62 protein-coding genes (1 of these 62 only partly in view) are annotated in these 53,144 nt (G+C 71.4%); 29 read left to right on the top strand and 33 right to left on the bottom strand.

Going from position 1 to position 53,144, the window contains the following annotated elements; all coding sequences use genetic code 11:
* The 11 genes from pstA to ACZ32T_RS10455 all read right to left on the bottom strand — a co-directional run.
* A protein-coding gene (pstA, locus tag ACZ32T_RS10505) for a phosphate ABC transporter permease PstA (RefSeq protein WP_467272816.1) crosses the window boundary here: on the bottom strand, positions 1-652 show its 5' portion. 437 nt of this gene lie to the left of the window's left edge; only the first 652 of its 1,089 coding nucleotides appear in the window; its start codon is at positions 650-652; its stop codon lies beyond the left edge, outside the window.
* Complete coding sequence (gene pstC, locus ACZ32T_RS10500) at positions 649-1,644, bottom strand: phosphate ABC transporter permease subunit PstC (protein WP_467272814.1); 996 nt, start codon at positions 1,642-1,644, stop codon at positions 649-651. Before pstC ends, pstA begins: the two co-directional genes overlap by 4 nt.
* A 133-nt stretch (positions 1,645-1,777) precedes the next feature.
* A complete protein-coding gene (gene pstS, locus ACZ32T_RS10495) occupies positions 1,778-2,911 on the bottom strand; it encodes a phosphate ABC transporter substrate-binding protein PstS (protein ID WP_467272812.1) in 1,134 nt (377 codons plus the stop codon).
* A 336-nt stretch (positions 2,912-3,247) separates the two neighbouring features.
* Positions 3,248-3,658, bottom strand: coding sequence for an NUDIX hydrolase (locus tag ACZ32T_RS10490; protein WP_467272810.1), 411 nt, complete (start codon positions 3,656-3,658; stop codon positions 3,248-3,250).
* A complete protein-coding gene (locus ACZ32T_RS10485) occupies positions 3,655-4,647 on the bottom strand; it encodes a CHAD domain-containing protein (protein WP_467366250.1) in 993 nt (330 codons plus the stop codon). Before ACZ32T_RS10485 ends, ACZ32T_RS10490 begins: the two co-directional genes overlap by 4 nt.
* A complete protein-coding gene (locus ACZ32T_RS10480; protein ID WP_467272807.1) occupies positions 4,634-6,880 on the bottom strand; it encodes an RNA degradosome polyphosphate kinase in 2,247 nt (748 codons plus the stop codon). Before ACZ32T_RS10480 ends, ACZ32T_RS10485 begins: the two co-directional genes overlap by 14 nt.
* A 271-nt stretch (positions 6,881-7,151) precedes the next feature.
* A complete protein-coding gene (locus ACZ32T_RS10475; protein ID WP_467366248.1) occupies positions 7,152-8,138 on the bottom strand; it encodes a hypothetical protein in 987 nt (328 codons plus the stop codon).
* Complete coding sequence (locus ACZ32T_RS10470) at positions 8,135-9,034, bottom strand: ABC transporter ATP-binding protein (RefSeq protein ID WP_467272803.1); 900 nt, start codon at positions 9,032-9,034, stop codon at positions 8,135-8,137. The genes ACZ32T_RS10475 and ACZ32T_RS10470 overlap by 4 nt, the downstream gene beginning before the upstream one ends.
* Entirely contained in the window at positions 9,031-9,441 is a 411-nt protein-coding gene (locus tag ACZ32T_RS10465) for a GntR family transcriptional regulator (protein ID WP_467366246.1), read from the bottom strand. Before ACZ32T_RS10465 ends, ACZ32T_RS10470 begins: the two co-directional genes overlap by 4 nt.
* Before the next feature lie 92 nt (positions 9,442-9,533).
* Positions 9,534-10,457: a mycothiol synthase gene (gene mshD / locus ACZ32T_RS10460; RefSeq protein ID WP_467366244.1), complete on the bottom strand. Its 924-nt coding sequence runs from the start codon at positions 10,455-10,457 to the stop codon at positions 9,534-9,536.
* A 192-nt stretch (positions 10,458-10,649) separates the two neighbouring features.
* Positions 10,650-11,399 carry a hypothetical protein gene (locus tag ACZ32T_RS10455; RefSeq protein ID WP_467272797.1) on the bottom strand — a complete coding sequence of 250 codons (750 nt, stop codon included), beginning with the start codon at positions 11,397-11,399 and terminating at the stop codon, positions 10,650-10,652.
* 346 nt (positions 11,400-11,745) lie between these two features.
* On the opposite strand from ACZ32T_RS10455, the gene ACZ32T_RS10450 reads away from it, so the two are divergent.
* Both ACZ32T_RS10450 and ACZ32T_RS10445 read left to right on the top strand, forming a co-directional pair.
* Positions 11,746-13,563, top strand: coding sequence for a bifunctional metallophosphatase/5'-nucleotidase (locus ACZ32T_RS10450; RefSeq protein WP_467366242.1), 1,818 nt, complete (start codon positions 11,746-11,748; stop codon positions 13,561-13,563).
* A gap of 169 nt (positions 13,564-13,732) precedes the next feature.
* The gene (locus tag ACZ32T_RS10445) at positions 13,733-14,626 is read left to right on the top strand and encodes a phosphatidylinositol-specific phospholipase C (RefSeq protein WP_467366240.1); all 894 of its coding nucleotides are present in this window, start codon (positions 13,733-13,735) and stop codon (positions 14,624-14,626) included.
* An 18-nt stretch (positions 14,627-14,644) separates the two neighbouring features.
* On the opposite strand, the gene ACZ32T_RS10440 is transcribed toward ACZ32T_RS10445, so the two are convergent.
* Entirely contained in the window at positions 14,645-14,983 is a 339-nt protein-coding gene (locus ACZ32T_RS10440; protein ID WP_467366238.1) for a hypothetical protein, read from the bottom strand.
* A gap of 145 nt (positions 14,984-15,128) precedes the next feature.
* Between ACZ32T_RS10440 and ACZ32T_RS10435 the strand changes: the two genes are divergently transcribed.
* Both ACZ32T_RS10435 and ACZ32T_RS10430 read left to right on the top strand, forming a co-directional pair.
* Positions 15,129-15,713, top strand: a complete 585-nt coding sequence (locus tag ACZ32T_RS10435; RefSeq protein ID WP_467366236.1) for a DUF2975 domain-containing protein — start codon at positions 15,129-15,131, stop codon at positions 15,711-15,713.
* On the top strand, positions 15,713-15,949 hold the full coding sequence (locus tag ACZ32T_RS10430) for a helix-turn-helix domain-containing protein (protein WP_365932465.1): 237 nt from the start codon (positions 15,713-15,715) through the stop codon (positions 15,947-15,949). The genes ACZ32T_RS10435 and ACZ32T_RS10430 overlap by 1 nt, the downstream gene beginning before the upstream one ends.
* 7 nt (positions 15,950-15,956) lie before the next feature.
* On the opposite strand, the gene ACZ32T_RS10425 is transcribed toward ACZ32T_RS10430, so the two are convergent.
* The 6 genes from ACZ32T_RS10425 to ACZ32T_RS10400 all read right to left on the bottom strand — a co-directional run bounded on the left by ACZ32T_RS10425 (position 15,957) and on the right by ACZ32T_RS10400 (position 21,491).
* On the bottom strand, positions 15,957-17,366 hold the full coding sequence (locus ACZ32T_RS10425; protein WP_467366234.1) for a sensor histidine kinase: 1,410 nt from the start codon (positions 17,364-17,366) through the stop codon (positions 15,957-15,959).
* Positions 17,363-18,094, bottom strand: coding sequence for a response regulator transcription factor (locus tag ACZ32T_RS10420; protein ID WP_033297079.1), 732 nt, complete (start codon positions 18,092-18,094; stop codon positions 17,363-17,365). The genes ACZ32T_RS10425 and ACZ32T_RS10420 overlap by 4 nt, the downstream gene beginning before the upstream one ends.
* A gap of 47 nt (positions 18,095-18,141) precedes the next feature.
* Complete coding sequence (locus tag ACZ32T_RS10415) at positions 18,142-18,321, bottom strand: hypothetical protein (RefSeq protein ID WP_467366233.1); 180 nt, start codon at positions 18,319-18,321, stop codon at positions 18,142-18,144.
* Between the two features lie 31 nt (positions 18,322-18,352).
* Positions 18,353-19,504, bottom strand: coding sequence for a S1C family serine protease (locus tag ACZ32T_RS10410; protein ID WP_467366231.1), 1,152 nt, complete (start codon positions 19,502-19,504; stop codon positions 18,353-18,355).
* A 94-nt stretch (positions 19,505-19,598) separates the two neighbouring features.
* Entirely contained in the window at positions 19,599-20,642 is a 1,044-nt protein-coding gene (locus ACZ32T_RS10405) for a LacI family DNA-binding transcriptional regulator (protein ID WP_467272781.1), read from the bottom strand.
* A gap of 24 nt (positions 20,643-20,666) precedes the next feature.
* Positions 20,667-21,491: a winged helix-turn-helix transcriptional regulator gene (locus tag ACZ32T_RS10400; protein WP_467272780.1), complete on the bottom strand. Its 825-nt coding sequence runs from the start codon at positions 21,489-21,491 to the stop codon at positions 20,667-20,669.
* 297 nt (positions 21,492-21,788) lie between these two features.
* Between ACZ32T_RS10400 and ACZ32T_RS10395 the strand changes: the two genes are divergently transcribed.
* From ACZ32T_RS10395 to ACZ32T_RS10360, 8 genes are all read left to right on the top strand, one after another.
* The gene (locus ACZ32T_RS10395) at positions 21,789-22,727 is read left to right on the top strand and encodes an alpha/beta hydrolase (protein ID WP_467366228.1); all 939 of its coding nucleotides are present in this window, start codon (positions 21,789-21,791) and stop codon (positions 22,725-22,727) included.
* A 41-nt stretch (positions 22,728-22,768) separates the two neighbouring features.
* Positions 22,769-23,023, top strand: a complete 255-nt coding sequence (locus ACZ32T_RS10390; protein WP_104787757.1) for a MoaD/ThiS family protein — start codon at positions 22,769-22,771, stop codon at positions 23,021-23,023.
* 10 nt (positions 23,024-23,033) lie between these two features.
* On the top strand, positions 23,034-24,389 hold the full coding sequence (locus tag ACZ32T_RS10385) for a hypothetical protein (protein ID WP_467366226.1): 1,356 nt from the start codon (positions 23,034-23,036) through the stop codon (positions 24,387-24,389).
* 148 nt (positions 24,390-24,537) lie between these two features.
* Positions 24,538-25,233 carry an LmeA family phospholipid-binding protein gene (locus ACZ32T_RS10380; protein ID WP_467272774.1) on the top strand — a complete coding sequence of 232 codons (696 nt, stop codon included), beginning with the start codon at positions 24,538-24,540 and terminating at the stop codon, positions 25,231-25,233.
* A 257-nt stretch (positions 25,234-25,490) separates the two neighbouring features.
* Positions 25,491-25,571: a putative leader peptide gene (locus ACZ32T_RS10375; protein ID WP_350310325.1), complete on the top strand. Its 81-nt coding sequence runs from the start codon at positions 25,491-25,493 to the stop codon at positions 25,569-25,571.
* 151 nt (positions 25,572-25,722) lie between these two features.
* The gene (locus ACZ32T_RS10370; protein ID WP_099174180.1) at positions 25,723-26,562 is read left to right on the top strand and encodes a sulfurtransferase; all 840 of its coding nucleotides are present in this window, start codon (positions 25,723-25,725) and stop codon (positions 26,560-26,562) included.
* Positions 26,563-26,610: 48 nt separating this feature from the next.
* Entirely contained in the window at positions 26,611-26,898 is a 288-nt protein-coding gene (locus ACZ32T_RS10365; RefSeq protein WP_014154938.1) for a DUF1416 domain-containing protein, read from the top strand.
* Between the two features lie 120 nt (positions 26,899-27,018).
* A complete protein-coding gene (locus ACZ32T_RS10360) occupies positions 27,019-27,369 on the top strand; it encodes a DUF3099 domain-containing protein (protein ID WP_467272771.1) in 351 nt (116 codons plus the stop codon).
* 17 nt (positions 27,370-27,386) lie between these two features.
* Here ACZ32T_RS10360 and ACZ32T_RS10355 read toward each other — a convergent pair whose 3' ends face one another.
* Complete coding sequence (locus tag ACZ32T_RS10355; RefSeq protein WP_356708026.1) at positions 27,387-27,749, bottom strand: DsrE family protein; 363 nt, start codon at positions 27,747-27,749, stop codon at positions 27,387-27,389.
* A gap of 106 nt (positions 27,750-27,855) precedes the next feature.
* On the opposite strand from ACZ32T_RS10355, the gene ACZ32T_RS10350 reads away from it, so the two are divergent.
* The 6 genes from ACZ32T_RS10350 (at position 27,856) to ygfZ (ending at position 32,700) form a co-directional block, all read left to right on the top strand.
* Entirely contained in the window at positions 27,856-28,650 is a 795-nt protein-coding gene (locus ACZ32T_RS10350; protein WP_467272768.1) for a hypothetical protein, read from the top strand.
* Positions 28,647-29,489 (top strand): hypothetical protein, encoded by an 843-nt coding sequence (locus tag ACZ32T_RS10345; RefSeq protein ID WP_467366224.1) that lies wholly within the window; start codon positions 28,647-28,649, stop codon positions 29,487-29,489. The genes ACZ32T_RS10350 and ACZ32T_RS10345 overlap by 4 nt, the downstream gene beginning before the upstream one ends.
* Entirely contained in the window at positions 29,486-30,361 is an 876-nt protein-coding gene (locus ACZ32T_RS10340) for a hypothetical protein (RefSeq protein ID WP_467272764.1), read from the top strand. Before ACZ32T_RS10345 ends, ACZ32T_RS10340 begins: the two co-directional genes overlap by 4 nt.
* A gap of 262 nt (positions 30,362-30,623) precedes the next feature.
* Complete coding sequence (locus ACZ32T_RS10335; RefSeq protein ID WP_362932633.1) at positions 30,624-31,196, top strand: heme-binding beta-barrel domain-containing protein; 573 nt, start codon at positions 30,624-30,626, stop codon at positions 31,194-31,196.
* Between the two features lie 67 nt (positions 31,197-31,263).
* Positions 31,264-31,704 (top strand): Fur family transcriptional regulator, encoded by a 441-nt coding sequence (locus ACZ32T_RS10330; RefSeq protein ID WP_467272760.1) that lies wholly within the window; start codon positions 31,264-31,266, stop codon positions 31,702-31,704.
* Positions 31,705-31,734: 30 nt separating this feature from the next.
* Entirely contained in the window at positions 31,735-32,700 is a 966-nt protein-coding gene (gene ygfZ, locus ACZ32T_RS10325) for a CAF17-like 4Fe-4S cluster assembly/insertion protein YgfZ (RefSeq protein WP_467272757.1), read from the top strand.
* 20 nt (positions 32,701-32,720) lie between these two features.
* On the opposite strand, the gene dtd is transcribed toward ygfZ, so the two are convergent.
* Positions 32,721-33,170 (bottom strand): D-aminoacyl-tRNA deacylase, encoded by a 450-nt coding sequence (gene dtd / locus ACZ32T_RS10320; protein WP_467272755.1) that lies wholly within the window; start codon positions 33,168-33,170, stop codon positions 32,721-32,723.
* A gap of 115 nt (positions 33,171-33,285) precedes the next feature.
* Here dtd and ACZ32T_RS10315 point away from each other — a divergent pair, with 115 nt between their 5' ends.
* The 3 genes from ACZ32T_RS10315 (at position 33,286) to ACZ32T_RS10305 (ending at position 36,311) form a co-directional block, all read left to right on the top strand.
* Positions 33,286-33,966, top strand: coding sequence for an RsiG family protein (locus tag ACZ32T_RS10315; RefSeq protein WP_467366222.1), 681 nt, complete (start codon positions 33,286-33,288; stop codon positions 33,964-33,966).
* A gap of 52 nt (positions 33,967-34,018) precedes the next feature.
* Positions 34,019-34,996: an asparaginase gene (locus ACZ32T_RS10310; RefSeq protein WP_467366220.1), complete on the top strand. Its 978-nt coding sequence runs from the start codon at positions 34,019-34,021 to the stop codon at positions 34,994-34,996.
* A gap of 61 nt (positions 34,997-35,057) precedes the next feature.
* Positions 35,058-36,311: a GNAT family N-acetyltransferase gene (locus ACZ32T_RS10305; protein WP_467366218.1), complete on the top strand. Its 1,254-nt coding sequence runs from the start codon at positions 35,058-35,060 to the stop codon at positions 36,309-36,311.
* A gap of 46 nt (positions 36,312-36,357) precedes the next feature.
* Here the strand turns inward: ACZ32T_RS10305 and ACZ32T_RS10300 are convergent, their stop codons facing one another.
* The 3 genes from ACZ32T_RS10300 to ACZ32T_RS10290 all read right to left on the bottom strand — a co-directional run bounded on the left by ACZ32T_RS10300 (position 36,358) and on the right by ACZ32T_RS10290 (position 39,034).
* Positions 36,358-37,185: an alpha/beta fold hydrolase gene (locus tag ACZ32T_RS10300; protein ID WP_467272747.1), complete on the bottom strand. Its 828-nt coding sequence runs from the start codon at positions 37,183-37,185 to the stop codon at positions 36,358-36,360.
* Between the two features lie 114 nt (positions 37,186-37,299).
* Positions 37,300-38,073: an ABC transporter permease gene (locus ACZ32T_RS10295; protein ID WP_467272744.1), complete on the bottom strand. Its 774-nt coding sequence runs from the start codon at positions 38,071-38,073 to the stop codon at positions 37,300-37,302.
* Complete coding sequence (locus ACZ32T_RS10290) at positions 38,066-39,034, bottom strand: ATP-binding cassette domain-containing protein (RefSeq protein ID WP_467272742.1); 969 nt, start codon at positions 39,032-39,034, stop codon at positions 38,066-38,068. Before ACZ32T_RS10290 ends, ACZ32T_RS10295 begins: the two co-directional genes overlap by 8 nt.
* A 97-nt stretch (positions 39,035-39,131) precedes the next feature.
* On the opposite strand from ACZ32T_RS10290, the gene ACZ32T_RS10285 reads away from it, so the two are divergent.
* Both ACZ32T_RS10285 and ACZ32T_RS10280 read left to right on the top strand, forming a co-directional pair.
* A complete protein-coding gene (locus tag ACZ32T_RS10285) occupies positions 39,132-39,905 on the top strand; it encodes a TetR/AcrR family transcriptional regulator C-terminal domain-containing protein (protein ID WP_467272740.1) in 774 nt (257 codons plus the stop codon).
* Positions 39,902-40,534, top strand: coding sequence for a TetR/AcrR family transcriptional regulator (locus ACZ32T_RS10280; RefSeq protein ID WP_467366216.1), 633 nt, complete (start codon positions 39,902-39,904; stop codon positions 40,532-40,534). The genes ACZ32T_RS10285 and ACZ32T_RS10280 overlap by 4 nt, the downstream gene beginning before the upstream one ends.
* Here the strand turns inward: ACZ32T_RS10280 and ACZ32T_RS10275 are convergent.
* From ACZ32T_RS10275 to ACZ32T_RS10265, 3 genes are all read right to left on the bottom strand, one after another.
* Entirely contained in the window at positions 40,515-41,138 is a 624-nt protein-coding gene (locus tag ACZ32T_RS10275; RefSeq protein WP_467366214.1) for an HAD-IA family hydrolase, read from the bottom strand. The two genes, ACZ32T_RS10280 and ACZ32T_RS10275, sit on opposite strands and share 20 nt — an antisense overlap.
* Positions 41,139-41,243: 105 nt before the next feature.
* Positions 41,244-41,837 carry a DinB family protein gene (locus ACZ32T_RS10270; protein ID WP_467366212.1) on the bottom strand — a complete coding sequence of 198 codons (594 nt, stop codon included), beginning with the start codon at positions 41,835-41,837 and terminating at the stop codon, positions 41,244-41,246.
* Between the two features lie 61 nt (positions 41,838-41,898).
* Positions 41,899-42,441, bottom strand: a complete 543-nt coding sequence (locus tag ACZ32T_RS10265) for a P-loop nucleotide/nucleoside kinase family protein (protein ID WP_467272729.1) — start codon at positions 42,439-42,441, stop codon at positions 41,899-41,901.
* Between the two features lie 126 nt (positions 42,442-42,567).
* Here ACZ32T_RS10265 and ACZ32T_RS10260 point away from each other — a divergent pair, with 126 nt between their 5' ends.
* The 3 genes from ACZ32T_RS10260 (at position 42,568) to ACZ32T_RS10250 (ending at position 44,238) form a co-directional block, all read left to right on the top strand.
* Positions 42,568-43,074 (top strand): helix-turn-helix domain-containing protein, encoded by a 507-nt coding sequence (locus ACZ32T_RS10260; protein WP_467272727.1) that lies wholly within the window; start codon positions 42,568-42,570, stop codon positions 43,072-43,074.
* A gap of 28 nt (positions 43,075-43,102) precedes the next feature.
* On the top strand, positions 43,103-43,783 hold the full coding sequence (locus tag ACZ32T_RS10255) for a hypothetical protein (protein WP_467272725.1): 681 nt from the start codon (positions 43,103-43,105) through the stop codon (positions 43,781-43,783).
* 119 nt (positions 43,784-43,902) lie between these two features.
* On the top strand, positions 43,903-44,238 hold the full coding sequence (locus ACZ32T_RS10250; RefSeq protein ID WP_467272723.1) for a DUF2516 family protein: 336 nt from the start codon (positions 43,903-43,905) through the stop codon (positions 44,236-44,238).
* Here ACZ32T_RS10250 and ACZ32T_RS10245 read toward each other — a convergent pair.
* The 3 genes from ACZ32T_RS10245 to ACZ32T_RS10235 form a co-directional block, all read right to left on the bottom strand.
* Complete coding sequence (locus tag ACZ32T_RS10245; protein ID WP_467272720.1) at positions 44,220-45,572, bottom strand: PP2C family protein-serine/threonine phosphatase; 1,353 nt, start codon at positions 45,570-45,572, stop codon at positions 44,220-44,222. The two genes, ACZ32T_RS10250 and ACZ32T_RS10245, sit on opposite strands and share 19 nt — an antisense overlap.
* Positions 45,573-45,827: 255 nt before the next feature.
* The gene (locus ACZ32T_RS10240) at positions 45,828-46,895 is read right to left on the bottom strand and encodes a C40 family peptidase (protein WP_467272719.1); all 1,068 of its coding nucleotides are present in this window, start codon (positions 46,893-46,895) and stop codon (positions 45,828-45,830) included.
* A gap of 217 nt (positions 46,896-47,112) precedes the next feature.
* Complete coding sequence (locus ACZ32T_RS10235) at positions 47,113-47,898, bottom strand: class I SAM-dependent methyltransferase (protein ID WP_467272716.1); 786 nt, start codon at positions 47,896-47,898, stop codon at positions 47,113-47,115.
* 214 nt (positions 47,899-48,112) lie between these two features.
* Between ACZ32T_RS10235 and mshA the strand changes: the two genes are divergently transcribed.
* Both mshA and ACZ32T_RS10225 read left to right on the top strand, forming a co-directional pair.
* Entirely contained in the window at positions 48,113-49,462 is a 1,350-nt protein-coding gene (mshA, locus tag ACZ32T_RS10230) for a D-inositol-3-phosphate glycosyltransferase (protein WP_467366210.1), read from the top strand.
* A 43-nt stretch (positions 49,463-49,505) separates the two neighbouring features.
* Complete coding sequence (locus tag ACZ32T_RS10225; RefSeq protein ID WP_467366208.1) at positions 49,506-50,012, top strand: type III secretion system chaperone family protein; 507 nt, start codon at positions 49,506-49,508, stop codon at positions 50,010-50,012.
* Positions 50,013-50,033: 21 nt separating this feature from the next.
* Here the strand turns inward: ACZ32T_RS10225 and ACZ32T_RS10220 are convergent, their stop codons facing one another.
* Positions 50,034-51,008 (bottom strand): phosphotransferase family protein, encoded by a 975-nt coding sequence (locus ACZ32T_RS10220; protein ID WP_467366206.1) that lies wholly within the window; start codon positions 51,006-51,008, stop codon positions 50,034-50,036.
* Between the two features lie 226 nt (positions 51,009-51,234).
* On the opposite strand from ACZ32T_RS10220, the gene ACZ32T_RS10215 reads away from it, so the two are divergent.
* Positions 51,235-52,011, top strand: a complete 777-nt coding sequence (locus ACZ32T_RS10215) for a hypothetical protein (RefSeq protein WP_467366204.1) — start codon at positions 51,235-51,237, stop codon at positions 52,009-52,011.
* Positions 52,012-52,032: 21 nt separating this feature from the next.
* Here the strand turns inward: ACZ32T_RS10215 and ACZ32T_RS10210 are convergent, their stop codons facing one another.
* From ACZ32T_RS10210 to ACZ32T_RS10200, 3 genes are all read right to left on the bottom strand, one after another.
* On the bottom strand, positions 52,033-52,275 hold the full coding sequence (locus ACZ32T_RS10210; protein WP_467272706.1) for a hypothetical protein: 243 nt from the start codon (positions 52,273-52,275) through the stop codon (positions 52,033-52,035).
* Positions 52,272-52,520: a hypothetical protein gene (locus ACZ32T_RS10205; RefSeq protein ID WP_031093484.1), complete on the bottom strand. Its 249-nt coding sequence runs from the start codon at positions 52,518-52,520 to the stop codon at positions 52,272-52,274. Before ACZ32T_RS10205 ends, ACZ32T_RS10210 begins: the two co-directional genes overlap by 4 nt.
* A gap of 93 nt (positions 52,521-52,613) precedes the next feature.
* The gene (locus ACZ32T_RS10200) at positions 52,614-52,973 is read right to left on the bottom strand and encodes an NUDIX hydrolase (RefSeq protein WP_467272887.1); all 360 of its coding nucleotides are present in this window, start codon (positions 52,971-52,973) and stop codon (positions 52,614-52,616) included.
* Between the last annotated feature and the right edge of the window lie 171 nt (positions 52,974-53,144).

Below are 53,144 nucleotides of genomic sequence, written 5' to 3'. Positions count from 1 at the left end.
CCATCAGGCCGGAGTAGTCCAGCTTCGCCATCAGCATGATCGACAGGATGAAGAGACCGGCCACGATGGACGGGATGCCCGTCATGACGTCGACGAAGAAGGTGACGGCCTTGGCGAGCGCGCCCCTGCCGTACTCCACCAGGTAGACCGCGGTCAGCAGGCCGAGCGGGACGGAGATCACCGTGGCGATCCCGACCTGCTCCAGGGTGCCGATCAGGGCGTGGTAGACACCGCCGGTGTGCTCGTAGCCGAGGACACCGGCCATCGAGTGGGTGAGGAAGTAGCCGTCGAGGCGCTCGATGCCGCGGCTGACCGTGGTCCAGAGCAGCGAGGCGAGCGGGACGACGGCGATGAGGAAGCACACCCAGACGATGCTGGTGGCGAGGCGGTCCTTGGCCTGGCGCTTGTTCTCGACCACGCTCGTCACGACGTACGAGATGGCCAGGAAGAACAGGGCGGAGATCAGGCCCCACTGGACGCGGCTGTGCCAGCCGGCCGCCAGGGAGATCCCCACGCCGAGTGCGATCGCCACGGCGGCGAAGCCGATCGGGGACCAGCGGGGAAGGCTGCGGCTGCTGAGGCCGGCCTTGCCGGGTTCCGGCGAGATCCGCGGACGGTCGTCCTGGATGTCGGTGGTGGTGGCGTTGCTCATGCGTTGGCCCCCGAGTACTCCTTGCGGCGGGCGATGATGAGCCGGGCCGCGCCGTTGACCAGCAGGGTGAGGACGAAGAGGACGAGGCCCGAGGCGATCAGGGCGTCACGCCCGACGAACTCGTCGGCCTCGCCGAACTTGGCGGCGATGTTCTGTGCGAAGGTCCCGCCGCCGGGGTTCAGGATGTGCAGCGAGATCAGGAAGCTCGGGGAGAGGACCGTGGCGACGGCCATCGTCTCGCCGAGCGCCCGGCCCAGGCCGAGCATCGACGCCGACATGATGCCGGAGCGGCCGAAGGGCAGGACCGAGAGGCGGATGACCTCCCAGCGGGTGGCGCCGAGGGCGAGCGCCGCTTCCTCGTTCATCTTCGGGACCTGGAGGAAGACCTCGCGGCTGACGCTGGTCACGATCGGCAGGATCATGATCGCGAGCAGGATGCCGACGGTGAAGAGCGAGCGGGGCACCCCGATCTCGGTCTGGTCGAAGACGTACGTCCAGCCGAAGAACTGGTCGAGCCAGAGGTTCAGGCCCTCCAGGTACGGAACGAGGACGAGCGCGCCCCAGATGCCGTAGATGATGCTGGGGACCGCGGCGAGCAGGTCGATCACGAAGGCGATGGGGGCGGCCAGCTTGCGCGGCGCGTAGTGCGAGATGAAGAGGGCGATGCCGACAGCGATCGGAACCGCGATGACCATCGCGATGATCGAGCTGACGACGGTGCCGAAGAGCAGGACCGCGATGCCGAAGACCGGTGGGTCACCGGCCGGGTTCCAGTCGAAGGTGGTGAGGAAGTTGCCCTCGTTCTGCGATATCGCCAGGTAGGAGCGGTAGCTGAGGAACACGGCGATCGACGCCATGACCACGAGCAGCAGAATGCCCGAGCCGCGTGAGAGGCCCAGGAAGATCTTGTCGCCTGCGCGCCCGGTGGACTTGGGGCGGCCGCGTGTTTCCGGCGGAGCCGGTGGGATGTCGAGCGGTGTGGTGGAAGCCATGGTCTTTCCGGTCTGTGTGGGGGAGCGGCTGGCTCCCCTGGCGGCGGTGCACCGGATGGTCGGGCGGTGGGGGGCCGGTCCGGAGGGGTGCGCCGGACCGGCCCGCCTGTGCGTGCGTGTCGTGCGGGCCGGGTTACTTGAGCCCGGCGACCGTCTCGCGGACCTTGGCGTTGATCGCCTCGGGGATCGGGGCGTAGCCGGCGTCGGTGAGGACCTTCTGGCCGTCCGCGGAGGCGGTGTAGGTCAGGAAGGACTTGACGGTGCCGAGGGTGTCGGCCTTGTTGCCGGTGTCGCAGACGACCTCGTACGTCACGAGGACCAGCGGGTAGGCGCCCTCGGCCTTGGTGGTGTAGTCGAGGTCGAGCGCCAGGTCCTTGCCGGTGCCCTTGACCTTGGCGGCGGCGATGGCCTTGGAGGCGTTCTCCGAGGTGGCCTCGACCGGGGCGGCGCCACCGGTGTCGATGTCGACGGTGGTGATGTCCTGGGACTTGGCGTACGACAGCTCGAAGTAGCCGATGGAGCCGTCGACGGCCTTCACCTGGCTGGCGACACCGGAGGAGCCGGACGCGGCCTGGCCACCGGGGGCCGGCCACTTCTTCTCGGCCTCGTACTTCCAGTCGCTCGGGGCCGCGGCGTTCAGGTACTTGCCGAGGTTCTGCGTGGTGCCGGAGTCCTCGGAGCGGTGGAAGGCCTGGATGTCCTTGGCCGGCAGCGTGACGCCCTCGTTGAGCGCGGCGATCGCCGGGTCGTTCCACTTCTTGATCTTGCTGTCGAAGATCTTGGCGAGCGTGGAGGCGTCCAGCGTCAGCTTGTCGACGCCCTCGACGTGGAAGCCGATCGCGATCGGTCCGCCGACCATCGGGAGGTTGATGCCCTGGCCCGTCTTGCAGATGGCCTTCGACGCGGTGACCTCTTCGGGCTTCAGGGCGGAGTCCGAGCCGGCGAAGCCGACGGTGCCCTGGTTGAAGGCGACGATGCCCTCACCGGAGGAGGAGGAGCTGTAGTTGATCTCCACGCCGGAGCAGGCGGCCATGTAGTTCTTGACCCAGAGGTCCATCGCGTTCTTCTGGGCGCTGGACCCGGAAGCGCGCAGCTGGCCCTCGGCGCCGTCGCACTTGATGTTCGACGCGGCGGCGCTGGTCTTGCCGCCGTCAGCGTCGGCGCCGGTGTTGTCATCCGAACCGCACGCCGTGAGGACCAGGGCGCCGGAGACGGCGAGGGCACCGAGCGCGGTGGCACGAAGCCGGTTCTTGCGCTGAAGCTTCACTTTCGGGGTGTTCCTTCCAGGAGCCGCCGCGGCTGGTGGGGACGAGGCGGCGTGCGATGAGGATCGGTGCGGCGGCTTGGCGCCGTGCACCTTGTACGTCCGAAATTAGGCAGAACAGGTGAAGCGGCCTGCGGGGGAGAGTGAACGGCAGGTGAACCGTGTCGGGCGGGCTGGTTCCGTCGCGCGGCGGAGCGGCCGGAGGGGGCCGGGGGCGTGGCCGGCGGACCCGGCGGTGACGTACGCGTGTGCCGGGCGGCCCGGGGGCGGGTCGGAAGGGCAGGCCGGCGCGGTCCTCGGCCCTGCGGGGGCGGGACAGGGCGGCCGGCCGGCGAGTCCTCAGGCCGGCGGGGCGCTCTCCAGGAAGGCGTCCAGCTGGACGCGGTCGCCGGGGCGGCTCAGGCGGGCACGGGCCGCGCCGGGGGTGAGCCACGCCAGCCGGTCTACCTCGTCGTTCGGCTCGAAAGCGCCGTCCGCCGCCTCCGCCGCCCAGTAGCTGACCTCTTTGGGGCGCCCGTTCGCCAGGTACCGGGCGGTGGGCAGGGCGGCGCCCGGCGCACAGTGGTGTCCCGTCTCCTCCAGGACCTCGCGCAGGGCGGCCTCCAGCGTCGTCTCGCCGCGTTTCAGCTTGCCCTTGGGGAAGGACCAGTCGTCGTAGCGCGGACGGTGGACCAGGCAGATCTCCAGGCCGCCGCCCGGGGCGCGGCGCCACAGCACGCACCCCGCGGCCAGGACCGGCGTGTCGCTCATGACGCGGTCACGGCTGCCGCGTACGGCCAGGCCTCACGGAACACGGCGCGCGCCGCCTCCACCTCGTGCCGCTGGTCGGCGTGGAGCACGCCCAGGGCGTACGCCGTCGCGGGGGCGATGCGCGGGGTGCGCGCCGCCGCCGCGGCGGCCGCGGCGGCCTCTGCCGCGTCCCGGTGCAGGTCCAGTGCGTGTCCCGGCCCGGCGAGGGCCGGATCGGGGGCGCCCCGCAGCATCTCGTGCGCGTACCGGTGGAGCCGCAGCAGCAGGCGTGCCTGGTACCAGAGGGCGTCGTGGGCCTCGTTGTACGGCTCCACCGCCTCGTCGGGCGGGAGTGCGGCCACCGCGTCCAGCATCAGCTGCTCGGCCAGCTCCGCCGGTGCGCGCAGCACCTCCTCGGCCGGCTCCGCCGCCGAGGCCGACAGGGGGACGTCCGAGGCGAGCAGCGCCACGGCGTCGGCGACGGCGTGGAAGCGGGAGGAGCCCAGGGCCTGGAGCGCCGCCGAGTGGGCGCGGGTCCTGGCGAGGGTCAGCCGGCGCTCCAGGAGCGCTCCGGCCCGGGCCGCGCCCACACCGAGCGCCGCCCGCTCCTTGTCGCTGCCGTCCGGGCCCTCGCCCGAGGCGGGCCGGGCCGCCGGGAGCGAGGCGCCGGAGAGCTGGTGCAGCGCCTCCAGGAGCCGGCCGAGCCGGGTGGCGTACGCGTGTTCGCGGGCCAGGGTGCCGGAGAGCCAGGCCAGCTCGGCGCGGAGCTGGTCGGCCCAGGCGGGGTCGAGCGCACCCCGGAAGGTGTGCAGCGTTCCGCTGATGCGGCGCGCCGCGTGGCGCAGCGCGCGTGCGGCGTCGTCGGCGCTCTGCGTGCCGGCGTCCGCGGGGACGCTGTGCTCGTGGTGCAGCCGCAGGCCCCGTAGGAAGCAGGCGGCCTGTTCGCGCAGGTAGGGCGCGAGGACTGCTTCCGCGGAAACGGTCGTCGTCTGGTGGTCAGGGCGTCGCACGCCGGCGCCTCCGGGCGTCAATGAGCATCTCTTGTACGTGCCGCAGTGGTTGTCCGTCCGCGTCCGTGGAGTGCCGGGTCCAGTTTCCGTCGGGGCCCAGGTGCCAGGAGGAGGTGGTGTCGGACATACCTGTTTCCAGGAGCCTGCTGAGGGCGGCGCGATGCGCGGGGTCGGTGACGCGGACCAGTGCTTCGATCCGGCGGTCGAGGTTACGGTGCATCATGTCGGCGCTGCCGAACCACACTTCGGGTTCGCCGCCGTTGCCGAAGGCGAAGAGCCGGGAGTGTTCGAGGAAGCGGCCGAGTATCGAGCGGACCCGGATGTTCTCGGAGAGTCCGGTCACGCCGGGGCGGATCGCGCAGATGCCGCGCACCCAGATGTCGACCGGCACACCGGCCTGGCCCGCCCGGTAGCAGGCGTCGATGACCGCCTCGTCGACCATCGAGTTGACCTTGATGCGCACGTAGGCGAGGCGTCCGGCGCGCTGGTGGGTGATCTCCTTGTCGATACGGGCGATCAGGCCGTCGCGCAGGGACTTCGGGGCGACCAGCAGCCGGCGGTAGGTCTCGCGGCGGGAGTAACCGGAGAGCCGGTTGAAGAGGTCGGACAGGTCCGCGCCGACCTGCGGGTCCGCGGTCAGCAGGCCGAGGTCCTCGTAGAGCCGGGCCGTCTTGGGGTGGTAGTTGCCGGTGCCGACGTGGGAGTAGCGGCGCAGCGTGTCGCCCTCCTGGCGCACGACGAGCGACAGCTTGCAGTGGGTCTTGAGGCCGACGAGGCCGTAGACGACGTGGCAGCCGGACTCCTCCAGCTTGCGGGCCCACTTGATGTTGGCCTGCTCGTCGAAGCGTGCCTTGATCTCGACGAGGACGAGGACCTGCTTGCCGGATTCGGCGGCGTCGATCAGGGCGTCCACTATCGGCGAGTCGCCCGAGGTCCGGTACAGGGTCTGCTTGATCGCGAGGACGTCCGGATCGCCCGCCGCCTGCTCCAGGAAGGCCTGGACGGAGGTCGAGAAGGAGTCGTACGGGTGGTGCAGCAGCACATCGCGTTCGCGCAGGGCGGCGAATATGTCGGGGGCGGAGGCGGACTCGACCTCGGCCAGGTCGCGGTGGGTGCCGGCGATGAACTTGGGGTACTTCAGCTCGGGCCGGTCCAGCGACGCGATGCCGAACAGTCCGGTGAGGTCGAGCGGACCCGGCAGCGGGTAGAGCTCGGTCTCGGAGATCTTCAGCTCGCGCACGAGCAGGTCCAGGACGTACGGGTCGATGGACTCCTCGACCTCCAGGCGGACCGGCGGGCCGAAGCGGCGCCGCATGAGCTCCTTCTCCAGGGCCTGGAGCAGATTCTCGGCGTCGTCCTCCTCGACCTCCAGGTCCTCGTTCCTGGTGACCCGGAACATGTGGTGCGCGAGGACCTCCATGCCGGGGAAGAGCTCTTCGAGGTGCGCCGCGATGATGTCCTCTATCGGGACGTAGCGCTGGGGGGACGCCTCCAGGAAGCGGGTGAGCAGCGGCGGCACCTTGACGCGGGCGAAGTGGCGGTGGCCGCTGACCGGGTTGCGCACGACGACGGCGAGGTTCAGCGAGAGCCCGGAGATGTACGGGAACGGGTGCGCGGGGTCCACGGCCAGCGGGGTCAGCACGGGGAAGACCCGCTGCCGGAAGAAGGTGAAGAGGCGGGCCTGTTCCTTCTCGGTCAGCTCGGGCCAGCGGACCAGCTGGATGCCCTCGTCGGACAGGGCCGGCGCGATGTCCTGCTGGTAGCAGGCGGCGTGGCGTGCCATGAGCTCCCGGGAGCGGGTCCAGATCAGGTCGAGGACCTCGCGGGGCTGCAGCCCGGACGCGGAGCGGGTGGCGACACCGGTCGCGATACGGCGCTTGAGGCCGGCGACCCGGACCATGAAGAACTCGTCCAGGTTCGAGGCGAAGATCGCGAGGAAATTAGCCCGTTCGAGTAGTGGTGTGGCGGGGTCCTCGGCGAGTTCCAGTACGCGTTCGTTGAACGCGAGCCAACTGCGTTCCCGGTCGAGGAACCGTCCCTGCGGCAGCTCGTCGCCGTCGCCCTCGGGCTCGTACGCGTCCGGGTCGTTGTCCAGATCGGGGTCGAGATCGGCGGCGGTGGACAGCGCCGTGGGCACCGCGCCCGCGACGGCGTGGGGCCGGTGGGCGGCGAGGGAGCCGACCGACGGCTGGGCGGGCTGGACCGGGACCTCGGAGCTGGGCTGCTGGCTCATGGACCTATTCTTCCGCGCCTTCGGCTCCTCAGGCGCGTCGGAGCCCGGAAAGATCGCGGAAGGAGCGGAAGTGGCCCCTGGTCCGGGGCCGCTCCCGTTGCGGGGGGTGGGCACAGCTGGCTGCATCCCGTGAGGGTCGCAAGGCTGTCTGAATGGCCGGTAACGGTGACATGACGTACAGGAAGCGGTGTGACTGCGGGTGCCGCTCCCTTCTCACCGTAGGTGAACCTCCCGCCCGGGCTCCCCCCGGGGCCCGGACAGGAGGGGGCTCTCAGGCGGTGCGGCGGCGCAGGACCCGGAACGCGACGGCGACGGCCAGGGCGGCGAGGACGAGCACGATGCCCGTCTCGACGAGCTGGAGGGGCCAGAGGTGGGACGGCGGGTGGTGGTCGACGAACCAGCCGGTGATGTCGCGCTCGGCCATGCAGCGGGCCGTCTGCGCCTCGCTCGCGCCGCCCCGCCAGCACACGTCCGTGGGCAGCCGGTCGCCGCTCGCGGTGACGCGGCCGAGGTCGAGCACCCAGGACTCGATGGGGACGTCCAGGTGTCCGTCGGTCGTGCCGATCGTGGTCTCCAGGGGCCAGAGGCTGCTTCGCAGGGACCCGAGCGCGACCATCACCGCGCCGGTGACGACGACGGACACCGCCGTCGCGGCCACGGTGCGGTGCACCAGCAGGCCCGTGAGCGCGCCGACGGCGATGCCGAGCAGGGTGTAGCCGATGACCACGGGGGCGGTCGCGCCGAAGACCGGGGCGTCGAACCAGTCGACCGTGTAGTCGGTGGCCGTCCGCGTCTGTGCCCAGGCGAGGACGGCGGACAGCACGGTCACGCCGGCGACGAGGAACACGGTGGGCACGGCGAGCTTGGCCACCAGCCAGCGGGTGGGCGTGACGGACTGGGTCCAGGCCACCCGGTAGGTGCCGCTCTCCAGCTCCCGGGCGATCAGGGGGCCGGCGACGAACGCGCTCACGAGCCCGGGCAGGACCGTCAGGACCAGCCCGGCCGACGTGAGCCCTCTCTGGAAGAAGGACATCGACCCGCTGAAGTCCACGATCCGCTGGTCGCACGCGGGGCCCGAGAGGCCCGAGGCCTCGCAGGAACCGGCCTCGAAGCTGTCGATGACGTGGGACGCCCACAGAGCGAAGCCGATGAGGGCGACGGCTCCCGCCAGGGCGAGGAGCCCCGCGACGCGCAGGGTGCTGCGGTGCTGGCGTACGACGACGCGGGCGGTGCCGCGCAGGGGGGTGAGAGTGCTCATGCGGCTGCCACCGTCCGGGCCGGTTCGTTGGACGCGCTGGGGGTGAGCAGCGGCGGTGCCTCCGGGGAGCGGAGGTGGGCGAGCAGCAGTTCCTCCAGGGAGGGCTGCGTGACGTCCCAGTCGGCGGGGTCCACCGGACCCTCCTTGCGTACGAGTGCGGTGAGCTGACGTCCCGTCGTGCGTGACTCGACGACGGTGTGCGGGGTGAGGTCGCGGGCCCGGCCGGTGACCAGGGCGTGCGCGGCGACGATGTCCTCGCTCTCGCCGCCGAGCCGGACCCGGCCGCCGTCGACGAACAGGAGGTAGTCGCAGGAGCCTTCGAGCTCGGTGAGGATGTGCGAGGACATCACGATGGTGGTGGCGTTCTCGGCGGCCTCGACCATCAGGAGACCCATCAGCTCGTGCCGGGCCAGCGGGTCGAGGTCGGCCATCGGCTCGTCCAGCAGCATCAGTCGGGGCCGCTTGCCCAGCGCGAGTGCGAGGGCGAGCCGGGTCCGCTGGCCGCCGGAGAGGGAGCGGACCTTCGCGTCCTGCGGAAGCTTTCCGGCGACCCGGTCGGCGGCCGCGCGGTCCCAGGTGGCGGGGTTGAGCTCCTGGCCCGCCCACAGGGTGTCGGCCACGGTGAGCTGGGGATACAGCGGCTTGTCCTGGGAGACGTAGGCGAGGTGGGGCCGCGCCTCCTCGGGGCCGGTGCCGAGGACGCGCACCGATCCCTCGGTGGGCCGGAGCAGGCCGGCGGTGAGGGCGAGCAGTGTGGACTTCCCGGCTCCGTTGGGCCCGACGAGGGCGCAGACCCGTCCTGCGGGCAGCCGGAACGAGCAGTCGCGCAGGGCCCACCCCCGCTTCCGTCCGTACGTCATACCGAGGCCGTTCGCCTCGATCGCGGCGCCTGTCATGAGTCCTGGTCCCCCTTGAATGTGCTGTCCAGTACGTCGGTGAAGAGCGCGCTCACGTCGTCCTTGTCCAGGCCCGCGGCGCGGGCCCTGCGGGTCCACGCGGTGAGTTCGGCGCGCAGGGGCGCGTCGGTGGTGACCGCGGCGCTGCCCAGGGTGCGGCGGACGAAGGTGCCGAGGCCGCGGCGGGCCTCCACGAGGCCTTCGCGTTCCAGCTCGCGGTAGGCCTTGAGCACGGTGTTCGGATTGATCGCCGTGGCCTCGACGACCTCACGGGCCGTCGGCAGACGGTCGCCCGGCTCCAGCACACCCAGGCGGAGCGCCTGCTTGGCCTGCTGCACGATCTGCAGATAGGTGGCGACGCCGCTGCGCCGGTCGATGCGGAACTCGACCGCTGCGGATCCTGCCATCTGCACCACCCTTTCACTAATTGAGTAGTGAAAGGGTGGCGTAAAGAAGGGGCGGAGTCAAATGACGCCGCCCCTGGGGTGGTTGTGCCCGGTCAGGACTCCGTGCGGTACATCAGGTCGACCTCGTGCGTGGCGAAGCCCATCCGCTCGTACACCGACAGGGCGGCCGGGTTGTCCGCGTCCACGTAGAGCATCGCCGTCGGCAGCCCCCGGGAGGCCAGGTGTCGCAGTCCGATGGCGGTGAGCGCCTTGCCGAGCCCGCCGCCCTGGGCGTCGGGGAGGACGCCGACGACGTAGACCTCGCCGAGCTCGTCCTCGGCGTGCACCTTCGTCCAGTGGAAGCCGATGATCCCGCCGTCGCGCTCGGCCAGGAAGAAGCCCTCGGGGTCGAACCACGGTGCGGCCTTGCGGTCGTCCAGGTCGCGCTGGGTGAGGGAGCCCTGCTCGGGATGGTGGGCGAAGGCCGCCCTGTTGACGGCGAGCCAGGCCGCGTCGTCCTGCCCCGGGACGAAGGTGCGGACGGTGACGCCCGGCGGGAGGGACGGCTCGGGGATGTCGAGGTCGGCCAAGGAGCGGCGCAGCTGGCGCAGTTCGCGGAAGAGGGAGAGCCCCAGCACCTGTGCGAGATGCCGGGCGGCCGACTTGCCGCCGTGCGCCCAGACCCGCAGACGCTTCCCGGTCACGGCGAGGAGCGCGGCACCCAGGGCGCGACCGTGTCCGCGTCCGCGGTGGGAGGGGTGGACGACGAGTTCGGCGGCGGGGGCCTCGACGGGGTCGGCGTCCTCCAACTGCGCGTAGCCGGCGAGCACGCCGTCGACGGTGAGCAGGAAATGCCGGACGCCCTCCCGGTGCCCGCCCCTCAGCTGCAACCGCCCCTGCTCCGAGACCGCCTGCCGTCCGTCGGTCTCCGCGGCCTCGTCGAGGAGGGCGGACACCGCCTGGGCCTGCTCGGCGGTGAGCGCGTCGAGCGTCTCGATCTCGCGCCCGGGGGAGGGGAGGGGTACGTCAGTCGTCATGGGTACGAGCCTACGGCGGCCGGGCCCGGCGCTCGCGGGAACACCCCAGCGGACGCACGGGGCGCGCTCTGCGGTCCGCGACGGCGCCCCGTTGTGCGGACGGGGCAGCCCTGCGCGGTCGGCGGGGGGCACCTCGCCGGGCGGGGTACCCCCCGCCTGTTCGCGGGAACGGCCGCCGGGCGGCCGGGCGCCCTACTCGACTTCCTCGAAGCCGGGCGCGGTGTAGCCCGAGGGGCCGATGGTGATCCGCAGGGTCTTGTAGCCGCCGTCGCCGTCCTCGCCGCCGTACTCGCTCCAGTACTGGCAGGTGTAGCCGCTGTCGGAGTCCCAGTCGAAGGCCTTCGCCGCTGGGATCTCGTCGCAGGAGAGCTTGCTCGCGTCGCTCCGCCCGGAGTCGGCGCCGTACTGCTCGTCGAAGGTGTTGTACACGGCCTTCGCGACCAGCAGGCCCTTCTGGGGCTTGGCGGTGTACGAGGTGATGAAGCTGCCCTCGCGGTAGGAGTCGCTGATCGTGACCTCGTAGGGGATCTCGGCCCCCTCGTAGGTCACGGTGCACGTGCTGACCGCAGAGGCCTTCTGGGTCACGCCGTCCGGGCAGTCCGCCTCGGTCTTGCCCGGCACCTTGGTGGAGCGGACGACGTCCTCGCGCAGCCGGTGCTTCACCTGCTCGGCGAACGATGCTCCGCGTGCGGGTTCCGGGGTGATCTCCAGCCCCTTGTCCCCCGACTTCAGTACGTCCTTCTGTGGACCGTCGATCGCGACCGGCAGGTCCTTTCCGGCCGCCTGGCCGCCGGACCCGGAGTCGGAGCCGGACGTGGAGCCCGACGTGCGCTTACCGGGGTCGGCGGCGCTGCCACTGCCGGTGGCGGCGTCGTCGGAACCGCAGCCGGTGGTGAGCAGACCGGCCGCGAGCAGGGGGACAAGAAGCTTCGTAGATCTCATGAGGCGGAGACTAAGGCGTGGTGCCGACATGCCTCCTCGGCGTCCGGCTCGGCGAAATGCCCTGGTCGGGGCGGCCTTCACACCGTATGGCGAGGTGACGCGAGGCCCGGAAGTCGATCCGGCGGGTGTGCTGCGCGCGTAGCGCGCATCATCCTGTGGCGTTGCTGTAGTGCAGATGTGACAGTGACGCGACGTCAGCTGTCCGGATGGGCCGGGATGTGCGAGTTGTGGCGTGTGCGGTGCTTCGGACCTGGAAGCAACCAGCTCGTAACCACGGAACCCTGTCGCGCTACGCGCGTTGACTCTAGGCTGCGGCTCGCAGGATCCAGAGACTCGAAGGGGACCGATGTCAGCGACTCCGCATCCGCAGAAGAACCGTGCGCCCCGGCGGGTGCTCGCCGCCGCGGCCGGACTGGCCACCGTCGGCGCGCTCGTCGCAGCGATGCCGGCCGACGCCCATGACCGGGGAAACGGCCACGGTCACGGCCACTCGTCCCGCACCGTCGACGTGCAACTGCTCTCCTTCAACGACCTGCACGGCAACCTGGAGCCGCCGGCCGGCTCCGCCGGGACGGTCAGTGAGACGCAGGCCGACGGTACGGTGAAGTCGGTCCCGGCCGGAGGCGTCGAGTACCTCGCCACCTCGCTGCGCACCGCGCGCAAGGGCAACCCGTACTCCGTCACGGCGGCCGGCGGCGACATGGTGGGAGCGAGCCCGCTGCTCTCGGGGCTCTTCCACGACGAGCCCACCATCGAGGCGCTCAACGGCCTCGACCTCGACGTGACGGCCGTGGGCAACCACGAGTTCGACGAGGGGGCCACGGAGCTCGCCCGTCTGCAGAACGGCGGCTGCCACCCCGTCGAGGGCTGCTACGAGAAGGACAAGAAGTTCGAGGGGGCGGACTTCCCGTACCTCGCGGCCAACGTGACGGACGAGAAGACCGGGAAGCCGATCCTCAAGCCGTACACGGTCTGGAAGAAGAACGGCGTCAAGATCGGCTTCATCGGGGTGACCCTGGAGGGCACGCCGAACATCGTCACGGCCAACGGCGTCAAGGGACTGGAGTTCCACGACGAGATCGAGACGGTCAACAAGTACGCCAAGGAGCTCGACCGGCAGGGCGTCAAGTCCATCGTCGCGCTGATCCACGAGGGCGGGGCCCCGGCCTCCTCCTCGTACAACTACGACTGCGACAGCCCGGGCGTCGGTGACGGCATCTCCGGACCGATCACCGACATCGCCAAGGGCATCACGCCGAAGGTCGACGCCCTGGTCACGGGCCACACCCACCAGGCGTACGTCTGCACGGTCCCGGACCCCTCGGGCAAGCCGCGCATGGTCACCTCGGCGTCGTCGTTCGGCAAGGTCTACACCGACACGACCCTCACCTACGACCGCCGCACCAAGGACATCGTGCGTACGTCGGTGGAGTCGGCCAACCACGTCGTCAGCCGGGACCAGGCCAAGGCCACCGACATGACGGCGCTCATCGCCCGCTGGAACACGCTCGCCGCGCCGATCGCCGGCCGCCCGCAGGGCTTCATCTCGGCCGACATCAACGGCCGCGGTTCCACCTCTCCCGAGAAGCCGCTGGGCAACCTGATCGCGGACGCCCAGCTGGAGGGCCTGGCCCCCGAGGACAAGGGCGGCGCGGTCGTCGCGTTCATGAACCCGGGCGGCATCCGCTCGGACCTGGTGTACGCGGCGTCGGGCGGCGAGGGCGACGGGGTGGTGACGTACGGCGAGGCGTTCACCGTCCAGCCGTTCACCAACATGATGAACGTCGTCGACCTGACCGGCGCGCAACTCGTCGCCGCGCTCCAGCAGCAGGTCAGCGGCTCCAACGAGGCGTCCCCGAAGATCCTCCAGGTCTCGAAGGGCCTCACCTACACGCTGGACATGACGAAGTCCGGTGCCGAGCGGGTGGTCGCGGAAACGATCCGTCTGAACGGTGAGGCGATCGACCCGGCGAAGACGTACCGCGTCGCGATGAACGAGTTCCTCGCGGGCGGCGGTGACGGCTTCGCGGCCCTGGGTCAGGGTACGAACAAGCTGGTCGGCGCATCCGACCTGGACCTGTTCAACGCCTACCTGGCCGCGCACTCCACGGCCGCCGCGCCGCTGGCCCCGCCCGCCACGGACCGCATCACGCTCGTGCAGTAGCTCCGGGCGCCGGGGTGTCATCGGGAGTTCACGGACGGAGATCCGGCCCCCTGGGGGGGGCCGGACCGTCCACAGGTTCCCGATGACGCCCCGGGGCGTCTTCCGGGCGTGATGTGTGCGCGTCATACTGCGGGAGCTGACCCCCCACGGCAGACGGAGGCGCTCCCGCATGTCCACACCCCTGACCACCCGCAGAAGCTTTCTGACCGGAGCGCTCGCGCTCTCCGCCACCGCCGCCGTCGGGGCCGGTCCCGCCCTCGCGGCTCCCTCCAGGGCCCTCGGCACCCAGGACTGGATGAGCGCCCTTCCCGACGCCACCGCGCTGCGGCGCCTGACGATCCCGGGAACGCACAACGCGGGGGCGCGGTACGGCGGTCCGTGGACGGAGTGCCAGAACACCACGATCGCCGCGCAGCTCGACAGCGGCATCCGCTTCCTCGACATACGCTGCCGGATCAGCGGGGACGCGTACGCCATCCATCACGGGGCCTACTACCAGAACCTGAACTTCGACGATGTGCTGGGCGCCTGCCGGGACTTCCTGGCCCGGCAGCCGTCGGAGACCGTGCTGATGCGGGTGAAGCAGGAGTACTCCGAGGAGAGCGATGCCGCGTTCCGGCGGATCTTCGACCTCTACCTCGACGGCAAGGGCTGGCGCTCCCTCCTCCGTCTCGACCCCACGCTCCCGGACCTGGGCGGGGCGCGCGGCAAGGTCGTGCTGCTCGCCGACAACGGCGGACTGCCCGGTGTCCGGTACGCCGACCCGGCGGTCTTCGACGTCCAGGACGACTACATGGCGGAGCCGTTCCGTAAGTACACCGAGATCGAGGCACAGTTCCGCAAGGCCGCACAGCAGCCCGGCAAGCTGTTCATGAACTACGTGAGCACCGCCGCCCTGATGCCGCCGCGCTGGAACTCCGACCGGCTCAACCCGCAGGTGCACTCGTTCCTCGACGGCCCGGAGGCGGCGGGCTGGACCGGGCTCGGCATCGTGCCCCTGGACTACCCGGCGACCCGCTCCGGGCTGGTCGAGTCGCTGATCCGGCACAATCCGACGGGCTGAGCCGCGCGCCGGCGTGGCCTACGAAGGCCCCGCCCGCTGCTGCCGTACCCGCCGTGTCATGACCACCCCGGGGATGCCGACGGCGAGCAGCACCGGGACTGCGAGGACGATCCCGGCCCAGAGGGCGACGGCGAGGTAGCCGTAGGCGGCGTTCCGCGTGTCCGCGTCCGCCCGCACGAGAAGGACGACGCTCGCGACGAGCGCGGCAGCCATGAGGAACGCGATGACGGCGGCGAGGCGGACGAGGATGCCGGCCCATCGCCGGTAGCCGTCGCTGACCGGGGGCCGCGGTGGCGCGTACACCGGGTGCGTGCCGGGCGCGCGGTCCGGGTGACGGGCGGGCTGCTGGTCTGTCATGGGGCCCAGTTGTACTGCGTGCGGACCGGAGGCACCAGGCCTCCCGGCCCTTCGGGACGGGCGCGCCGACGGACGTGGGCTTGTCGATTATCGATATGCCCCCTAACCTCGTCGACATATCGAATATCGATGGGAACGGGGCTCCATGCACACGCGAATCACCAGGATCCTGGCCACTGTGACCTTCGTGATGGCGGCGCTCTTCGGGCTCGCCTTCATCGGCACCGCGGTCACGCACATGCTCGACGACGGCGCGGTCTGCGTGGAGACGGGCTTCTGGCGCAACGCCTCGCTGGCGGACAAGGTGTCGACCGGCGACGGTGTGCAGGAGTCCAGCAGCATGACGCGCCTCTGTCAGGACAGTCCCTCCGTGGGTCAGCGCGCCGCCGACCTCGGGGGCCAACTGCCCTGGCTGCTGTTCAGCTCCCTCGCGCTGCTGCTCTTCAACCGTCTGCTGGAGGCGGTCCTGCGACAGGGGCCGTTCACCCACGCGGTGGCGAAGCGGCTCTCCGTGCTGGGCTGGGTCGTCGCCCTGGGCACACCGCTGGCCGGTCTCGTGGTCGGCACCTCGCAGTCCTGGCTCGTCGACAGCATGTCGCCGAACGTGGGCTTCGGGGTGGAGACCGACGGGCCGATGGTGCTCATTCTGGCCGGCCTGGCCGCGGTGATCGTAGGATCGTTCATGCGCGAAGGCGTGCGCATGCGAGAGGACCTCGAAGGGACCATCTGATGGCCGAAGAGGAACTCCACGGGATCCGGATCCACCTCGACCGGATCCTGGCCGAGCGGGACATGACGCTCACCGAACTGTCCGCGCGGGTGGGCATCACCGTCGTCAACCTGTCCGTGCTCAAGAACGGGCGCGCCAAGGCCATCCGCTTCTCGACCCTGTCGAGGATCTGCGACGTCCTCGGGTGCCAGCCGGGCGATCTGATCACCCACGACCCCACGGGGAAGGCCCCTTAGCCGGCCGTCACGCCCCCGGTGGTGGCTGCGGCGCCCCCGGGAGGCGGATCGACGCGACCGTTCCGCCGCCCTCCGCGGGGCTCAGGGCGATCTGGCCTCCCGCGTGCTGGACCGTCCGCGCCACGATGGACAGGCCCAGGCCGGAGCCTGGGAGCTGGCGGGCCGAGGGGGAGCGCCAGAAGCGGTCGAAGACGTGCGGGAGGTCCTCGGCCGGGATGCCGGGTCCGTGGTCCCGGACGGTCAGCTCACCGCGGTGGAGGACGACGTCGACCGTGCCGCGGGCCGGGCTGAACTTCACGGCGTTGTCCAGGACGTTGACGACCGCCCGCTCCAGGGCGGCGGGCTCGGCGCGTACGTACCAGGGGGCGAGCTCGGCGGTGATGGTGAGCTCAGGGCCGCGCAGCCGGGCACGCCGCAGGGCGTTACGGGTGATCTCGTGCAGCGCGACCACCTGGAGGGGGCCCGGCTGGGCGGCGTCGGGGCGGGAGAGCTCCTGGAGATCGCCGATGAGGGCGGCCAGTTCCGTCATCTGGGCCTTGACCGAGGTCATCAGCGCCTTGCGGTCGTCGGGCGGGATGGCGCGGCCCGTCTCGTCGCTGCGGGCGAGCAGCTCGATGTTCGTACGGAGCGAGGTGAGCGGGGTGCGCAGTTCGTGCCCGGCGTCCGCGATGAGCTGGGCCTGGCGGTCGCGGGAGGTGGCCAGGGAGCTGGTCATGGCGTTGAAGGAGCGGGAGAGGCGCGCGATCTCGTCCTCGCCCTCGGCGGGGATCCGGACGGTCAGGTCCTCGGTCTCGGCGACGTGCTCCACCGCGTGGGCGAGGTCGTCGACGGGGCGCAGACCGGTACGGGCGATCCACAGACCCGCCGCGCCGGCCCCGACGACGCCGACGCCGGCGACGAGGAACAGCACCCAGGCGAGGGTGGAGAGCGGGGCGGTGACCTCCTTCTCGGGGCGTGCCACCGACACGGCGTAGAGCTCGCCGGAGGGGCGCAGCTCCAGGCCGTAGGTGTAGATACGCATCTCCTGGCCTCCGGCGTCCGTGCCCGAGTGCAGTGCGTCCCGCCGCTTGCCCGAGGCCACGGCGAGATCCTCGTCCGTCGGGGAGATACGGGTGGAGCCGGGGCTCTCGCAGACCGTGCCCGATGCGTCGATGATCTGCAGGGTGTACGAGCCCGGCGGGCGCAGGGGGCCACGGCCCGCACCTTGGCAGCTGGCCAGTAGCTCTGTGACGAGCGACTTGTCCACCGCCGGTGAGTTACGCAGGGAGCTGTCCAGCTGGTGCTCCAGCTGTTCCCGCGTCACGAACCAGCACGCCGCCGCCACCGCCGCGACCGCCACCGCGACCGCCGTGGCGACCAGCAGGGCGAGCCGTGAGCGCAGCGGCAGGGCGCGGAGCCGGCGGGGCAGGCCGGTCACCCGTCACCGCCGCCGGAGCGCAGGGCGTACCCGACGCCCCGGACCGTGTGGACGAGGCGCGGTTCGCCGCCCGCCTCCGTCTTGCGGCGGAGGTACATCACGTACACGTCCAGGGAGTTGGAGCTGGGCTCGAAGTCGAAGCCCCAGACCGCCTTGAGGATCTGCTCGCGGGTCAGCACCTGCCGGGGGTGGGCCAGGAACATTTCCAGAAGGGTGAACTCGGTCCGGGTGAGTTCGACCCGGCGCGTGCCCCTGGTGACCTCACGGGTGTTCAGGTCCATGCGGAGGTCCGCGAAGGACAGCACGTCGTCATCGGGGAGGGGCCCGCCCGCCGCGACCGCGTAGGAGCTGCGGCGCAGCAGGGCGCGGATGCGGGCGAAGAGCTCGTCCAGCTCGAAGGGCTTGACGAGGTAGTCGTCGGCGCCCGCGTCGAGCCCGGTGACACGGTCGCCGACGGTGTCGCGGGCGGTGAGCATCAGGATGGGCGTGGTCGATCCGGTGGACCGGATGCGCCGGGCGGCGGTCAGGCCGTCCATGCGGGGCATCTGGATGTCCAGGACGATCAGGTCGGGGGCGTACGACTCGGCCTTGGCGAGGGCGTCGTAGCCGTCCACGGCCACCTCGGTGCCGTACCCCTCGAAGGCGAGGCTGCGTTGCAGGGCCTCGCGCACGGCGGGCTCGTCGTCGACGATCAGGACGCGCTGGGGATCGTCTTCGGCGGGGCTCATCGCTTCTTCGTCCTCTTCCTTCGGGCCGGGTGCCGCGTGCTCGGTTCTCAGCCTCGCACGGCCGCCGCGCGACGGCGTGCGGCGCGTCGCCCACGGCCGGTGCCGCTGCGGATCCCGGCCGGGCGGGGTGCGGGCGGGGTGTGCGCCGAGGTGGCCGGTGCGGTCGCCAGGGCGAGCGGGAGGGCCAGACCGGAGGGGCCGGCGTCCACGGGGGTGCCGGGATTCACGGGGACCTCCTCGTCAGGAGCGTCAGGAGCGTCAGGAGCCGTCGCCGGCGCGCAGGGCGTCCAGGTCGGCCTTGACCGTGTTGACCGGGATGGCGAAGCCGAGGCCCACGCTGCCCGCTGCCGAGCTGCCCGAGGTGCTGGACGAACTGGGGGCGTACATCGCTGAGTTGATGCCGATGATCTCGCCCTTCATGTTGATCAGGGCGCCACCGGAGTTGCCGGGGTTGAGCGAGGCGTCGGTCTGTATGGCCTTGTACGTCGTCCGGGACGAGCCGGTGTCGCCGTTGAACTGCTGGCCGCCGAACTCGAACGGCCAGTTCTGGCCGCCCTGTTGTTGCTGCTGCTGGCCCTGCTCGTCGTCGTCCTTGGCGACCGTGACGTCCCGGTCGAGGGCCGAGACGATGCCGCTGGTGACCGTGCCCGTGAGGCCCTCGGGCGAGCCGATCGCCACGACCTCGTCGCCGACCTTCACCGAGGAGGAGTCGCCGAGCGTGGCCGTCTTCAGTCCGCTCGCGCCCTGGAGCTTGATGAGGGCCAGGTCCTTGTCGGGGTCCGTGCCCACGACATCGGCGGTGTACGACTTGCCGGTGCTGAGGGTCACCTTGATCTCGGAGGCGCCCGAGACGACGTGGTTGTTGGTGACGATCTCGCCGTCCGCCGTGATGACGACGCCGGAACCGGTGGCCTCGCCCGACGAGGACGTCGCGCCGATCTCGACGATGGCCGGGGACACGGCAGCCGCCACGCCGGAGACGGTGCCGGCGGTGCTCTGCGAGACGGTGGTGCCGCTGACGACGCCGCCGGACGCCGAGCCGCCGGAGCCGCCGCCCGCGAGCTCGCCGATCAGGGTGGCGGTGCCGCCGCCGATGGCCGCGGCGGCGATCGCGACGGCCGCCAGCAGGGCGAGCGGCCGCTTGACGCGGCGCTCGGAGGCGGGGGCCTCGGCCGGGACGGGCTCGGGCGCCGGGGCGGGCCAGGCGTAACCGACGGGGACCTCGGCGGTCTGCCGCCCGGGCCCGTAGGCCGGCGGCGGCGGGCAGGCCGCCTCAGCACCACCGTGCGGGGCGCCGGCGTACGTACCGTCGCGGTACGCACCGTCGCCGTACGCACCGCTGCCGTACGAACCGTTGTCGTGCGAGGGGGACATCGGGTACTCGCCGCTCGGGCGGTGGCTGTCGGTCATGTCTACGAGAGTGACCAGCGAACATGAGAGCAGCCTGAGTACGTCCTGAGAAGCCCGGCAGAACCTCGTATGCCCGATATAAGGAAGCGCCCCGCTACGGCCTGGCGACCGTCGGTTCGCCGCAGCCGCACGACCGGCGCACCACCAGGGCCGACGGGAACTGCTTCAGCCGCTCGCGCCGTGACCCCGAGACCCGCAGGGAGTCGTCGAGGACCAGGTCGACGGCCGCCCGGGCCATCGCCGGACGGTCCGAGAAGACCGTCGTGAGCGGCGGATCGGTCAGTCCGGCTTCCTTCACGTCGTCGAAGCCCGCGACCGCCAGCTCACCCGGCACGTCGATCCGCAGCTCGCGTGCGGCCCGCAGCACCCCGATGGCCTGGTCGTCCGTGGAGCAGAAGATCGCCGGGGGCCTGTCGGGTCCGGAGAGCAGCCTCAGCGCCACCTGGTAGGCGTCGTAACGGTTGTACGGGGCGTGGAAGAGCCGGCCCTCGGTCGGCCGTCCGGCCTCCTGCATCGCCCGGCGCCAGCCCTCGATGTGGTCGGCGACCGGGTCACCGACCACCGGGGTCGACTCCATGCCGCCGAGGCACGCCACGTAGGCGTTGCCGTGCTCCAGGAGGTGGCGGGTGGCGAGCTGGGCGCCGCCGACGTCGTCGGTGACGACCGCGACGTCGTCGATCGCCTCGGGGCGTTCGTGCAGCAGGACCACGCGGGCGTCCCAGGCCTCTATCTCGGCCGCGGCCCGCTCGCTGGGGCCCTGGCTGACCAGGATCAGCCCGGAGACCCGCATCCCGAGGAAGGCCCGCAGATAGTGGACCTCGCGCTCGTCGCGGTAGTCCGAATTACCGACGAGCACCATCTTCCCGCGCTCCGCCGCCGCCTGTTCGACGGCGTGTGCCATCTCGGCGAAGAAGGGCTGCCGGGCGTCCGGCACGATCATCCCTATGAGGTCGGTGCGCCGCGAGGCCATGGCCTGGGCGACCCGGTCGGGCCGGTACCCCAGCTCCTTGATCGCGGCGAGCACCCGCTCGCGCGTGGCCGGGGCGACCGGCCTGGGTCCGTTGTTGATGACGTAGCTGACGACCGCTGTCGAGGTCCCCGCCAGTCTCGCCACATCGTCCCGCGTCACCTTGGCCACGCGCGGCAGTCTACGCGGATCGACCTACCGCTTGGCAGGCCGGACCGGGGCTTCTTCCGCGATCTCGCCCTCCACGGACTGCTCCGAACGGGTGACCACCTCGTCCACGGGTGCCGACGCCGCCTTGGCCTTGGCGTCCTCGGCTCCCCGGTCTCCCTTGTCGGCTCCCCTGTCACCCTTCTCAGGGGTGACGAAGCGGTAGCCGACGTTGCGGACGGTGCCGATCAGCGACTCGTGCTCGGGGCCGAGCTTGGCCCGCAGCCGCCGCACATGGACATCGACCGTGCGGGTACCGCCGAAGTAGTCGTAGCCCCAGACCTCCTGGAGCAGCTGGGCGCGGGTGAAGACCCGGCCCGGGTGCTGCGCGAGGTACTTGAGCAGCTCGAATTCCTTGAAGGTCAGGTCGAGGACCCGGCCCTTGAGCTTGGCGCTGTACGTCGCCTCGTCGACCGACAGATCGCCGTTGCGGATCTCCATGGGGGAGTCGTCGGCGGTGATCTGCTGGCGTCCGGTGGCCAGCCGCAGCCGGGCCTCGACCTCGGCGGGCCCCGCGGTGTCCAGCAGGACGTCGTCGATGCCCCAGTCGGCGGTGACGGCCGCGAGACCGCCCTCCGTCACGACGAGGATCAGCGGACAGCCGGGTCCGGTGGACCGCAGCAGCTGACAGAGTGAGCGGACCTGAGGGAGGTCGCGCCGGCCGTCGATGAGTATGACGTCGGCACCCGGGGTGTCGACGAGAGCTGGTCCCTCGGCGGGGGCGACCCGCACGCTGTGCAGCAGAAGGCCGAGGGCGGGGAGCACCTCCGTCGACGGTTGAAGGGCATTCGTCAGAAGCAGCAGTGAACTCATCGCCGCCCACCTGCCTGGGTCGTCGGTCGATCGTGCACGTTCAGCTCGCCCATTACGTCGGTCCTCCTCGTTCCCTGCGAGAGGGGCACTCCCGGGTCGGACCCGGGGGAGTATGCGGCACTGCTTCGTACTCCCGTACGACCATTTCTCTCGACGGCCGTCATACGGTTTTAACTGTGCGGTCCCGCGCCCGGGGAACGCTGAGCTTGTGGAAACGCTGCCGTAACAACGCTCGGAAAGCACAAAAGGACCCGGGGGCTGCATTGCCCGGATCCTCTTCGCAGCAGAATAGCCCACATGAGTTCTGTGTCCGAGGGTCGTTTCCCGAGTTCTTCTGTTCCCTCGATCACGCGGCACCCCCGGCGCACCACGTTGCTGACCGGTGACGGGGTCCGTATCGAGGCGGTGTACACCCCGTGTACGGCGGGTTCCGGGGCCGTCGGCGGCGAGGGGCCCGCAGGGACCGCCATCGTCCTCGCGCACGGTTTCACCGGCTCCGTCGACCGGCCGGCCGTACTGCGCGCCGCGGGGGTGTTCGCCCAGCGTGCGGCCGTGATCACCTTCTCCTTCCGTGGCCACGGAAAGTCCGGCGGGCGGTCCACGGTGGGTGACCGCGAGGTGCTGGACCTGGCGGCCGCGGTCGCCTGGGCGCGGTCGCTGGGACACCGTCGCGTCGTTACGGTCGGCTTCTCGATGGGCGGTTCCGTGGTGCTCCGTCACGCCGCTCTGTATACGGCGCCGGAAGTGGCTGAATCCGTGGCCGGGGAAGCGGAAACGCCGGGGGCCGAACGGGTGGAGCGGCGCACTGGGGCGCACAAGGCGCACGGGGAGCGCGCAGAGACGCATGCAGGCGCGCACACGGATGTGGTCGTCTCGGTGAGCGCGCCCGCTCGCTGGTACTACCGGGGCACGGCCCCGATGCGCCGCCTGCACTGGGTCGTCACCCGTCCCACGGGCCGGCTCGTCGGCCGCTACGGCTTCCGCACCCGGATCCACCGCGAGGACTGGAACCCCGTGCCGCTCTCGCCGGTGGAGGCCGTCCCGCTGATCACCGCGCCGCTGCTGATCGTGCACGGCGACCGTGATCCGTACTTCCCCGTGGACCACCCCCGGATGCTGGCCGGAGCAGCGGGCGACCGGGCGGAGCTCTGGCTGGAGCACGGTATGGGCCACGCCGAGAACGCCGCGGACGAGAAACTGCTGACCCGTATCGCCGACTGGACGGACTCGGCGTGATCCATGATGGACAGCTGACGTACGAGGAAAGGGGTGCCGCCATGGCTGCGGGAACGATCCGCTACTGGGCCGCGGCCAAGGCCGCCGCAGGAACCGCGGAGGAGCCGTACACGGCGGACACGCTCGCCGAGGCGCTCGACGGGGTGCGCGAGCGGCACCCCGGTGAGCTGACGCGCGTGCTGCTCCGATGCTCGTTCCTGATCGACGGGAATCCTGTGGGGACCCGCGGTCATGAGACCGTACGGCTTGCCGAGGGCGGCACGGTCGAGGTGCTCCCGCCGTTCGCAGGAGGGTGAACCGCAGACCATGAGCAACAGCGATCAGCAGTATCCGTACGACCCGGGACACGGGCGGCAGCACCAGGGACAGCAGCAGCACCAGGGGCACCCGTACCCGGTACATCAGCCCTACGACCCGGTGTACGGGCAGCAGGACGAGCAGCCGGTGTACGGGCAGGAGGGCCAGCAGCCGGTGTACGGGCAGCAGGGCCAGCAGCCGGTGTACGGGCAGCAGGGCCAGCAGCCGGTGTACGGCCAGGAGGGCCAGCAGCCGGTGTACGGCCAGGAGCCCGTGACGCCCGGGTACGGCTCGCAGCAGCCGTACGCGCAGCAGCCCTCCGCGTACCCCGAGCAGGGCGCGCCCCAGGCCCCCGCCGACCAGGGCGCGACGCAGACGTGGCAGGGGCAGACCTGGGACACCCAGTACCAGCCGACGATCCAGCCGCAGCACCGGACAGCGCCCGCCCCCGCCCCCGCGTCCGTGCAGGACGCACCGGTCGCCTACCCGCTGCCCCCCGAGGCCCCGGCGGCCCCGGCGGCCCCGGCGGCCCCGGCCGCCCCGGAGGCTCCGGCGGCCGCGCCCGCCGACGCCGGCTACAGCGCGCCGACCACCCTGGGCAACAGCCGGATCACCGACGCCCAGCGGGCCCGGGCCGAGGGGCGTTCGCCGGTCATCGCGCCGGGCATCCAGCCCGCCGCGATCACCGCGGGTCTCGGCCTGCTCCTCGCTCTCGGCGCCGCGATCGGTCCGTACGCCCTGCTCGTGCCCCTGGTCCTGCTCCAGGCCGTGACCGCGGCGGGATGGTTCCGGCTCAACGGCATGTGGCCGGCCAGGCAGGGCATCGCGCTCGCGTTCGCCGGCGGTGTGGCGGCCGACATCGTGCTGCTCGCCGCGGGCCGTGACAACGCCCCGGCGGCCATCCTCGGCACGCTCGGTGTCTGGGTGCTGCTCACCCTTGTCCTCCAGCTGCGCAGCCGGGCCGGGGCGGACGAGCGGATGTACGGCCTGACGGCCACGGTCGCGTCGGCCGCGCTCGCGGTGCTGGCCGCCGGGCACCTGGGGGCCGTCCCGGACGCGGTGACCGTCGGCGGCATCGCGGTCGCCGCGGCGGTCCTCGTCAGGGCCCTGCCGCTGCCCGGACCGGTCTCGGTCGTCGGGTCGCTGCTCGCCGCGGCGGGTGCCGGTCTGGCCGGCGGAGCGTTCACGGACTTCGGCGCGCAGGCCGCGTTCCTCGGGTTCGCGGCCGGCGGCTGCGCGCTGATCGGCCTGCGGGTCGCGAGCTACGACTACCCGTCCCGTTTCGTGCACATGACGGCAGGGGTGGCGCTGCCGCTCACGGCCGCTGCTCCCGCCGTCTATCTGATCGGCCGTGCGATCGCCTGATGCCGGGCGTCCCCGACGTTCCCTCACTCACACTCACCGCGTCCGGGGAACCGGCCGGGCCGCCCGCTCGTCGATCACTCCGGGCGCGCCGCACGGCGGCAGTAGGCTCACGCCCACAGGGGTCAGGCCGAGTGGGGGAACAACAGGCATGCGAGCACTGCGAATACTGCTGATCATCGCCGTGGTGCTGGGCGGTGTCTTCGTCGCCGTGGACCGCACCGCCGTGCATTTCGCGGAGTCGGAGGCCGAGGGCCGGATCGCCTTCGGCGGCGTGGAGTCCGGACCGACCCGGGTCTCGATCAAGGGCTTCCCCTTTCTGACCCAGGCGGCCAGGGCGGAGTTCGACCGCGTCGACGTCACGGTCGACGACGTCCAGGCCGGAGCGGCCGGGCGGGAGATCCGGATCCGGAAGATCCAGGCCCAGCTGCACCAGGTGAAGGTGGGCGACGGGTACACCAGCGCGACGGCCGCCCGGGCCACCGGGACGGCCTTCCTGTCGTACGAAGCGCTCACCGCGGCGGCGGACGACGGTGTCTCGGTCGCCTACGGGGGCGACGGCAAGGTCAAGGTCACCGGCTCGGTCGAGATCCCGCTGCTGGGCGAGACGGTCACGCGCAGCGTGCTCTCCACGGTCACCCTGGTCGACGGGGACACCGTCAAGGTGCACGCCGACGAGGTCCCGGGTGAGGGCATCCCCGGGCTGGAGGGCCTGGTCAGGAAGAAGACGGACTTCGACCGCGAGATCGCGGGCCTGCCCGACGGCCTGAAGATGGAGAAGATCGAGGTGGCGCCGGGCGGCCTGGAGATATCCATGACCGGCGCCGACATCCGGCTCGCCGGCTGACGGCACGGCACGGCACGGCCCAGGCGCCAGGGGTAACCCCGTGCGGCCGGGGTAGGGGTCCGCGAAGGCGGCCCGGACGGCCGATCCAGATAATGAGACGAGCTCGTCCGTTCCGCAGATGGCCGCCGGCCGGCGGTCGCCCGCGCCCCGGCCGGCGAAGGCGCCGGACCCGCCCCTGTCTCGCATTCCGGACGATCGTGTCTCATCATCCGACACGACGGTGACATCTCCGGCCGTACCTCCCTACGATCGGACGCATGAAGCGACAGGCGGACCTCACGAAGCGGCGGGCAGTAGACCTGTGCCGCGTCGCCGCCATGCTCTGTCGCACCTTCTGAGCGGGACCCTCTCCCGTTTTCCCCGGCCCTTCGACCACGTCAGGGCCGAACCCGTGCCTTCCGTACGCGTTCCGCTCCCAGCCCCTGCGCGTACACCTCGCACTCCGCACACCGCATCACCCCGCCGCAGACTGCCCCGGAGGAGAAACACATGAGCCGCGCAGACGTTCTGGTCGACGCCGACTGGGTCGAGGCCCACATCGACGACCCGCAGGTCGCCATCGTCGAGGTCGACGAGGACACCTCGGCGTACGAGAAGAACCACATCAAGAACGCGATCCGGATCGACTGGACCAAGGACCTCCAGGACCCGGTCCGCCGTGACTTCGTCGACCAGGCCGGCTTCGAGAAGCTCCTGTCCGAGAAGGGCATCGGCAACGACACGCTGGTCGTCCTCTACGGCGGCAACAACAACTGGTTCGCCTCGTACGCGTACTGGTACTTCAAGCTGTACGGCCACGAGAACGTCAAGCTGCTCGACGGCGGCCGCAAGAAGTGGGAGCTCGACTCCCGCGACCTGACCGACGCCGTCCCGACGCGCCCGGCCACCCAGTACAAGGCCAAGGCCCAGGACGAGTCGATCCGCGCCTACCGCGACGACGTCGTGAAGGCCATCGGCAGCCAGAACCTCGTCGACGTGCGGTCGCCCGACGAGTTCAGCGGCAAGCTGCTCGCCCCGGCGCACCTCCCGCAGGAGCAGTCGCAGCGTCCCGGCCACGTGCCGAGCGCCCGCAACATCCCGTGGTCGAAGAACGCCAACGACGACGGCACGTTCAAGTCGGACGACGAGCTCAAGGCCCTCTACGAGGACGAGCAGGTCGACCTGGCCAAGGACACCATCGCGTACTGCCGCATCGGTGAGCGCTCCGCGCTCACCTGGTTCGTCCTGCACGAGCTGCTCGGCCAGGAGAACGTCAAGAACTACGACGGTTCGTGGACCGAGTACGGCTCCCTCGTGGGCGTGCCGATCGAGCTCGGCGCCAACAAGTAATTCCGCAGGACCCGATCAGCAGGACCCCGACCCGAAGGACAGAACACCATGTGTGGAGCACAGGCCGGCGGCCCCGACGCTTCGACGATCAAGCCGGGCGAGACGACCATCCAGGGCAGCGTGACCCGCGACGGCGAGCCCGTCACCGGCTACGTCCGTCTGCTGGACTCGACCGGTGAGTTCACCGCCGAGGTCCCGACCTCGGCGACCGGACAGTTCCGCTTCTACGCGGCCGAGGGCACCTGGACGCTCCGCGCCCTGGTCCCGGGCGGCACCGCCGACCGCACGGTCGTGGCGCAGACCGGTGGCCTCGCCGAGGTCGCCATCGCCGTGTAGTTCACGCGCACATACGGCCGGAGGGCCGCACCCCAGGGGGTTGGACGCCACCTGAACAGGGGTGCGGTCCTTCGTGCCGTCCGCGTTCGCGTCCGCGCCGAAGAGCTCTACGCTGGAAGCATGTACGCCCGGCGCAGGCGCGTCTATTTTCTGATGATGGGCGGATGCCTCTTCCTCTTCGTCTCCGCCTGGGCCTTCGTGCGTCTGTGGTCCGTCCCGGCCGCCGTGGCGATGTGCGTGGTCGCCATGGTCATACCGCCCGTCGCCGCGATCGTCGCCAACCGCCGGGGGCCCGAGGACCGTTGGTGGGACGACCCTTCCCGCGCCGCCCGGCCCCCTGATCCCCGCACCCAGGGCGAGCGGCCGCGTCCGCCCGGCGAGCGGCCCCGGGCGCCGCGGGAGCGACGCACGGGTGACCGGGTCTCGGACGAGTGGTGGGACGAGCTCGACGGCAGGGACCACCGACGCTAGGACCACCCCGCCAGGAGTCAGTAGACGAGGGCCTGGGTGCCGTCCGCCATGGCCTCCTGCACGAAGACCTGGGCGCCGGCGATCCGTACGCCCTCCAGGACGTCCTTCTCCGTGATGTCGCGCCGCGCCGCGCACTGCGTGCAGAGCGTGATCCCGCCGCCCGCCAGGATCGAGTCGATCAGATCGGGCAACGGCGCGGAGTGCGGCAGTTCGAATTCGGCGGCGCGTCCCGGCAGGGCGAACCAGGCGGACTCGCCGGTCAGCCACAGGGAGACCTCGACCCCGCTGGCGACGGCCACGGCCGCCACGGTGAAGGCCTGCGAGCAGCGCTCGGCGGCGTCGGCCCCGGCGGTCACCTTGATCACGAGCTTCTTCGGCATGTACCGAACTGTAATCCTCGGCCGGGCAACCTCCCCTGTGACCTGTGGGTCAGTTGTGTGCGCAGGTAATGGAACCCGCGCCTCAGGTCTCTTGGGGGGGACCCTTTTGGAACCGAACGACACCATTTCCGGCCTGCCGGCCGAGCCGCCGGCCGCCGCCCCGGAACGGAAGCGTCCACGGGGACGTACCACCCTGCTGATCGCCGCCGCAGCCCTGCTCGGCATCTGCGGCGGCACAGCGGTCGGCTACGGCATCCAGGCGGAACGGCCTCCGACGCCGCTGCCCGCGCTGTCGCAGCCGGAGCTGGCCTACCCGGCGAAGGCGCTCCCCGCGGACAAGGCCCCGGCCCCGCTGCCCGCCTCGCAGGACCGGCAGGTCAGGACGGACGGCGATCTGCGCAAGCTGCTCATCGACCGCCCGGCCGGCTGGAGCGACAACAAGGACGCGGACTGGCTGAACGACGGCTGGATGACCGTGGGCGAACTCGCGCGCGACTTCAGGGAGGAGGACTACATGTTCGAGTACTTCCTGGAGTCCGACATCCGCCGGGTCGTTGGCGCCTCGTGGGTGAAGGGCGCGGACCGTGAGGTCGAGATCCGGCTCGTCCAGTTCGCCTCCGGGGTGGGCACGTCCGCCGCGGATTTCGCCGGCGGCCAGCGCTCGTACATGGGGGACCCGGAGCAGGGTGCGGGCAACGAGGGCGATCCGGTCAAGGGGAGCGGTGAGGGCCGTTATTACCTCTACGAGGTGGAACGGGAGCCCGGCTACGAGCCCTTGTACCAGGCCAGAGCCCTCATGAATCGTGGCGACATCATGATCGAGATCAATCTGTACGACAGCCGGCCGATCAGCAAGAAGGACATCCGGACGCTGGCCGAGCAACAGCTGGAGCGCCTGTGAACGACACGAACCGGCCCGGCCCGTCCGAGGCGGCCGCGCTCCCGGAGCCGTCCGGCGCCCCGGAAGCGCCCGGCACCCGGGCACCTGCCGCAGGTCCCGGACGGGCGCGGCGGATCCTGCTCACCGTCCTGCCGTTCGTGCTGGTGCTCGGAGCGGTCGGCGGCGCGGCGGCGTACACGAAGATCACGGTCGACGGCGCCGAACGCAGCGTGGAGACCACTGTCTGGAGGGTGTCCGACCGCAAGCCCGGCAAGGACCCCGCGCGGGACACCAGCCGGGGCAGGGCCGACACCGCGCTCAGCAAGCTGATGCTGCCAGTGCCTGACGGCTACCGGCTCGGCCCGGACACCGGGGAGCACGGCAACGACGACGAGATGGACGGAGAGCGGGCCGTCGCCGCGATGAAGGAGTCCAACCGCGGGCTGGCGGGCAAGGAGCGCCGTGCGTACGACAAGCGGATCGACAAGCTCCGCGTGCAGGGCCTCGCCGTTCGTTCGTACGTCACCGAGGAGCACGACCTGGAGGTGCACGCCGAGATCGTGCGGATGAAGGACAAGAAGGCCGTGCGGGACTTCTACACCTTTCAGACGGGGCTGTTCGACGCCCTCGGCATCTTCCGCGAGGGCCCGAAGGTGAAGGGCCACACCCGGAAGGCGGCCTGCTATCTGCAGCCCGAGGACAGTGACAGCGAGATCGAGGACATGGTGTGCGCGGCCTATGACGGTGAGCTGAGCATCAGCTACTCGGCATCGGGCATCAAGCCCGTCGACAAGGCGGCCGTCGCCGAGCTGCTGAAGGACCAGCTGGACCACATCACGTCCCCGGGGGAGTACGTATGACCGAGCAGACGGCCGAACCGACCGAGGTGGCCGCTCCCGCACCGGACCTGCCCCCGGTCCCGCAGGATCCGCCGCGGATCCCCGCGGAGGACCCCGCCCCCGCGGCGCCCCGCCCGCCGCGCCGCGCCCTGCGGGCGGCTCTCCGGTGGACGGCCGCCGTGCTGGTGCTCGGCGGGCTCGGCACGGGCACGGCCGCCGGCATCACGGCGATGGAGCGCACCGACGTGCCGGGTCTCGCGACCCGGGACGACGGGCGTTGGGACTACCCGGCGCTGAGCCTTCCGGCCCTGCCCGCCGGTGCGCCCCGGCCCTTCACCGACTTCAACACGGCGGAGGTCCACCACGCGGACCTGCGGCGTCTGCTGCTGCCCGCGCCCACCGGGGCCACCGTGGACAAGGAGCTCGACGGCGGCTGGGTGGACATCGCTCGTTACGTCGCCGAGTACGGCAAGGACGACCGGGCCGCTCTGACCGAGCAGCTCGAGAACTCCGCCCCGCGGCACATCGCGGCCCGTGGCTGGACGATGCCGGACGGCACCTCGTCCCGGGTCTATCTGCTCCAGTTCAACTCGGTGGCCTACTCCACGGAGTTCCAGGACAACCTCTTCGACAACGGCTCCCTGCCCCTTCCCCTCGCCGGGATGGACGAGCCCGACTTCGACGAGGGGTGGAGCGCCACCGCCGGAGCGGAATTCACCGCCGCGCACGCGTACACCGAGCCCGGGCCCTACGGCGCTGAGCAGGTCCGCCACGCGTATGTGCTGGCCGGCGACACCCTCGCACTGGTCGTCCACACCCGCAAGGGCGAGGCCGGCACGGATGCGGTTCCGTTCCATCAGACCGTCGTCCTGCAGAACCAGCTCCTGGGCTGAGCGGCCGCGCCCGGGAAACCCCGGGCCGCCGCGCCGGGCCCCCACCCATTAGGCTGGGGGCCCGGCCGCCCGCTGCCGTCATGTCGTTCGTTCCGAGGAGCTCCCGTGCTTGAGGCCTTCTTCTCCGCCCTGCTGGTCCTGGTCTGCGTCGGCGTGCTCGCCTTCGCCGTCGTGACCGTGAAGAAGCTGTACCAGGGCCAGCGCTGACCCTCGCCGAACACTTTCCGTACACGTACACCCTCACAGATCGTCTGAGCCGCTCATGATCGAGATTCCGTCCGACCTTCACCCGGACCTCGTGCCGCTGGCCTTCCTCCTCGGTAACTGGGCGGGTGCGGGCGTCTCCGACTTCCCCGGTGCCGAGAAGTGCAACTTCGGCCAGGAGGTCACCTTCAGCCACGACGGCCGTGACTTCCTCGAGTACGTCTCGCACTCCTGGGTGCTGGACGCCGAGGGCAAGCAGGTCAAGCCGCTGGAGTCCGAGTCCGGATACTGGCGCATCGACAAGGACCGCAAGGTCGAGATCGTCATGGTCCGCGACCAGGGCATCGTCGAGGTCTGGTACGGCGAGCTGGCGAAGCAGAAGCCGCAGATCGACATCGTCACCGACGCGGTGGCCCGCACGGCGGCCTCCGGCCCGTACAGCGGCGGCAAGCGTCTCTACGGCTACGTGAACAGCGACCTGATGTGGGTCGGCGAGAAGTCGACCCCCGACGTGGAGCTGCGGCCGTACATGTCGGCGCACCTGAAGAAGGTCGTCACCCCGGAAGAGGTCGCCGCCATGGCGAAGAGCCTCGGGGACATGCCGGACGACGGCATCGCGTTCTTCAAGTAGGCCCCGCCAGAGCCGTCGCAGGTCCCGGCCCGGTGGGCCGGGGCTCGCTCCGCCCTACACTGGGCATGTGGTGAGCACCGACTGGAAGACCGATCTTCGGCAGCGTGGCTACCGGCTGACGCCTCAGCGCCAGCTCGTTCTGGAGGCCGTGGACAAGCTGGAGCACGCGACGCCCGACGACATCCTCTGCGAGGTGCGCAGGACGGCGGCGGGCGTGAACATCTCCACCGTCTACCGGACCCTGGAGCTCCTCGAGGAGCTCGGGCTGGTCAGCCATGCCCACCTCGGGCACGGCGCCCCGACCTACCACCTCGCGGACCGCCACCACCACATCCACCTCGTCTGCCGGGACTGCACGGACGTCATCGAGGCCGACGTCGACGTGGTCGCCGACTTCACGGCGAAGCTGCGGGACACCTTCGGCTTCGAGACCGACATGAAGCACTTCGCGATCTTCGGGCGCTGCGCCGACTGCGCGGCGAAGGCCGGTGCGGTGACAGGACCCTAGCCAGGTCCACGCGGGTCGTACGCTGGTCGCATGAAGAGCCCCTTGCTGTCCCTGCCCGGCGCCGTCCCCGCCGAGGGGCGCGACGAAGGCGTCGCCGCGCACTACGGCGACCTGTTCCGTGAGCAACGCGCACTCGCCGACGGCAGTGGCCTCGTCGACCTCTCGCACCGCGGGGTCGTCACGGTCACCGGCGACGACCGGCTGGCCTGGCTGCACCTGCTGCTCACCCAGCACGTCAGCGACCTCGCGCCGAACCAGGCGACCGAGGCGCTGATCCTCTCCGCCAACGGGCACATCGAACACGCCCTCTATCTGGTCGACGACGGCACGACGGTGTGGATGCACTCCGAGCCGGAGACCCAGGGCGAGCTGATCGCGTACCTGGAGTCGATGAAGTTCTTCTACCGGGTCGAGGTCGCCGACCGCACCGAGGACATCGCCGTCGTGCACCTTCCGGCCGGGTCCATCGCCGAGGTCCCCGACGGCGCCGCCGTGCGGGAGACGGCGCACGGCCGCGACCTCTTCCTGCCGCGGGCCGACCTGGAGGCGTACGCCACCGGGCACGGCCCGGTGGCCGGGATCCTGGCGTACGAGGCGCTGCGCGTCGAGGCGCACCGCCCGCGTCTGAACTTCGAGACCGACCACCGCACCATCCCGCACGAGCTGGGCTGGATCGGCAGTGCCGTGCACCTCCAGAAGGGCTGCTACCGGGGTCAGGAGACGGTCGCCCGTGTCCACAACCTGGGGAAGCCGCCGCGCCGCCTCGTCTTCCTGCACCTCGACGGCAGCGAGGTGCACCTGCCGGGCCACGGGACGCCGGTCAGGCTCGCCGCCGACGGCCAGGAGGGCCGCCAGCTCGGCTTCATCACCACCTCGGCACGCCACCACGAGCTGGGGCCGATCGCCCTGGCCCTGGTGAAGCGGAACGTCGCGGTGGACGCGGAGCTGATCGCGGGGGACACCGCGGCGGCCCAGGAGACGGTCGTCGAGCCGTAGGCCGCGGGCCCTGGAGTCCGCTACACCTCGACGAGCACGGTGAACGGGCCGTGGTTCGTGAGCGAGACGCGCATGTCCGCTCCGAACCGGCCCGTCTCCACCCGCGCCCCGAGGGCGCGCAGCCGCGCCACCACCTCGTCGACCAGCGGCTCGGCGACCTCGCCCGGCGCGGCGGCGTTCCACGTGGGCCTGCGGCCCTTCCTGGCGTCCCCGTAGAGAGTGAACTGCGAAATGACCAAAAGCGGTGCATTCACGTCCGAGCAGGACTTCTCGCCCTCCAGGATCCGCAGGGTCCACAGCTTGCGGGCGAGCTGCGCCGCCTTCTCCGCCGTGTCGCCGTGAGTGACCCCCACCAGCACACACAGGCCCTCGCCGACGATCTCGCCGACCGTTCCGGTCCCCGACGGATCGTCCCCGGCGCCCGCCACGGTGACGCTCGCGCCGTCCACTCTCTGTATCACTGCACGCATACAGACCAACCTATCTTGGGCTGAACGGGTACAGAGCACCTGCGTGAACACCGTGCGTAGTGGCACCATGCACGGTGTCGGTGTGCCGACGCACCGGTCGAGGGGACGGAACATCATGACGACACATGGAACCGGGCCATCACCCGGTGCCGTACCAGGGACACGTACAGCTGCCGGCCTGCGGCCTCCGGTGCAGCGGACCGGTACCGCGCCGCCCGGCCAGCTGCCCGCCCCACCGCTCGTACAGCTGCATGGAGCGGTGTCCGTGCCCGGACAGACCGGGGGCGGTGCGGTCGAAGGACTGGCCTCCGTCCGCCCGCAGCCCGAATTCGGGGGCCTGCGGCTGCCGGACCTGCGTTCCCTGCGCCGGGGCGCCCAGCGCGACGAGGCGGACCTCAGCTACGTGCGCCGTCTGGTCCAGGGCCGGATCGACATCCTGCGCGCCGAGCTCGCCCGCCGGGTGGACCCCGAGTCGCCCGTCGTGGACCGGCTCTCGGAGATCCTCGCCGACACCCCGTCCGTCCACCGCTCCTCGGCCCGGCACGTCACCCTCACCACGCCGCGCAGCGACGAGTACCGCCGGCTGGCGGCGGACACGCTCGCGGAGGTCGGGCTCTCCGACCTCGACGCCCGGACGGACGAGGAGCTCCTCACCGCCATGGGACGGCTCGTCCGCTACGAGCGGCAGGTGTCCCGGCGCCGTCACCGGCTCCAGCGGACCGTCGACGATTGCAGCGCGGAGATCGCCCGCAGGTACCGTGACGGGGAAGCACAAGTAGAGGACCTGCTCGCCTGAGGTGATCCTTCCGGGGGCGGGTCACGCCCGTCCCCGGAAGGCCACCAGCCCCATGAGCTCCTCCATAGCCTCGTACGCGTCCTCGTCGTCCGTGCCCCCGGTCCTGGCCGAGGTCGTGCGGTCCGGCTTCACCGAGGGACATCACAGGGGGTCGCTGGTCGTCCTGGCGGCGGACGGGAGCGTGGAGCTCGCGCTGGGCGACCCGGCGGCCCCGGTCTTCCCGCGCTCGTCCAACAAGCCGATGCAGGCCGCCGCGATCCTCCGGGCCGGTCTCGATCTCTCCGGCGAGCGGCTGGCGCTGGCGGCCGCGAGCCATTCGGGCGAGGCGTTCCACCTCGACCTGGTCCGGACGATGCTCGCCGAGCACGGGCTGAAGCCGGACGACCTGCGGACGCCGCCCGATCTGCCCCTGGACCCGGTCGAGGCGGAGGCATATCTCGCCGCCGGGGGTGTGCGGGAGCCGCTCACCATGAACTGCTCCGGCAAGCACGCGGCGATGCTCGCCGTCTGCGTACGCAACGGGTGGGACACCGCGACCTATCTCGACCCGGCCCACCCGCTGCAGCGGCTGGTCGGCGAGGTCGTCGCGGAGGCGGCGGGCGAGCCCGTCGCGTCGATCGGTACGGACGGCTGCGGGGCGCCGCTGATGGCGATCGGTCTGGTGGGCCTGGCCCGCGCGTTCCGGGCGTTCGTGCTGGCCGAGCCGGGCACGGCGGAGCGGCGGGTCGCGGACGCGATGCGGGCGCACCCGGAGTACGTCGCGGGCACGCGGCGGCCGGACACCTGGCTGATGCGGGAGGTGCCGGGCACGCTCTCCAAGATGGGCGCGGAGGCGGTCCAGGCGGTGGCCCTTCCGGACGGCAGGGCCCTGGCCTTCAAGATCGACGACGGCTCCACGCGCGCGCTCGGCCCGGTGCTGGCCCGCGCACTCGGACTGCTGGGCGTCGACGCCCCGGTGGTGTCCCGCATCGGACGGGCCCCGCTGCTGGGCGGCGGCGCCGAGGTCGGCGAGATCCGCGCGGCGTTCTGATCCGCGGGCCTGCCGGAAAACCGGGCGACACAGCCTGTGCCACGTGCCTAGCGTGGGCCGCATGAGCCTTGATCCGCGTACCGTCTCCGAAGCCGAATATCCCGACTGGATGCGTGCGGTGGGGACCGGGTTCCTCCGGGCGGCGTCGGTGCCGTCGGAGGAGGAGGTCGTGGTGCGCCTGGCCCATACCGATCTCTCCCGTGTCCAGGGGGTGTTCGACGCCGGACGCTGCGTCGCCACCTTCCGGTCGTTCGCGCAGGAGCTGACCGTCGTCGGCGGTGCGAAGGTGCCGGCCGACGCGGTCACGGGCGTGACCGTCACCCCCACGCACCGCCGGCGCGGGCTGCTCAGCCGGATGATGGCGGCGGACCTGGCGGCGGCGAAGGAGCGCGGCGACGTGGTCGCCTCGCTGATCGCCGCCGAGTACCCGATCTACGGACGGTACGGATTCGGGCCGGCCTCCTGGACCGCCGAGTGGGAGATCGACGTCCCCCGGGCGGGCCTGGACCCGCGCGGCCGGGTCCCCTCCGAGGCGGACGGCGGGCGGATCGAGCTGGTGGACGGAGCGGACGTACGCAAGCTGGGCCCCGAACTCCACGGCCGTCTCGCCGGGCGCAGCCACGGTGTCGTCTCCCGTGACGAGCGCTGGTGGCAGCGCAACACCGGTGTGGACGTCCCGGCGTCCGACAAGTGGGCGGAGCCGTTCTACGCGGTGTACCGCTCGGCGGACGGGGAGACGGACGGGCTGATCGTCTACCGCGCCGACGACAGGTGGGGCGACCGCAAGCAGCCGCTCAACACGGCGACGGTGGCCGACATGATCGCGACGACCGCGGCGGCGGAACGGGCCCTGTGGCACTTCGTCTGCTCCATCGACTGGATCACCACGGTCCGCTCGGGCTACCGCGCGCCCGACGACCTGCTCCCGCTCCTCCTCCCGGACCCGCGCGCCGCCCGCGTCGTGACCCAGGCGGACTGGCTGTGGCTGCGGCTCCTGGACGTCCCGCGGGCCCTGGAGGCACGTACGTACGCGGCCGAGGGCTCCCTGGTCCTGGACGTCCGGGACGGGGCGGGCCTGGCGGGCGGCCGTTTCCTGCTGGAGGCGTCACCGTCGGGCGCCTCGTGTGTGCCGACGACCCGGGGCGCCGACCTCACGCTGGACGTGGCGGAGCTGGCCACGCTCCACCTGGGCGACGAGTCGCCGGTGCGGCTGGCGGCGCTCGGCCGGCTCGACGAGCACCGCGCGGGGGCCGCGGCGACGGCGGACGCGGTGTTCCGGACACCACGGCGGGCGTGGTGTCCGGACGTCTTCTGAGGCTTCACCGGACGTCTTCCGAGGCTTCACCCCGGGCCTGCGGGCGTCAGTTCCCGAGGAAGTCCAGGAGGTCCTTGTTGAACCTCTCCTTGTCGCCGGGGACGAGCGCGATGCCGTGCGAGCCGCCCTCGTACACCTTGAGCGTCGCGTTCTTCACGAGCTGGGCGGCCTTGCGTCCGGTGGCATCGATCGGCACGATCTGGTCGTCGTCGCCGTGGACGACGAGCGTGGGGATGTCGAACTTCTTCAGGTCCTCGTGGAAGTCGGTCGCGGCGAAGGCGTCCACACAGTCCACGCCTCCCTCGATGGTCTGGGCCATGGCCATGTACCAGAAGGCGTCCTGGTTTCCCCGGGTGACCTTGTTGCCGTCCCGGTTCGCCCCGAAGAACCCGACGGCGGTGTCCTTCCAGAACTGCGAGCGTTCGGCCATGATGCCGTCCTTGATGCCGTCGAAGACCGACTGCGGAACGCCCTCCGGGTTGTCCGGGCCCTGGAGCATCAGCGGCGTGATCGCCGAGAGCAGCACGGCGGACCTGACACGGTCCGTGCCGTGGCGGCCGATGTAGCGGGCCAGCTCGCCGCCGCCCATCGAGTGGGCGACCAGCGTGACGTCCCGCAGGTCGAGCTGGGTGAGGAGGTCGTGGAGGTCGTCGGCGAAGGTGTCGAAGTCGTACCCGTCGTAGACGGGCGTCGAGCGCCCGTGGCCCCGGCGGTCGTGGGCGATGCCCCGGAAGCCCGCGTCCGCCACGGCCTTCAGCTGGTCCTGCCAGGCGTCGCCGTTCAGTGGCCAGCCGTGGATGAAGACCACGGGGCGGCCCGTGCCCCAGTCCTTGTAGAAGATGTCGACGCCGTCGCGGGTCGTGCAGGTCGGCATGATGAACCTCTCGGGTCTACGGCGGTCCGGAGCTTTCTCGTCCCCCGTTCCATCCTCCACACGGTGGCCCCGGCCGCACCTCGGTGCGGCGGGCCGACCGCCGGTCCCGGGGCGTTATCGCGTCCGCGCCCTGAAGAGCGCCCCTGACAGGGACACGGCCACCAGCAGGATCCCGGCCGCCCACGCGAGCGCGGTCCAGGGTGCGTTGCCGACGGGCTGGTCCAGGAGGAGGCCGCGGAGGGATTCGATGGCCGGGGTCACCGGCTGGTTGTCGGCGAAGCCGTGGAGCCAGCCCGGCATGCTGTCGACCGGGACGAACGCGCTGCTCGGGTACGGGAGGAACGACATGAAGAAGGTGAACCCGCCGGCCGCCTCCGGTGTGCGGGCGAGCAGTCCGATCGCCGCCGAGATCCAGGACAGCGCCACGATGTAGGCGAGGAGCACGGCGGCGACGGCGAGCCAGCCCGCAGGGGTGGCGGCGGGGCGGAAGCCGATGAGCAGGGCCACGGCGAAGACCAGCGTGGTGGAGACCAGATTGCGTACCGTGCTCGCGACGACATGGCCGGCCAGCACCGGCGTCCCGCCGATGTCCATGGAGCGGAAGCGGTCGATGATGCCGCCCTTCATGTCCTCGCTCACCGCCACGGCGGTGGTGGCGGAGCCGAAGCCGGCGCAGAGGAACAGGACGCCGGGGACGACGTACATGACGTACGAGTCGTAGTCCGCGCCCGTCTCGATCGCGCCGCCGAAGAAGTAGACGAAGATCAGCATCAGCATGATCGGCAGCATCATCGACGTGATGACGGCGTCGACGTTGCGGCGGCTGAGGATCAGGCTGCGGCCGGTCATGACCGTGGCGTGGGTCAGGGCTCCGGGTGCGTCAGACATGGGCGGGTGCCTCCGGCTTCTCCGCGGTGAGGGCGAGGAACACGTCGTCGAGGGTCGCGCTGTGCAGGGAGAAGCGGTCGACGTCGGTGCGGTGCGGGTCGATCTCGTCGAGCAGGGCGCGGGCGTGGGCGGCGGTGCCGTCCGTGGGGAGGCCCAGCGTGAGCGTCTCGGGGGAGTGGTGGACGGCGCGGCTCGCGAGCCGGAGGTAGGCCTCGCGGCTGCTGAGGACGAGGTCCAGACGGTGGCCCGCGACGCGTGACTTCAGGGCCTCCGGGGTGCCCTCGGCGACACTGCCGCCCTGGTGGAGGACGGTGATGCGGTCGGCGAGCTGGTCCGCCTCCTCCAGATACTGGGTGGTGAGCAGCACCGCGGCGCCCCGGCCGGCGAGATCGCGGACCACCTGCCAGAGTTCGCGGCGGCTGCGGGGGTCGAGGCCGGTGGTGGGCTCGTCGAGGAAGAAGACGCCGGGCTCGGGCGAGCCCACCAGTCCCGCCGCCAGGTCCAGGCGGCGCCGCATCCCCCCGGAGTACGTACGGGCCTGCCGGCGGGCCGCGTCGGCGAGTCCGAAGCGCACGAGGAGTTCCTCGGCGCGGCGCCGGGCCTGGTCACGGGGCAGACCGGACAGCCGCGCCATCATGCGCAGGTTCTCCTCGCCGGTCAGCGTCTCGTCCACGGCGGCGAACTGCCCGGTCAGGCTGATGGCGCGGCGCACCCGGCGCCGGTCGGTGACGACGTCGTACCCGGCGATGCGCGCCGTGCCGGAGTCGGCGGTGGTGAGGGTGGCGAGGATCCGCACGGTCGTGGTCTTGCCCGCGCCGTTGGGGCCGAGCAGCGCGTGGATTCCGGCACGGGCGACCTGGAGGCCGACGCCGTCCAGGACCCGGACCCGGGCCCCCGCCTTTCCGTAGGACTTGGTCAGGCCGTGCGCCTCGATCATGACGTCGTTCATGGCCGTCGACATGCTGATCCCCCTTATGCGTATGGCATACGCGTTATTGCGTAAGCATTACGCAAACCTAGGATGGTGGCAAGCCACGACCGGGGAAGGGCGGCTTTCGGTGACGGACAACAGCAGCGCGTCGGGCGGCACGGGCCTGCCGGCCAGCATCGAGGCCGCGTGGGGACTGCGTGACCGGCCGGTCAAGGGCCCGAAGCCCGGCCTGTCGCTGGACCGCATCGTCGCCGCGGCCGTGGAGGTGGCGGCGTCGGAGGGACTCCCGGCCGTCTCGATGGGCCGGGTCGCCAAGGAGCTCGGCGCCTCCACGATGTCCCTCTACCGCTATGTCTCGGCCAAGGAGGAGCTCTACGTCCTCATGCAGGAGGCGGTCATGGGCCTCCCCGAACCGCTCCCCGCGCTGGAGGCGGGAGCGGGCTGGCGGGAGGCGACCAGCCAGTGGGCATGGGCCCAGCGACGGATGTTCCAGCGCCACCTGTGGTCCCTGCGCATCCCGATCTCGGGTCCGCCGGCCAGCCCCCGCTCGGTCGCCTGGTGGGAGCAGGGCCTCCAGGCACTGGAGGACAGCGGACTGGGCGAGGGCGACAAGATCTCGGTCATCCTCCTCGTCTCGGGCTTCGTGCGGAACGAGGCCCTGCTGATGAGCGACCTCGCCGCCGCCGTCGAGGCGAAGGGCGTCTCGCCCCTGGAGGTGATGGGGCAGTGGGAGCGGACGGTGCAGCGGCTCGTCGACCCCGTCCGCCACCCGGCGCTGTCCAGACTGCTGGCCACCGACGTCCTGAGCCAGGCGGACGAACCCGACTACGACTTCGTGTTCGGTCTCGAACGGATCCTGGACGGTGTCGAGGCGCTGATCGAGAAGGACGCACCGTCATGAGCGCGGAGAAGTTCAGCCTGCGTGAGCGGAAGAAGCAGCTGACCTACGAGGCCGTCTCCGAGGCCGCGATCTCGATGTTCCTCGAACGGGGCTTCGACAAGGTCTCGGTGGCCGAGGTGGCGGCGGCGGCCGGCATCTCGAAGCCGACGCTGTTCCGCTACTTCCCCGCCAAGGAGGATCTGGTCCTGCACCGGTTCGCCGACCACGAGGACGAGGCCGCCCGCGTCGTCACCGGCCGGCCGGACGGCACCTCCCCCCTGGACGCGCTGCGCCGCCACTTCCTCGACGGACTGGACCGCCGCGACCCGGTGACCGGTCTCTGCGACCACCCGGACGTACTGGCCTTCCACCGCCTGCTCTACGGGACCCCGTCGCTCGTCGCCCGCCTGTACGCCTACCAGGGCCGCTCCGAAGCGGCGCTCGCCCGCGCCCTCGACCCCGGCACGCCTGTGGCGGCGCGGCTCGCGGCGGGCCAGATCATCGCCGTGCTGCGGATCCTGGCCGGGGAGAACTGGCGGCGGATCGACGCGGGGGAGAGCACCGGCCAGGTCCACGCGGACGCGGTGGAGGCTGCCGCCCTGGCCTTCGCCCAGCTGGAGAGCGGGCTGCTCACGCGTCTCCCGGAGTGATGCCGAACGGCCCGTGCAGATCAGCCGGTTCGCGAAAATGCACGCCGGTCATGCCGAGTGCGACGGCCGCGTCGACGTTCTCCCGGCTGTCGTCCACGAAGAGGCAGCGGTCCATCGGCACTCCGGCCCGTGCGGCGGCGATCCGGTAGATCGCGGGGTCCGGCTTGGCGACGCCCTCGACGGCGCTGCTGACCACATGGTGGGCCAGGTCCGTGAGCCCCAGGGCGGCGAGGTCCTCGGCCAGCCGGGGTGTGGCGTTGGTGACGAGCACCAGCGGTACGCGGGCCCGTATCCGGCGCAGCAGCGCGACGACCGTACCGTCCGCCCGGAACGGCGCCTGGGCGAGCGCCCTGCTCAGTTCCCGGGCCTTGGCCCCGCCGACCCGGCGGGCGAGAGCGAGCGAGATGACCCCGGCCCACTCCTCCAGGGTGATCCGGCCGAGGAGGAGCGGGAGGTCGACCTCGGGGGCGTACGCGATCTCCTCCGTGGTGCCCTCCGGCAGCCCGGCCGCCCGCTCCAGTGCGGCCAGGTGCGTCACGTCGTAGAAGCGGACCACGTTGTCGAGGTCGCACAGCACGGCGTCGTAGGCCAGGCCGTCCGTCACCGCTCGCTCTTCTCCGGGACGTCCGGGACCGCTCCGTACAGCCTCGGCACCCGGCGCCTGATCACTACGGGGCCGGCGTCCTCGCCCGGCCTCCGGTCCACGGCCTCACACATCCCGGCCGGCTTCTCGGGCCGCGCGCTCCAGCCGGCTCCGATGGTCCGCCCACCAGGCGGCGTCGCCCGGCGGGATGCTGTCGTTGCCCTTGTTCATCCCCACGGCGCCGTCGATGAGTTCCCGGACGATGTCGGCGTGTCCGGCATGCCGGTGCGTGTCGCCGATCACGCGGACCACGGCGTGGTGCAGCGTCACCTCGGCCCGGTGGCTCGGCCACCACGGGACGGTGCCGACCGTGTCCAGCGGCAGCGCGTCGAGCGTCGCGTCCGCGTGGGCCCAGGCCCGGTGGTAGAGCCCCACGACCTGCTCACGTGACTCGTCGGCGGTCGCCCACATGTCGGCGTTGGGCTCGGCCCCTTCCTCGACCCACGGCAGCGCCTCGCCGGACGGCCGCCCGAACGTGTCGCCGAGGTAGCCCAGTTCCACACTCGCCGCGTGCTTGATCAGGCCGAGGAGGTTCGTACCGGTCGGCGTCAGGGGGCGTCGCGCGTCGTACTCGGAGAGCCCTTCGAGCTTCCAGAGCAACGCGTCGCGAGCCGCCTGCAGATAGAAGTGCAGGTCGGCCTTGGCGTCAGATGCGGTCATGCAGACCACCCTCCCCCGCCCCGCCCGCCCCTGTCGACGGTCGTCGGGAAGTCAGGGAGGCTTACGCCTGTTTCGGGTGTCCGTAACTCCCCAATGACCGGAAAACCAGGTCGGCGGCTTCGGCGGGGGTGAGGGTTGTCGTGTCGACGACCTCGGCTTCGGCGTGCAGCCAGGTGCGGGCAGCCTCGGCGTAGGGCTCCAGGTACTGGAGGCGGAACGTGGAGGGGCCCAGTGCGAGGTCGCCCTCGATGCGGCCGCGGAGGGTGTCCTGGTCGGCGTGGAGGACGAAGTGCCGCACCGGGATCCCGTGCTGGGCGAGGCCCGCGCTGATCTCGCGCCAGTACTGCTCGACCAGGACGGTCATGGGCATCACCAGGGTGCCGCCGGTGTAGTCGAGTACATGGCGGGCGGTCTCGACCACGAGGGGCCGCCACGGCGGCCAGTCCTGGAAGTTGCCCGTCCAGGGCAACCCCGGCGTGATGTCCATGAGCGTCTCGCCGACCTTCTCGGCGTCGAACACCCGCGAGTCCGGGATCAGCCGCTGCACGAGCGCGCCGGTCGTCGTCTTGCCGGCGCCGTGGGTGCCGTTGAGCCATACGATCATGGGCTTGACGCTAGCGCCGCGCGGGGCGTGGGCGCCGGGGGTTGGGGACGGCGCTGTGACATGACGCGGAACACTTTTGCAAGCATGCGCTTGCAACAGTTAGCAAGGCGGGTGCAGTATCGACCCATGGCATCACTCAACGTCGGCAATCTCGGCGAGTACCTGCGTGAGCAGCGGCGTACCGCGCAGCTCTCCCTGCGGCAGCTCGCCGACGCCGCCGGGGTGTCCAATCCGTATCTCAGCCAGATCGAGCGCGGTCTGCGCAAGCCGAGTGCCGAGGTGCTGCAGCAGGTCGCCAAGGCTCTGCGGATCTCGGCCGAGACGCTCTACGTGCGGGCCGGGATCCTCGATGAGCGGGAGCGGGAGGAGCTGGAGACGCGGGCGGTCATACTGGCCGATCCGTCGATCAACGAGCGGCAGAAGAACGTGCTGCTGCAGATCTACGACTCCTTCCGCCGGGAGAACGGATTCGATGTCGCGCCCGACACCGGCGCCGGGTTCCACGGTGCCGCCGCCGCGGAGAGCAGAATCGACGCCGACGCGGAAAGCGGTGCCGACGCGGACGGTGCCGGTCCGGATGCCCGCGGCCCCCGCACGGCCGGCGGCAGTGATGCAGACCCACCAGCGAACTGACTTCTGATGATCCGGGAGGACCACAGTCATGGCCATCACCGATGACCTGCGCAAGACCCTCACCGACCCGACCCCCCTCTACTTCGCCGCCGGCACGGCCGACCTCGCCGTGGAGCAGGCGCGCAAGGTCCCCGCTCTGCTCGACCAGCTCAGGGCCGAGGCGCCCGAGCGGATCGAGGCCGTGCGCAACACCGACCCGAAGGCCGTCCAGGAGCGGGTCACCACGCAGGCCAAGGAGGCTCAGGCCACCGTGCAGGCGAAGGTGACCGAGGTCTTCGGGGCGCTGGACACCGACCTGAAGAAGTGGGGCGAGACCGCCCAGGACCTGGCCCTGCGGAGCGTCGGTGTGGCCGCCGAGTACGCCGTCCGCGCCCGGGAGACGTACGAGAAGGTCGCCGAACGCGGCGAGCAGAGCGTGCGGACGTGGCGCGGCGAGACGGCCGAGGAGATCGTCGAGATCGCCGCCGTCGTCGAGGCCGAGCCGAAGTCCGTGCCGAAGCAGAAGTCCGAGGCGGCGGCCAAGCCGGTGACCCCCGCGAAGTCGGTGACCCCTGTGAAGCCGGTCACCGCGAAGCCGGTGGCGCCCGCCGCGAAGAAGCCCGCGCCGAAGGCCGCCGAGTCCAAGGCGGCCCCCGCCGCGACGCCGAAGAAGACGGCGCCCGTGCGCAAGCCCGCGGCGAAGAAGACGACCCCGCCCTCCGCGAAGTAGCCCGAAGCGGCGGCTGAGGATTGCCGGAAGAACGGGCCGGGCACCTTTGGGGGTGCCCGGGTCGTTGTCCCGGTACCTTGGCCGCGAGGCGCTCATCCACTGACTAGGCGGTGCTCACCGTGTTGCTCGAAGCATTCGGCTCGATCCTCCAGCTGCTGTATCTGGCCATGCTCGTCCTGGCCGTGATCGCGCTGGTCTTCGCCGTGACGGCGCGGGAGGACGCCTACCGGGCCGCGGACAAGCAGAAGAAGTCGTTCTGGCTGATCATCCTCGGCGTCACGGTCTTCGTGAACCTCGTCATCCCGATCCTGTTCCTGCAGATCGCGGGCGTGATCGCGTCCATCGTCTTCATGGTGGACGTCCGGCCGGCGATCAAGGCCGTGTCGGGTGGTGGCGGCCGCAGCGGAGGCTCCAGCAGCGACGGACCGTACGGCCCCTACAACGGCGGGCGCTGAGCGCTCGCCGACGAGGCGGCACCGGGGCGGGAGCGCGACGCGCTCCTGCCCCTCGGTCGTATCCGGGCCTCGTCGCGTTCCAGCAGGAGGACCGCCACGTCGTCGGTCAGCTCGCCGCCGTTCAGCTCCTGCACCTGGGTGACCGCGGCCTCCAGCAGCGCCTCGCCGCCGAGCCCCTGGTCCAGCCGGCCGTTGACCATCGCGACCATGCCGTCCTGGCCCAGCCGCTGGGTGCCTTCCTGCCCGACGCGTCCCTCGATGAGCCCGTCGGTGTACATCATCAGGCTCCAGGAGCCGCCGAGCTCGACCTGCCGGCGTGGCCACCGGGCGTGCGGCAGCAGGCCGAGGGCCGGGCCGCCGTCCTCGTACGGGAGCAGGTGTGCGGCCCGTCCCCGGCGGGCGATCAGCGGTGCGGGGTGGCCCGCGATGCACAGGCCGGCGCGGCGGCCGTCGGGGGCGATGTCGACGGTGCAGAGCGTCGCGAAGATCTCCTCGCTCTGCCGCTCGTGCTCAAGGACCTGCTGAAGCGTGGAGAGCAGGGCGTCGCCGCAGAGCCCTGCCAGGGTGAGCGCCCGCCAGGCGATGCGCAGCTCGACGCCGAGCGCCGCCTCGTCCGGGCCGTGTCCGCAGACGTCGCCGATCATCGCGTGGACCGTGCCGTCCGGTGTGCGGACCGTGTCGTAGAAGTCCCCGCCGAGCAGGGCGCGGCTGCGGCCCGGCCGGTAGTGGGCGGCGAAGGCGAGATCGGAGCCTTCGAGGAGCGGGGTGGGCAGCAGTCCGCGTTCCAGCCGGGCGTTCTCCTGGGCGCGCAGCCGGGACTCGGTCAGCTGGTGCTGGGCGGTGTCCGCGCGCTTGCGCTCCACGGCGTACCGGATGGCGCGGCTGAGGAGGCGGCCGTCTAGCTCGTCGCGGAAGAGGTAGTCCTGGGCCCCGACCCGTACGGCCTCGGCGGCCCGCTCCGCGTCGTCCTCGGCGGTCAGCGCGAGGACGGCGTGGCGCGGCGCGATGCGCAGGACGTGCTTGAGGGCGGCGAGCTCGTCCGGCCGGCCGGGCTCGTCGTCGTCCCGGCCGTCGTTGCGCGCGGCGGCGGGCAGCGCGGCCGCCTCCAGGTCCAGGTCGAGCAGGATGCAGTCGACGTCGTCGGTGAGCAGCCGTCCGGCCTCGGTGAGGTTACGGGCGGTACGGACGCGGACCCGCGCCCCGGTCGTGGACGACAGCTCGGGGACGGCGAAGGTGCCCGCAGGGTCGTCCTCGATCACCAGGAGTGTGAGGTCGGCGCCGTGAGTGGTCTCCGCAGCGGGAACGGCACGTTGCTGCGGTACTGGTACGGGCATCGGTTCGGGTTTCCTTCCCTCCCCCCGAGGGCGCGGCGGGACGACGATCGACGACCCGCCGACGGGGACGATAGCGGTCCGCGGCAGGGGAACGGAATGGCGTCTGCCGATCATCCTTCGTCATATGCGCGGCCATAAGCCGCGTCACGCCACGGATCCGGCGTGCTGGGCGCGCACGAAACGGACATGTGGCCATGACAAACATCACGCGCCCACCACGCGTCGCGCACAATTCGCCGGCCGCCCCCGGAAGGCCTACTTGTCGGGCCGGACCACGCCCAGGATCTGCATGGTGCCGGCGCCCGTCAGCGTGACGTCCCGGCCGGGCCGGGGGGCGTGCACGATCGAGCCGTCGCCGACGTACATCCCGACGTGGCTGGCGTCGCTGTGGTAGATGATCAGGTCGCCGGGGCGCATGTCCTCGATGTCCACGCGGGGAAGCAGCCGCCACTGCTCCTGCGACGTCCGGGGGATCGGCTGCTCCGCCGCCGCCCAGGCCTGTGAGGTCAGCCCCGAGCAGTCGTACGAACCGGGGCCCTCGGCCCCCCATACGTACGGCTTGCCTATCTGGGCGGTCGCGAAGGCCACCGCCTGCTTGCCGGCGGCGCTCGCCTCGCGGTCGATGTCCTTCAGCGCGCCGGAGGAGAGCCAGGCGGCCTGTGCCGTGGAGGCGGCGTCCTTCTCCAACTGGAGGAGCCTGGCCCGCTCCTCCTTCGCCAGCCGCGATTCGATCTTCTCCGCCGCCGCGATCTGCCCGTCGATGCTCTTCTTGGCCTTGGCCTGCTTGGCGCGGCCGGCCTCGATCTTCTCCAGGTTGAGGCCGGCGTCCTTGGTGTAGGTCTCCAAGTCCTCCTGGGCCTGCTCCAGTTCGGTCAGCATGCCCTTGGTGGCCTGCTGGCCCTGCCTGGCCTGGTTGATGCCGTCCATGAAGAGGTCCGGATCGCCGCTCAGCATCAGCTGCGCGCCCGGGGGGAGTCCGCCGGTGCGGTACTGCTCGCGGGCCTGGGCACCTGCCCTGTCCTTCAGCTCGGCGATCCTGGCATGGCCGTCGGCGATCGACTTGGTCAGCCGGACGATCTCGGCGGACTGCTTCTTCGACTGCTCCTCGGCGAGGTTGTACGCGTCCGTCGCCGCCCCGGCCTTGCGGTAGAGGGTGTCGATCTCCTCGCGGACCTCTTCGAGGCTCTTCCTCGGGGAGGCGGAGGACGTGGCTGTGGGGCTGGGCTCGGGGACCGGGGCCGCCATGGCCTGGACCGGCGCGGTCAGCAGGGCCAGTGCGCAGACCAGGGTGATCGCGGCAGCGGCACAGTGGCGTCGGTTCACAAGCTCCCCCTCCGGGCGAATGGCAACGAAAGCCGTATCGCGTACATCTGACTTACCGTCAGTAACAATTCCGTGTCGACGCGATCGTGCCATGTCGTCCCGTAAAGCAACAGAGGTCCGTGTCACCCTCCCCGTCACACAGGGGGACGAACGGTGATCCGCCGGTGTTCCCGGATCCGCTGCCGTCCCGTACCGACGTGTTCCGGTCCGGTGCTGTTCACCCCGTGGCCGGCCGCAGTGCGGACCAGCGCACCGTGATCTCGCCCTGCCGCCACCGCCGTACGCCGTCTGTCAGGGGCCAGTCGGCGGAGACCGCGCGGACCGCCGTGATCCAGCGCTGCCGGGCGCCCAGCGACGCGTAAGGGGAGGCCGTGGCCCAGGCGCGGTCGAGGTCCCGCAGGAAGGCGTGGACGGGTTCGCCCGGCACATTGCGGTGGATCAGGGCCTTCGGGAGGCGTTCGGCCAGGTCGGAGGGGCGGTCCAGCGAGCCGAGCCGGGTCGCGAAGGTGACCGTGCGCGGGCCTTCGGGGCCGAGCGCGACCCACACGTGCCGGCGCCCGATCTCGTCGCAGGTGCCCTCGACCAGCAGTCCGCCCGGGGCGAGCCGGGCGCACAGCCGCTGCCAGACCGCGGCGACCTCGCCCTCGTCGTACTGGCGCAGCACGTTCGCGGCCCGGATGAGCAGCGGCCGGCCGGCGGTGGGGACCTCGAAGCCGCCGTGCACGAAGGTGAGGCCCTCGCGCTCGTACGGCTGTGCCGCCGCGACCCGGGCGGGATCGATCTCGACGCCCACGACGGCCGTGCGCGGCTCGGCGGTGCGCAGCCGCTCCAGCAGTTCGACGGCGGTCCAGGGGGCGGCGCCGTAACCCAGGTCGACCGCGACGGGGGCGTCGCTGCGGCGCAGCGCGGGGCCGTGGGTGGCGGCGATCCAGCGGTCCATGCGGCGCAGCCGGTTGGGGTTGGTGGTCCCGCGGGTCGCGGTGCCGATGGGGCGCTGGTGCATGCGAAGGAGCGTATGCGAAGCCGCGTCGGGTGGACGCGGGAGCAGACGGAGCGGCGTGCGGGGCCGACGGGCGTGGGAGCAGCCGTCCGGCGCGCCGGTGGCTTCGCAATGTTTTGGCAAAGTGGAAATGAAAGGCGGGGTTCCGCTGTTCTGCCACTTCGAAGGGGCCGTGTGCCTTGTACGTGTCATGCCCTGAGCGAGGAGGAGCGGACCCGTGAGCCAGTACGTCTCCCGGCTCGGCAGCAGCCGTGCGGCACCCCGTATCCGCTTCCCGGGCACCTTCGCCGGACACCGTAAGCCGCGCCGTGTCGCGATGCTCTCCGTGCACACCTCTCCGCTGCACCAGCCCGGCACGGGCGACGCCGGCGGTATGAACGTCTACATCGTGGAGCTGGCCAGGCGCCTCGCCGCGATCGGCATCGAGGTCGAGATCTTCACCCGGGCCACCACCGGCGGGCTGGCCCCCACGGTCGAACTGGCTCCCGGAGTCCTGGTCCGGCACGTGGACGCGGGCCCGTACGAGGGCCTCGCCAAGGAAGAGCTGCCCGCACAGCTCTGTGCCTTCACGCACGGCGTGATGCAGGCATGGGCAGGTCAGCGCCCCGGCTACTACGACCTGGTCCACTCCCACTACTGGCTCTCCGGCCAGGTCGGCTGGCTCGCCGCGCAGCGTTGGGGCGTCCCCCTCGTCCACGCCATGCACACCATGGCGAAGGTCAAGAACGCCGCGCTCGCCGAGGGCGACGCCCCCGAGCCGGCCGCCCGCGTCATCGGCGAGACCCAGATCGTGCACGCCTCCGACCGGCTCATCGCGAACACCGCGGGCGAGGCCGACGAGCTCTTCCGCTTCTACGACGCCGACCCGGAGTCCGTCGCCGTCGTGCACCCCGGGGTCAATCTGGAGCGCTTCCGCCCCGGCGACGGCCGCGCCGCCGCGCGCGCCCGCCTCGGACTGCCGCAGGACGCGCTGATCCCGCTCTTCGCCGGCCGCATCCAGCCGCTGAAGGCCCCGGACGTGCTGCTGCGTGCCGTCGCCGTGCTCCTGGACCGGGACCCCTCGCTGCGCTCGCGCATCCTCGTACCCGTCGTCGGAGGGCCCAGCGGCAGCGGCCTCGCCAAGCCGGAGGGCCTCCAGAAGCTCGCCGCCCGCCTCGGCATCGCCGACGTCGTACGGTTCCACCCACCGGTCGGCCAGGACCAGCTCGCCGACTGGTTCCGCGCGGCATCCGTCCTGGTCATGCCCTCGTACAACGAGTCCTTCGGACTGGTCGCCATAGAGGCCCAGGCGGCCGGCACACCCGTGGTCGCGGCGGCGGTGGGCGGTCTTCCGGTCGCCGTACGGGACGGAGTCAGCGGCTTCCTGATCCCCGGCCACGACCCGGAGGCGTACGCACAGGCGCTCAGCCGCTTCGCGGACAGCGCGGAGCTGGCCGGCCGGATGGGCGAGGCCGCGGCCCTCCACGCCCAGTCGTTCGGCTGGGACACAGCGGCCTCGGCGACCGCCGACGTGTACACGGCGGCCATGCACGACCACCGTCGCCGCGCCCGCACGCACCACGGCTGAGTCTCCAGCTGAGGACGCGGACGCGTTGTCGTACGCTCGCACCATGGCTGACGTATCCGACGAGGCAGCAGCGGCGCAGGTCATCGAAGCGACGCTGGAGGACGCGGAGCTCGAATGGGAGAGCCCCGGGCCCGGGAACTACGTCGTGAAGCTGCCCGGCACGCGCAAGCTGTCCACGACCTGTTCCCTGATCGTCGGGCAGCACTCCCTCTCCCTCAACGCGTTCGTCATCCGTCACCCCGACGAGAACGACGCGGCCGTGCACCGCTGGCTCCTGGAGCACAATCTCCGCCTCTTCGGTGTGAGTTACGCCATCGACCAGCTCGGTGACGTCTATCTCGTCGGCAAGCTCCCGCTCTCGGTCGTCACCCGCGACGAGCTCGACCGGCTGCTCGGCGCGGTCCTGGAGGCGGCGGACGGCGCGTTCAACCCGCTGCTGGAACTGGGCTTCGCGAGCGCGATCCGCAAGGAGTACACCTGGCGGGTGGAGCGCGGCGAGTCGACGCGCAACCTGGACGCCTTCACGCATCTGACGCAGCGCCCGTCCTGAGTCCGCTGGTTGAGGGGCGCGCTACGTGAGCCCCTCGATCGCCGCGACGAGCCTCGGCGCCACCTCGTTCCACGTCGTCTCCACGGCGTCGGGCCCCGCGCCGCGCGGCACCGTCTCGGTGAGCATGATCAGGTAGAGGTAGCTGCGGCAGAGGTCGATCCGGCGGCGTACGGCCGGGGTGAAGTCGAGCGGTGCGCCCGTCGCGGACGCGTATCCCGCGAGGAAGTCCAGGTCCGTCTCCGGGTCGCCGAAGAGCGACGTGGAGACGAGATCGGCGACGGGATCGCCCCAGAACATCCGCTCACCGTCGACGATCCCCCCGATGCGCCGGGCGCCGGGTCCCCCGGTCACCAGGACGTTGCCCTGCCAGAGGTCGAAGTGGACGAGGGCCGGCCGGGTGACCTCGTCCAGCACGTCCGACGCCCCGGCGAGCACCTCACGGATACGTCCCACGGGGTACGGCAGCCTCGCCCCGTACCTCTCGGCGTCGGCGAGCACGGCGTCGGTCATCGCCGTGAACGCCTCACGCCAGGTGGGGGAGAGCGGCCCCAGGGGCTCTGCGGGATAGCCGAAGCCGCCGGGGCCCGTCACGCCGTGCAACCGGCCGACGGCGCCGCCCAGCTCGGCGCGCAGGGCCCGTGTCTCGTCGGCCGTCAGGCCACCCCCGACGGCGCTCCAGGGCCGCCCGGGGCGCGCGGTCATGACGACGTACGCCCCGGCCGGCGCGCCGGGGTCGAGCTCGCTGTGCACGACTCGCGGGATGGTGGCTCCGGTCCCGGCGGCGGCGTCGTAGAAGGTGATCTCGTTGACGAGCAGGCGCTGTTCGTAGCTCAGCGCGGTGGAGTGCGCCGGAGGGATCTTCACCACCCAGTCCGTCCCGTCGCCGAAGGTCACGCGGGTGACGGTGTTGTACGTGCCCCCGGTGAGTGGCTCGACGGACGTGGGCTCGGGTGCTTCCACGGCCTCCAGTACGGCTGCTGTCGCTTCGACGGACACGGGCGGGGGGTCCCCTCTGTGGCTCACCTGCGGAGTCGACCACCCCACAGGAGCTTCACAGAGTGATCACGGCGCAGTCACGATCACATCCCGTGACCGTTCGGGGTGATCATCGGACAGGTGTCCGATCGTAGAGTGTCCTGCACTGCCACAGCCCTCCGTACCGGCCGCGAAGTACTGCCCGGGGAGAGGCTGTTGCTCCTTCAGACGGAGAGATGAACGAACCATGCGCGCCACCGCTGTACGCCGTACCGCCCTCGTCGCCGCCGCGGCCTCCATGACCCTGCTCGCCACCGCCTGCAGCGGCTCGGACTCCGACGCCAAGGGCGACGGCGGCACCTCGGGAGGCAAGGACGACGCCTCCTCCAAGCCCGCTGCGGTCAAGGCGCTGACGTCGGCCGAGCTGGAGAAGGTGTCGCTGGAGCAGGGTGACGTCGCGGGTTACAAGGTCTCGAAGACCGGCCCCGAGGACATCGCCCAGCCCGGGGACGTCACGGTCGACAAGAAGGAGTGCGAGCCGATCGGCTTCGCCTTCTACGGGGTGAAGCGGGGGACCCCGGCCGGGAACGCGGGGCGCAAGGTCGTCCAGGAGCCCAAGAAGGACGAGTCGGCCGACCCCGAGGACGCTCTCGCCGGCATGCTCGACATCACGTCGTCGCTGGTCACCCTGGCCTCGTACGAGGGTGACGGCGCGGCGAAGAGCCTCGCCGAGCTGCGTGACTCCGCCGCGAAGTGCACCGGCGGGTTCACCCTCACCATGAAGGGCTCCAAGCAGAAGGTCACCAAGCTGACCGAGGAGAAGGTGACGGGCGGCGAGGAGGCCCTCGCCTGGCGCGTGCAGATGGGAGAGGGCGACGAGGCCGCGCCCTTCAAGCTCGTGAGTCTGCGTCAGGGCGGCACGATCGCCACGTTCTTCTCCTTCAACCTCGGCAAGACGGGTGCGGACGCCGACTTCGACCGGCCGACCGCGGTGATCGACGCGCAGGTGAAGAAGCTCGGCTGAGCCCACGGCCGCCTCTCCGGGTCACGGCAGCGGTACGAGCCTGACCACGGTGACCGTCAGCACGGACCCGGAGACGTAGTAGAGGACGATGGCGCCGTACACCGTCGCCTCACGCCGGTCGCGTTCACGCTTCACGGCGGACGAGGCGTGTCCGTACGGATCGAGGGCCAGGGTGCGCGCCATCTCGTCCCGGAACGACTCGCCGTCGCGCATCTTGGCCAGGGTGTCGTCGGCGGGCGGTGCGTAGGAGATGCGGAAGCTCAAGCGACGTTCCGCCTCTCGGCCTCGTCCTGCGCCAGCCGGTCCAGGATCTGTTCGGCTTCGGGATCGGGTACGGACTCGAGCATCCAGTGCCGCATGACGGCCTGGATCTCGTGCACTCCGGCCTCGTTGATCGCGTGGTCGAACTCCTCGCGTCTCTCCTCGGGCAGGGCGGCACGGATCGCCGGGATGCTGTTGGGCACCTCGACCTCGGTGCCACCGACGAAGGTCTTCAGAGACTCGCCCATGATCGCTCTCCCCGATCTCCTTGCTCTCCGCGCCCCGCCCGCCTCCGCCGCCGAGGGCGTGCGCCTGGGCAACGGGCGGGTGTCCAGGTCACGTTAGCGGGTGCCGTCCTGCGGGGGAGCTCGACTGCCCGGCGAGTCGGGCGAGGTCGACGTCGAGGTGCGCGACGCGACCGGGCGGCGGCAACCTCGGGTCCCACCAACGGATGGCGTGAACCTCGTCGTTGGGCTCGAAGCCGCACCGCTCACGCGCTGTGCCGGCGAACAGGCGACCGCACTCGCGCCGTTGCGGCAGGACCAAGACGAACGACGCGTGGCCGACGAACCGCAGAGGACCGTCCGGTTCGTGCCCACTCTCCTCGACAGCTCCCGGACGGCGGCCTCTCGCGCGCTCTCACCGGGATCGATCGAGCCACCGGGGAGCTCCCAGACGTACCGGTGACGGGCGTGGACCATGAGCACGCCGCCCTGGTGCCACAGGGCCGTCAGCGCCAGGGGAGCCGTCGCACCCGGGCTGGAGGGAGACCAGGAGATTGCCATGGTTGTCGACTGCGAGCGGCTCGGCGGCGTGCGCAGTCATGCCCGGAGCCTTCCCTCGCTCACCGCCACCTGCACGACGACTGTGAC

The organism is Streptomyces sp. NPDC023573 (assembly GCF_055559735.1).
This window is presented reverse-complemented; position numbering and strand designations above follow the sequence as displayed.

Bases quoted from the DNA above. Each gene is read 5' to 3' on its own strand.
- ACZ32T_RS10315 (WP_467366222.1), top strand. From the start codon at position 33,286: ATGACGACACATGGAACCGGGCCATCACCCGGTGCCGTACCAGGGACA.
- ACZ32T_RS10295 (WP_467272744.1), bottom strand. From the start codon at position 38,073: ATGTCTGACGCACCCGGAGCCCTGACCCACGCCACGGTCATGACCGGC.
- ACZ32T_RS10475 (WP_467366248.1), bottom strand. From the start codon at position 8,138: ATGAGCACTCTCACCCCCCTGCGCGGCACCGCCCGCGTCGTCGTACGC.
- ACZ32T_RS10215 (WP_467366204.1), top strand. From the start codon at position 51,235: ATGCGCGCCACCGCTGTACGCCGTACCGCCCTCGTCGCCGCCGCGGCC.
- ACZ32T_RS10445 (WP_467366240.1), top strand. From the start codon at position 13,733: ATGTCCACACCCCTGACCACCCGCAGAAGCTTTCTGACCGGAGCGCTC.
- ACZ32T_RS10470 (WP_467272803.1), bottom strand. From the start codon at position 9,034: ATGACAGGCGCCGCGATCGAGGCGAACGGCCTCGGTATGACGTACGGA.
- ACZ32T_RS10370 (WP_099174180.1), top strand. From the start codon at position 25,723: ATGAGCCGCGCAGACGTTCTGGTCGACGCCGACTGGGTCGAGGCCCAC.
- ACZ32T_RS10255 (WP_467272725.1), top strand. From the start codon at position 43,103: ATGGCCATCACCGATGACCTGCGCAAGACCCTCACCGACCCGACCCCC.
- ACZ32T_RS10290 (WP_467272742.1), bottom strand. From the start codon at position 39,034: ATGTCGACGGCCATGAACGACGTCATGATCGAGGCGCACGGCCTGACC.
- mshD (WP_467366244.1), bottom strand. From the start codon at position 10,457: ATGACGACTGACGTACCCCTCCCCTCCCCCGGGCGCGAGATCGAGACG.
- ACZ32T_RS10420 (WP_033297079.1), bottom strand. From the start codon at position 18,094: ATGAGCCCCGCCGAAGACGATCCCCAGCGCGTCCTGATCGTCGACGAC.
- ACZ32T_RS10450 (WP_467366242.1), top strand. From the start codon at position 11,746: ATGTCAGCGACTCCGCATCCGCAGAAGAACCGTGCGCCCCGGCGGGTG.
- ACZ32T_RS10390 (WP_104787757.1), top strand. From the start codon at position 22,769: ATGGCTGCGGGAACGATCCGCTACTGGGCCGCGGCCAAGGCCGCCGCA.
- ACZ32T_RS10375 (WP_350310325.1), top strand. From the start codon at position 25,491: ATGAAGCGACAGGCGGACCTCACGAAGCGGCGGGCAGTAGACCTGTGC.
- ygfZ (WP_467272757.1), top strand. From the start codon at position 31,735: ATGAAGAGCCCCTTGCTGTCCCTGCCCGGCGCCGTCCCCGCCGAGGGG.
- ACZ32T_RS10265 (WP_467272729.1), bottom strand. From the start codon at position 42,441: ATGATCGTATGGCTCAACGGCACCCACGGCGCCGGCAAGACGACGACC.
- ACZ32T_RS10300 (WP_467272747.1), bottom strand. From the start codon at position 37,185: ATGCCGACCTGCACGACCCGCGACGGCGTCGACATCTTCTACAAGGAC.
- pstC (WP_467272814.1), bottom strand. From the start codon at position 1,644: ATGGCTTCCACCACACCGCTCGACATCCCACCGGCTCCGCCGGAAACA.
- ACZ32T_RS10410 (WP_467366231.1), bottom strand. From the start codon at position 19,504: ATGACCGACAGCCACCGCCCGAGCGGCGAGTACCCGATGTCCCCCTCG.
- ACZ32T_RS10465 (WP_467366246.1), bottom strand. From the start codon at position 9,441: ATGGCAGGATCCGCAGCGGTCGAGTTCCGCATCGACCGGCGCAGCGGC.
- ACZ32T_RS10365 (WP_014154938.1), top strand. From the start codon at position 26,611: ATGTGTGGAGCACAGGCCGGCGGCCCCGACGCTTCGACGATCAAGCCG.
- ACZ32T_RS10395 (WP_467366228.1), top strand. From the start codon at position 21,789: ATGAGTTCTGTGTCCGAGGGTCGTTTCCCGAGTTCTTCTGTTCCCTCG.
- ACZ32T_RS10455 (WP_467272797.1), bottom strand. From the start codon at position 11,399: ATGAGATCTACGAAGCTTCTTGTCCCCCTGCTCGCGGCCGGTCTGCTC.
- dtd (WP_467272755.1), bottom strand. From the start codon at position 33,170: ATGCGTGCAGTGATACAGAGAGTGGACGGCGCGAGCGTCACCGTGGCG.
- ACZ32T_RS10225 (WP_467366208.1), top strand. From the start codon at position 49,506: ATGGCTGACGTATCCGACGAGGCAGCAGCGGCGCAGGTCATCGAAGCG.
- ACZ32T_RS10245 (WP_467272720.1), bottom strand. From the start codon at position 45,572: ATGCCCGTACCAGTACCGCAGCAACGTGCCGTTCCCGCTGCGGAGACC.
- ACZ32T_RS10340 (WP_467272764.1), top strand. From the start codon at position 29,486: ATGACCGAGCAGACGGCCGAACCGACCGAGGTGGCCGCTCCCGCACCG.
- ACZ32T_RS10385 (WP_467366226.1), top strand. From the start codon at position 23,034: ATGAGCAACAGCGATCAGCAGTATCCGTACGACCCGGGACACGGGCGG.
- ACZ32T_RS10430 (WP_365932465.1), top strand. From the start codon at position 15,713: ATGGCCGAAGAGGAACTCCACGGGATCCGGATCCACCTCGACCGGATC.
- ACZ32T_RS10305 (WP_467366218.1), top strand. From the start codon at position 35,058: ATGAGCCTTGATCCGCGTACCGTCTCCGAAGCCGAATATCCCGACTGG.
- ACZ32T_RS10380 (WP_467272774.1), top strand. From the start codon at position 24,538: ATGCGAGCACTGCGAATACTGCTGATCATCGCCGTGGTGCTGGGCGGT.
- ACZ32T_RS10310 (WP_467366220.1), top strand. From the start codon at position 34,019: ATGAGCTCCTCCATAGCCTCGTACGCGTCCTCGTCGTCCGTGCCCCCG.
- ACZ32T_RS10440 (WP_467366238.1), bottom strand. From the start codon at position 14,983: ATGACAGACCAGCAGCCCGCCCGTCACCCGGACCGCGCGCCCGGCACG.
- ACZ32T_RS10480 (WP_467272807.1), bottom strand. From the start codon at position 6,880: ATGAGCCAGCAGCCCAGCTCCGAGGTCCCGGTCCAGCCCGCCCAGCCG.
- ACZ32T_RS10280 (WP_467366216.1), top strand. From the start codon at position 39,902: ATGAGCGCGGAGAAGTTCAGCCTGCGTGAGCGGAAGAAGCAGCTGACC.
- ACZ32T_RS10435 (WP_467366236.1), top strand. From the start codon at position 15,129: ATGCACACGCGAATCACCAGGATCCTGGCCACTGTGACCTTCGTGATG.
- ACZ32T_RS10270 (WP_467366212.1), bottom strand. From the start codon at position 41,837: ATGACCGCATCTGACGCCAAGGCCGACCTGCACTTCTATCTGCAGGCG.
- ACZ32T_RS10260 (WP_467272727.1), top strand. From the start codon at position 42,568: ATGGCATCACTCAACGTCGGCAATCTCGGCGAGTACCTGCGTGAGCAG.
- ACZ32T_RS10200 (WP_467272887.1), bottom strand. From the start codon at position 52,973: ATGGTCCACGCCCGTCACCGGTACGTCTGGGAGCTCCCCGGTGGCTCG.
- ACZ32T_RS10360 (WP_467272771.1), top strand. From the start codon at position 27,019: ATGTACGCCCGGCGCAGGCGCGTCTATTTTCTGATGATGGGCGGATGC.
- ACZ32T_RS10400 (WP_467272780.1), bottom strand. From the start codon at position 21,491: ATGAGTTCACTGCTGCTTCTGACGAATGCCCTTCAACCGTCGACGGAG.
- ACZ32T_RS10235 (WP_467272716.1), bottom strand. From the start codon at position 47,898: ATGCACCAGCGCCCCATCGGCACCGCGACCCGCGGGACCACCAACCCC.
- ACZ32T_RS10355 (WP_356708026.1), bottom strand. From the start codon at position 27,749: ATGCCGAAGAAGCTCGTGATCAAGGTGACCGCCGGGGCCGACGCCGCC.
- ACZ32T_RS10335 (WP_362932633.1), top strand. From the start codon at position 30,624: ATGATCGAGATTCCGTCCGACCTTCACCCGGACCTCGTGCCGCTGGCC.
- ACZ32T_RS10490 (WP_467272810.1), bottom strand. From the start codon at position 3,658: ATGAGCGACACGCCGGTCCTGGCCGCGGGGTGCGTGCTGTGGCGCCGC.
- ACZ32T_RS10205 (WP_031093484.1), bottom strand. From the start codon at position 52,520: ATGGGCGAGTCTCTGAAGACCTTCGTCGGTGGCACCGAGGTCGAGGTG.